Annotated in this window: 52 protein-coding genes (2 of these 52 running past the window's edge); 20 read left to right on the top strand and 32 right to left on the bottom strand. The window is 67.5% G+C overall.

The features are described 5' to 3' along the window. From ACFOPI_RS11105 to ACFOPI_RS11035, 15 genes are all read right to left on the bottom strand, one after another. Positions 1-615, bottom strand: the 5' portion of a protein-coding gene (locus ACFOPI_RS11105) for an L-talarate/galactarate dehydratase (protein ID WP_382173825.1). The gene continues 522 nt to the left of window position 1, outside the view; 615 of the gene's 1,137 nt are visible here — the first part of the coding sequence; it begins with the start codon at positions 613-615; its stop codon lies beyond the left edge, outside the window. An 18-nt stretch (positions 616-633) separates the two neighbouring features. Next, positions 634-1,602, bottom strand: coding sequence for a Bug family tripartite tricarboxylate transporter substrate binding protein (locus ACFOPI_RS11100; protein ID WP_382173824.1), 969 nt, complete (start codon positions 1,600-1,602; stop codon positions 634-636). A 64-nt stretch (positions 1,603-1,666) separates the two neighbouring features. Next, positions 1,667-3,214, bottom strand: coding sequence for a galactarate dehydratase (gene garD / locus ACFOPI_RS11095; RefSeq protein ID WP_382173822.1), 1,548 nt, complete (start codon positions 3,212-3,214; stop codon positions 1,667-1,669). Positions 3,215-3,232: 18 nt separating this feature from the next. Next, positions 3,233-4,183: a 2-hydroxyacid dehydrogenase gene (locus ACFOPI_RS11090; protein WP_382173820.1), complete on the bottom strand. Its 951-nt coding sequence runs from the start codon at positions 4,181-4,183 to the stop codon at positions 3,233-3,235. Between the two features lie 25 nt (positions 4,184-4,208). After that, positions 4,209-5,321, bottom strand: coding sequence for an SMP-30/gluconolactonase/LRE family protein (locus ACFOPI_RS11085; RefSeq protein WP_382173818.1), 1,113 nt, complete (start codon positions 5,319-5,321; stop codon positions 4,209-4,211). 40 nt (positions 5,322-5,361) lie between these two features. Continuing rightward, positions 5,362-6,687, bottom strand: coding sequence for a glucarate dehydratase (gene gudD, locus ACFOPI_RS11080; protein WP_382173816.1), 1,326 nt, complete (start codon positions 6,685-6,687; stop codon positions 5,362-5,364). A 7-nt stretch (positions 6,688-6,694) separates the two neighbouring features. Next, positions 6,695-7,654 carry a Bug family tripartite tricarboxylate transporter substrate binding protein gene (locus tag ACFOPI_RS11075; RefSeq protein ID WP_382173814.1) on the bottom strand — a complete coding sequence of 320 codons (960 nt, stop codon included), beginning with the start codon at positions 7,652-7,654 and terminating at the stop codon, positions 6,695-6,697. 18 nt (positions 7,655-7,672) lie between these two features. Further along, a complete protein-coding gene (locus ACFOPI_RS11070; RefSeq protein ID WP_382173813.1) occupies positions 7,673-8,647 on the bottom strand; it encodes a Bug family tripartite tricarboxylate transporter substrate binding protein in 975 nt (324 codons plus the stop codon). A 151-nt stretch (positions 8,648-8,798) separates the two neighbouring features. Beyond that, complete coding sequence (gene kdgD / locus ACFOPI_RS11065; RefSeq protein WP_382173811.1) at positions 8,799-9,716, bottom strand: 5-dehydro-4-deoxyglucarate dehydratase; 918 nt, start codon at positions 9,714-9,716, stop codon at positions 8,799-8,801. Positions 9,717-9,856: 140 nt separating this feature from the next. Continuing rightward, positions 9,857-11,149, bottom strand: coding sequence for a glucarate dehydratase family protein (locus tag ACFOPI_RS11060; protein WP_382173810.1), 1,293 nt, complete (start codon positions 11,147-11,149; stop codon positions 9,857-9,859). Positions 11,150-11,159: 10 nt separating this feature from the next. Continuing rightward, on the bottom strand, positions 11,160-12,440 hold the full coding sequence (locus ACFOPI_RS11055) for a TRAP transporter large permease (RefSeq protein ID WP_382173808.1): 1,281 nt from the start codon (positions 12,438-12,440) through the stop codon (positions 11,160-11,162). After that, positions 12,440-12,982: a TRAP transporter small permease gene (locus tag ACFOPI_RS11050; RefSeq protein WP_382173806.1), complete on the bottom strand. Its 543-nt coding sequence runs from the start codon at positions 12,980-12,982 to the stop codon at positions 12,440-12,442. The genes ACFOPI_RS11055 and ACFOPI_RS11050 overlap by 1 nt, the downstream gene beginning before the upstream one ends. Before the next feature lie 150 nt (positions 12,983-13,132). After that, a complete protein-coding gene (locus tag ACFOPI_RS11045; RefSeq protein WP_382173804.1) occupies positions 13,133-14,107 on the bottom strand; it encodes a TRAP transporter substrate-binding protein in 975 nt (324 codons plus the stop codon). A gap of 62 nt (positions 14,108-14,169) precedes the next feature. Next, positions 14,170-15,072: an SMP-30/gluconolactonase/LRE family protein gene (locus ACFOPI_RS11040; protein ID WP_382173802.1), complete on the bottom strand. Its 903-nt coding sequence runs from the start codon at positions 15,070-15,072 to the stop codon at positions 14,170-14,172. Between the two features lie 9 nt (positions 15,073-15,081). Further along, entirely contained in the window at positions 15,082-15,900 is an 819-nt protein-coding gene (locus tag ACFOPI_RS11035) for an NAD-dependent epimerase/dehydratase family protein (protein ID WP_382173800.1), read from the bottom strand. 144 nt (positions 15,901-16,044) lie between these two features. Here ACFOPI_RS11035 and ACFOPI_RS11030 point away from each other — a divergent pair, with 144 nt between their 5' ends. From ACFOPI_RS11030 to ACFOPI_RS11020, 3 genes are read left to right on the top strand one after another with little or no spacing between them, the layout of a single operon-like run. Continuing rightward, positions 16,045-16,812 (top strand): FadR/GntR family transcriptional regulator, encoded by a 768-nt coding sequence (locus tag ACFOPI_RS11030; RefSeq protein ID WP_382173799.1) that lies wholly within the window; start codon positions 16,045-16,047, stop codon positions 16,810-16,812. 2 nt (positions 16,813-16,814) lie between these two features. Continuing rightward, positions 16,815-18,287, top strand: coding sequence for an aldehyde dehydrogenase (NADP(+)) (locus ACFOPI_RS11025; protein ID WP_382173797.1), 1,473 nt, complete (start codon positions 16,815-16,817; stop codon positions 18,285-18,287). After that, on the top strand, positions 18,281-19,261 hold the full coding sequence (locus tag ACFOPI_RS11020) for a DMT family transporter (RefSeq protein ID WP_382173795.1): 981 nt from the start codon (positions 18,281-18,283) through the stop codon (positions 19,259-19,261). Before ACFOPI_RS11025 ends, ACFOPI_RS11020 begins: the two co-directional genes overlap by 7 nt. Here ACFOPI_RS11020 and ACFOPI_RS11015 read toward each other — a convergent pair. Then, entirely contained in the window at positions 19,228-20,169 is a 942-nt protein-coding gene (locus tag ACFOPI_RS11015) for a LysR family transcriptional regulator (RefSeq protein WP_382173793.1), read from the bottom strand. The genes ACFOPI_RS11020 and ACFOPI_RS11015 overlap by 34 nt on opposite strands. A gap of 100 nt (positions 20,170-20,269) precedes the next feature. Between ACFOPI_RS11015 and ACFOPI_RS11010 the strand changes: the two genes are divergently transcribed. The 8 genes from ACFOPI_RS11010 (at position 20,270) to urtE (ending at position 28,318) form a co-directional block, all read left to right on the top strand. Next, positions 20,270-21,265, top strand: a complete 996-nt coding sequence (locus ACFOPI_RS11010) for a Bug family tripartite tricarboxylate transporter substrate binding protein (RefSeq protein WP_382173791.1) — start codon at positions 20,270-20,272, stop codon at positions 21,263-21,265. 28 nt (positions 21,266-21,293) lie between these two features. Then, positions 21,294-22,190, top strand: a complete 897-nt coding sequence (locus ACFOPI_RS11005; protein ID WP_382173789.1) for an alpha/beta fold hydrolase — start codon at positions 21,294-21,296, stop codon at positions 22,188-22,190. After that, positions 22,147-22,605, top strand: coding sequence for a DUF3237 domain-containing protein (locus ACFOPI_RS11000; protein WP_382173787.1), 459 nt, complete (start codon positions 22,147-22,149; stop codon positions 22,603-22,605). The genes ACFOPI_RS11005 and ACFOPI_RS11000 overlap by 44 nt, the downstream gene beginning before the upstream one ends. A 143-nt stretch (positions 22,606-22,748) precedes the next feature. After that, a complete protein-coding gene (urtA, locus tag ACFOPI_RS10995; RefSeq protein WP_382173785.1) occupies positions 22,749-24,026 on the top strand; it encodes an urea ABC transporter substrate-binding protein in 1,278 nt (425 codons plus the stop codon). Positions 24,027-24,038: 12 nt separating this feature from the next. After that, entirely contained in the window at positions 24,039-25,628 is a 1,590-nt protein-coding gene (gene urtB, locus ACFOPI_RS10990; protein WP_382173783.1) for an urea ABC transporter permease subunit UrtB, read from the top strand. Next, positions 25,625-26,737, top strand: a complete 1,113-nt coding sequence (gene urtC, locus ACFOPI_RS10985) for an urea ABC transporter permease subunit UrtC (protein ID WP_382173782.1) — start codon at positions 25,625-25,627, stop codon at positions 26,735-26,737. The genes urtB and urtC overlap by 4 nt, the downstream gene beginning before the upstream one ends. After that, the gene (gene urtD, locus ACFOPI_RS10980) at positions 26,734-27,609 is read left to right on the top strand and encodes an urea ABC transporter ATP-binding protein UrtD (protein WP_382173781.1); all 876 of its coding nucleotides are present in this window, start codon (positions 26,734-26,736) and stop codon (positions 27,607-27,609) included. The genes urtC and urtD overlap by 4 nt, the downstream gene beginning before the upstream one ends. A gap of 10 nt (positions 27,610-27,619) precedes the next feature. After that, positions 27,620-28,318, top strand: coding sequence for an urea ABC transporter ATP-binding subunit UrtE (urtE, locus tag ACFOPI_RS10975; RefSeq protein ID WP_382173779.1), 699 nt, complete (start codon positions 27,620-27,622; stop codon positions 28,316-28,318). 24 nt (positions 28,319-28,342) lie between these two features. Here the strand turns inward: urtE and ACFOPI_RS10970 are convergent, their stop codons facing one another. The 12 genes from ACFOPI_RS10970 to ACFOPI_RS10915 form a co-directional block, all read right to left on the bottom strand. Beyond that, positions 28,343-30,034 (bottom strand): response regulator, encoded by a 1,692-nt coding sequence (locus ACFOPI_RS10970; protein ID WP_382173777.1) that lies wholly within the window; start codon positions 30,032-30,034, stop codon positions 28,343-28,345. A 113-nt stretch (positions 30,035-30,147) separates the two neighbouring features. After that, on the bottom strand, positions 30,148-30,978 hold the full coding sequence (locus ACFOPI_RS10965; protein WP_382173775.1) for an urease accessory protein UreD: 831 nt from the start codon (positions 30,976-30,978) through the stop codon (positions 30,148-30,150). A 24-nt stretch (positions 30,979-31,002) separates the two neighbouring features. Further along, positions 31,003-31,479, bottom strand: a complete 477-nt coding sequence (locus tag ACFOPI_RS10960) for a nucleoside deaminase (RefSeq protein WP_382173773.1) — start codon at positions 31,477-31,479, stop codon at positions 31,003-31,005. Next, positions 31,479-32,243, bottom strand: coding sequence for an ABC transporter permease (locus ACFOPI_RS10955; protein WP_382173771.1), 765 nt, complete (start codon positions 32,241-32,243; stop codon positions 31,479-31,481). Before ACFOPI_RS10955 ends, ACFOPI_RS10960 begins: the two co-directional genes overlap by 1 nt. A gap of 10 nt (positions 32,244-32,253) precedes the next feature. Then, positions 32,254-33,087, bottom strand: coding sequence for an ABC transporter ATP-binding protein (locus tag ACFOPI_RS10950; RefSeq protein WP_382173770.1), 834 nt, complete (start codon positions 33,085-33,087; stop codon positions 32,254-32,256). Continuing rightward, positions 33,087-34,118, bottom strand: a complete 1,032-nt coding sequence (locus ACFOPI_RS10945) for an ABC transporter substrate-binding protein (RefSeq protein WP_382173768.1) — start codon at positions 34,116-34,118, stop codon at positions 33,087-33,089. The genes ACFOPI_RS10950 and ACFOPI_RS10945 overlap by 1 nt, the downstream gene beginning before the upstream one ends. A 220-nt stretch (positions 34,119-34,338) precedes the next feature. After that, positions 34,339-35,826, bottom strand: coding sequence for a nucleobase:cation symporter-2 family protein (locus ACFOPI_RS10940; protein WP_382173766.1), 1,488 nt, complete (start codon positions 35,824-35,826; stop codon positions 34,339-34,341). 168 nt (positions 35,827-35,994) lie between these two features. Next, positions 35,995-38,295 carry an NADP-dependent malic enzyme gene (locus ACFOPI_RS10935; protein ID WP_382173765.1) on the bottom strand — a complete coding sequence of 767 codons (2,301 nt, stop codon included), beginning with the start codon at positions 38,293-38,295 and terminating at the stop codon, positions 35,995-35,997. 67 nt (positions 38,296-38,362) lie between these two features. After that, complete coding sequence (locus ACFOPI_RS10930) at positions 38,363-39,616, bottom strand: M20 family metallopeptidase (RefSeq protein WP_382173763.1); 1,254 nt, start codon at positions 39,614-39,616, stop codon at positions 38,363-38,365. 8 nt (positions 39,617-39,624) lie between these two features. Beyond that, a complete protein-coding gene (gene uraD, locus ACFOPI_RS10925; protein ID WP_382173761.1) occupies positions 39,625-41,400 on the bottom strand; it encodes a 2-oxo-4-hydroxy-4-carboxy-5-ureidoimidazoline decarboxylase in 1,776 nt (591 codons plus the stop codon). Positions 41,401-41,410: 10 nt separating this feature from the next. Further along, complete coding sequence (gene puuE / locus ACFOPI_RS10920) at positions 41,411-42,361, bottom strand: allantoinase PuuE (protein WP_382173759.1); 951 nt, start codon at positions 42,359-42,361, stop codon at positions 41,411-41,413. Positions 42,362-42,369: 8 nt separating this feature from the next. After that, on the bottom strand, positions 42,370-43,038 hold the full coding sequence (locus ACFOPI_RS10915; protein WP_382173757.1) for a GntR family transcriptional regulator: 669 nt from the start codon (positions 43,036-43,038) through the stop codon (positions 42,370-42,372). Positions 43,039-43,109: 71 nt separating this feature from the next. Here ACFOPI_RS10915 and uraH point away from each other — a divergent pair, with 71 nt between their 5' ends. Further along, complete coding sequence (gene uraH / locus ACFOPI_RS10910) at positions 43,110-43,463, top strand: hydroxyisourate hydrolase (protein ID WP_382173755.1); 354 nt, start codon at positions 43,110-43,112, stop codon at positions 43,461-43,463. 226 nt (positions 43,464-43,689) lie between these two features. Here the strand turns inward: uraH and ACFOPI_RS10905 are convergent, their stop codons facing one another. Then, positions 43,690-44,211: a hypothetical protein gene (locus ACFOPI_RS10905; protein ID WP_382173753.1), complete on the bottom strand. Its 522-nt coding sequence runs from the start codon at positions 44,209-44,211 to the stop codon at positions 43,690-43,692. A 163-nt stretch (positions 44,212-44,374) separates the two neighbouring features. On the opposite strand from ACFOPI_RS10905, the gene xdhC reads away from it, so the two are divergent. The 8 genes from xdhC to fghA all read left to right on the top strand — a co-directional run bounded on the left by xdhC (position 44,375) and on the right by fghA (position 52,659). Next, positions 44,375-45,196 carry a xanthine dehydrogenase accessory protein XdhC gene (xdhC, locus tag ACFOPI_RS10900; RefSeq protein ID WP_382173751.1) on the top strand — a complete coding sequence of 274 codons (822 nt, stop codon included), beginning with the start codon at positions 44,375-44,377 and terminating at the stop codon, positions 45,194-45,196. Positions 45,197-45,340: 144 nt separating this feature from the next. Then, entirely contained in the window at positions 45,341-46,072 is a 732-nt protein-coding gene (locus ACFOPI_RS10895; RefSeq protein ID WP_382173750.1) for an aspartate/glutamate racemase family protein, read from the top strand. Positions 46,073-46,111: 39 nt separating this feature from the next. Next, entirely contained in the window at positions 46,112-47,482 is a 1,371-nt protein-coding gene (locus ACFOPI_RS10890; protein ID WP_382173748.1) for an NCS1 family transporter, read from the top strand. A gap of 15 nt (positions 47,483-47,497) precedes the next feature. Next, positions 47,498-48,250, top strand: coding sequence for a GntR family transcriptional regulator (locus ACFOPI_RS10885; protein WP_382173746.1), 753 nt, complete (start codon positions 47,498-47,500; stop codon positions 48,248-48,250). Positions 48,251-48,481: 231 nt separating this feature from the next. Continuing rightward, on the top strand, positions 48,482-49,681 hold the full coding sequence (locus ACFOPI_RS10880; RefSeq protein WP_382173744.1) for a urate hydroxylase PuuD: 1,200 nt from the start codon (positions 48,482-48,484) through the stop codon (positions 49,679-49,681). Positions 49,682-49,740: 59 nt separating this feature from the next. Next, complete coding sequence (locus ACFOPI_RS10875; protein ID WP_382173742.1) at positions 49,741-50,847, top strand: S-(hydroxymethyl)glutathione dehydrogenase/class III alcohol dehydrogenase; 1,107 nt, start codon at positions 49,741-49,743, stop codon at positions 50,845-50,847. A 7-nt stretch (positions 50,848-50,854) separates the two neighbouring features. Continuing rightward, the gene (locus ACFOPI_RS10870; protein WP_382173740.1) at positions 50,855-51,763 is read left to right on the top strand and encodes an alpha/beta fold hydrolase; all 909 of its coding nucleotides are present in this window, start codon (positions 50,855-50,857) and stop codon (positions 51,761-51,763) included. A gap of 23 nt (positions 51,764-51,786) precedes the next feature. Then, positions 51,787-52,659 carry an S-formylglutathione hydrolase gene (gene fghA / locus ACFOPI_RS10865; protein ID WP_382173738.1) on the top strand — a complete coding sequence of 291 codons (873 nt, stop codon included), beginning with the start codon at positions 51,787-51,789 and terminating at the stop codon, positions 52,657-52,659. A 21-nt stretch (positions 52,660-52,680) separates the two neighbouring features. Here fghA and ACFOPI_RS10860 read toward each other — a convergent pair whose 3' ends face one another. The 3 genes from ACFOPI_RS10860 to ACFOPI_RS10850 form a co-directional block, all read right to left on the bottom strand. Then, positions 52,681-54,369 (bottom strand): AMP-binding protein, encoded by a 1,689-nt coding sequence (locus ACFOPI_RS10860; RefSeq protein WP_382173736.1) that lies wholly within the window; start codon positions 54,367-54,369, stop codon positions 52,681-52,683. 116 nt (positions 54,370-54,485) lie between these two features. Continuing rightward, on the bottom strand, positions 54,486-55,433 hold the full coding sequence (locus ACFOPI_RS10855) for a phosphotransferase (RefSeq protein WP_382173734.1): 948 nt from the start codon (positions 55,431-55,433) through the stop codon (positions 54,486-54,488). Next, a protein-coding gene (locus ACFOPI_RS10850) for an aspartate aminotransferase family protein (RefSeq protein WP_382173732.1) crosses the window boundary here: on the bottom strand, positions 55,430-55,761 show its 3' portion. It continues 952 nt past the right edge of the window; 332 of the gene's 1,284 nt are visible here — the last part of the coding sequence; its start codon lies off the right edge, out of view; it ends in the stop codon at positions 55,430-55,432. Before ACFOPI_RS10850 ends, ACFOPI_RS10855 begins: the two co-directional genes overlap by 4 nt.

Raw genomic sequence — 55,761 nt, 5'->3', positions numbered from 1 at the left:
CACCATCAGCGGCACGCCGTCGCCCAGGTGCTCGCGCACGGCCTGCACACGCTGCATGTCGATGCGGCCGTCGGGCTGGCCCACCTTGAGTTTGATGCCGCCGATGCCGCGCGCCACCGACGCTGCGGCGTTCATCTTGAGCTGGTCGATGGGCGTGTGCAGGAAGCCGCCCGAAGTGTTGTAGCAGCGCACCGACTCGCGGTGCGCGCCCAGCAGCTTGGCCAGCGACAGGTTCGCACGCCGCGCCTTCACGTCCCACAGCGCCACGTCAAACGCGCCGATGGCCTGGGTGGACAGGCCGCTGCGACCCACCGACGCGCCGGCCCAGCACAGCTTGTCCCACAGGCGCGCGATGTCGTTCGGGTCCTCGCCGATCAGGTTGGGTGCGATCTCCTGCGCATGCGCGAACTGCCCCGGCCCGCCGGCCCGCTTGCTGTAGCTCAGGCCCAGGCCTTCATGGCCTTGTTCGGTCTGCAGTTCGACGAACAGCATCGCGATTTCGGTCATGGGCTTCTGGCGCCCGGTCAGCACCTTTGCGTCGCTGATCGGGTTGGCCAGGGGCAGATAACACGAGGAGATGCGCATCCAGGCGATGCGGTCAGCGGGCGTGCTCATGCGGCTTGGGCTCCGGGGTCACTGCGGCTTGATGCCGGCGGTCTTGATCACCTTGACCCAGCGCTGCAGTTCGCTGGCGACAAAGTCCGTGTAGGGCTTGGAGCCCTGCACCGGCACCACGAAACCGTTGCTCTCCAGCTTCTGCTTGATGGCGGGCGAGGTCATGACTTCCTTGAACGCGGCTTCGAGCTTGGCGACGATGGGGGCGGGCGTGCCCCGGGCCACCGACATGCCGGACCAGGACAGGGCCTCGAAGCCGGGGTAGCCCGATTCGGCCACGGTCGGCACGTCCGGGTAGAGGCTGTTGCGCTGCAGGCTGGAGACCGCCAGCGGGCGCAACTTGCCGGCCTTGATGTGGGGCAGGGCCACGTCCTGGTTGATGAACATCATCGGGATCTCGTTGCCCAGGATCGCGGTCATCATCGGGCCGCCGCCGCGGTAGGGGATGCCGGTCATGAAGAGGCCGGCGGTCTGCTTGAACAGCTCCATGGCCATGTGGCCCGAGGCCGCGTGGGTGTAGCCGTAGTCGAGCTTGCCGGGGTTGGCCTTGGCCGCCTTCACCAGCTCGGCCAGGGTCTTGTACGGCTGGTTGGCGTTGACCACCAGCACGTTCGGCCCGCTGTGCACGTGGCTGATGTGGATGAAGTCCTTGATCGAGTCGTACTTGAGGTTGGGGTCCAGGCCGTGCGCCACGGCGTTCTGGCCGACGCCGGTCTGGATGATGGTGTAGCCATCGGCCGGAGCCCTGACACCGCGCTCGGTGCCGATGGTGCCGCCCGCGCCGCCCACGTTTTCGATCACCACCGGCTGGCCCAGCACCTTGGCCAGCGGGTCGGCCACCATGCGGCCCATCACGTCGGACGTGCCGCCCGGCGGGAAGGCCACGATGATCTTGATCGGTTTGTTCGGGTAGTCGCTCTGGGCGAACGCGCCCAGGGGCAGGGTCGCCAGGGTGGATGCGGCAATCAGGTGTCGGCGCTGGATCATGGTGGTGTCTCCGTGGTGGATGGAAAAAGGACCGGTCGTACTGCCGGCTATGAGGTGAAGAAAGTCAGGTGATAGGTGCGGGGTTGAAGAGGACGAGGTCGTTGTGCAGGCCCCATTTCTCGGCCCAGGTCTTCTCGCCGCTGGCGACGGCCAGCATGCGGTGGAACAGCTCCCAGCCCAGCTCGTCGATGCTCGCTTCGCCGCTGGCGATGCGGCCGGCGTTGACGTCCATCAGGTCGTGCCAGCGGCGGGCCAGGTCGTTGCGCGTGGCGACCTTGATGACCGGGCATTCGGCCAGGCCGTAGGGCGTTCCGCGGCCGGTGGTGAACACGTGCAGGTTCATGCCGGCGGCCAGCTGCAGCGTGCCGCAGATGAAGTCGCTGGCCGGCGTGGCGGCGAAGATCAGGCCCTTCTGCTTCACCTTCTCGCCGGGCGCAATCACGCCGTGGATCGGTCCGTTGCCGCTCTTGACGATGGAGCCCATGGCCTTCTCGACGATGTTCGACAGCCCGCCCTTCTTGTTGCCGGGCGTGGTGTTGGCGCTGCGGTCGGCCTGGCCGCGCGCGAGGTAGGCGTCGTACCAGCCGAGTTCGCGCACTATTGATTCGGCCACCTCGGGCGTCGCTGCGCGACGGGTGAGCTGGTCCACCGCGTCGCGCACCTCGGTGTTCTCGCTGAACATCACCGTGGCACCGGCGCGCACCAGCAGGTCGGTCGCAAAGCCCACGGCCGGGTTGGCGGTGACGCCGGAGAAGGCGTCGCTGCCGCCGCACTGCACACCCACCACCAGCTCGCTCACCGGGCAGGTGGTGCGCTGGCGCGCGTTCAGGCGTTCCAGGTGACCTTGGGCCTGCGTGAGGATCGAATCGATCATCGACATGAAGCCGACGTGTTTCTCGTCTTGTAGACACACAACGTCCGGGCCTTGTCGCTCGTCCGAAATCGGGATGGACCCCGGCGGCAACAAGCGCTCGGGCTGCAGCTTCTCGCAGCCCAGGCTGAGCACCATCACCTCGCCGCCGAAGTTGGGGTTGCTCGCGAGGTTGCGCACCGTGCGGATCGGGATGATGGCGTCGGGCGCGTCGATGGCCACGCCGCAGCCGTAGCTGTGCGTGAGACCCACCACGCCGTCCACGTTCGGGTACTTCGGCAGCAGGTCCTTTTTGATGCGTTCGACGGCGAATTCGAGCACCCCGGCCACGCACTGCACGGTGGTCGTCACCGCCAGCAGATTGCGTGTGCCCACGCTGCCGTCGGCGTTGCGGTAGCCCTGGAAGGTGTGGCCTTCCAGTGGCGGCAGATCGGCCGGCGGTTGCGGTGCGGGCAGGCCCTGCAGCGAACGCGCCGCGGGCATCACCAGCCGCTGTTCGTTCACCCAGCCCCCGGCGGGAATGTCCACTGCGGTGTGGCCGATGACCACGTTGTAGCGCCGCACGGCGGTGCCGGCGGGCAGGTCGGTCAGCGCCACCTTGTGGCCTTGCGGCACGGTCTGCACCAGCGTCGGTCCTCCGGGCAGGGCGGTGCCGGCGGGCAGGCCGCCGTCGTTGACCACCACCGCCACGTTGTCGGTCGGGTGGATGCGGATGGTGCGGGGGGTCACGGGGGCGTTCATCGGAAGTCTCTTCAGGAATCAGGCTGCGCGGGCGGGCAGGGGTTCGCCGGACAGGCCGGCGTGCAGGTTGGCCAGCACCAGGTCGGCCATGGCCTGACGGGTGTCGTGGGTGCCGCTGGCCATGTGCGGCGCCAGCACCACGTTCTCCATCGCCAGCAGTTCGGCGGGTACGCGGGGCTCTTCGTCGAACACGTCCAGCGCTGCGCCGCCGAGCTCGCCGCTCTGCAGGCAGGCGATCAGCGCGGCCTGGTCCACCACGCTGCCGCGCGCCACGTTGACCAGCAAGCCCTTGGGCCCGAGCGCGCACAGCACCTCGGCATTCACCAGATGCCGCGTGCCCGCGCCACCGGCCACGGTGAGCACCAGGAAGTCGGCCCACTGCGCCAGTGCCGGCAGCGAGGGTTCGAAGCGCCAGGGCGTACCGTCGGCCGCGCTCCGGTTGATGTAGGCAATGTCCATGTCAAAGCCGCTGGCGCGCCGCGCCACCGCCCGTCCGATGCGGCCCAGGCCCACGATGCCCAGGCGTTTGCCGCTCACGCGCGTGGTCAGCGGGTATCGGCCCTGAAGCCAGTCGCCGCGCCGCACGAAGCGGTCGGCCGCGGCGATGCGGCGCGCACCGTCGATCAGCAGGCCCATGGCCAGGTCGGCCACGCAATCGTTCAGCACATCGGGCGTGTAGCCCACTGGCAGGCCCTTCGCGCGGGCGGCGTCCAGCGGCAGTCGGTCCAGCCCCACGCCGAAGGACGACACCACCTTCAGCGCCGGCAACTGCGCCAGCCAGGCCGCCGGCACACCGACCGGTGCCGAGGTCACCACCGCCGTCACGCGGGCCGCGTCATCCGCGTTGGCCAGCGGTGCGGAAGCGGTCGTCGCCTGCGCGGTCAGCACCTCGTGCTGCGCGCGCAGGGCGGCCTCCAGCGCCGGCATCAGCGGGCCGATCTGCAGGACGGTGGAACGGGTGGCGGTCATGCGGTGGTCTGTGGAACAGAAAGGATCAGACGGCGCCGTGCGCCTCGACGTACAGCGCGTACAGCGAATGGCTGCTGGCCATGTAGAGTCGGTTGCCCTTGGGGCCGCCGAAGCAGAGGTTGGCGCAGCGCTCGGGCAGGCGGATGTGGGCCAGCGGCTTGCCGGCGGGGCTGAACACCCTCACGCCGTCCAGGTCTTCGGGCTTGCCCCTGAGCTCGTAGACTTGGCGGAGGTTCACATAGCTGGGCTCGGCGTTCAGCGCGCCGTTGCTGCCCCAGCCGCACCAGAGGTTGCCATCGCGGTCCACCTTGAAGCCGTCGAGCGCGCCGAAGTCGGCCGCGTCGATCAGCTTGGTCTTGTTGGCGACCGTGCCGTCGGCATTGACGTCGTAGGCCCAGATGCTGCGGTTGGGCGTGCCCTTCCACTCCACCACGTAGAGCTTCTTCTCGTCCGGGCTGAACGCCAGGCCGTTGGGGTTGACCAGGTCGGTGATGACGGCGGTCAGCTTGCCGTCGGTGGCGATGCGGTACACGTTGGTGGTGGCCTGCTCAGGCTTGGCCTTGAAGCCTTCCCACTCGCCGTTGATGCCGAACAGCGGGTCGGTGAACCAGATGCTGTCGTCGCTCTTGACCACCACGTCGTTGGGCGCGTTCAGGCGCTTGCCTTCGAAGCTGTCGGCCAGCACGGTGAGCTTGCCATCCTTCTCGGTACGGGTGACGCGGCGTGTGACCGAGTGCTCGCAGGTGATCAGCCGGCCCTGGCGGTCGCGGGTGTTGCCGTTGGCCCAGTTGGCCTTGTCGCGGAAGACGCTGAATGCGCCGGTCTTCTCGTCGAACTTCATGATCCGGTTGTTCGGGATGTCGCTGACCAGCAGGTACCCCGGCGCGCCATCAGCGCCCGGGAAGTAGGCCGGGCCTTCGGCCCAGCGCATGCCGGTCGCCACCTGTTCGACGGTGCTGCTGTAGATGCGGTACTTGGCGAACGATGGGTCCAGGATCTGCACCGACGGGTCGGGGTAGCGCTGTTGCGGCGTGAAGGCAAAGGCCTGTGCAAGGGCGGGCGCTCCGGTGGCCGCCAGGCCGGCGGCACTGGCGGCTTTCAGGAACTGGCGGCGGGTGTCGGTCTTGGTGTTGTGCATGTGTGTCTCCTCTTGTTCTTCGGGTGGGCCTTGCGTGCTCTCAGCGCACAAGGCAAGGGCGCTTGTTGTCGAACTTCCAGCCCGGGATCAGGTACTGCATCGCGATGGCGTCGTCGCGCGCGCCCAGGCCGTGCTGCAGGTAGAGCTGGTGTGCCTTCTCGACCTCGGCCATGTCGATCTCGATTCCGAGACCTGGCTTCTTGGGCACCTGCACATAGCCGCCTTCGATCTTCATCGGCTCCTTGGTCAGGCGCTGGCCGTCCTGCCAGATCCAGTGCGTGTCGATGGCGGTGACCTTGCCCGGCGCGGCCGCGCCCACGTGGGTGAACATGGCCAGCGAAATGTCGAAGTGGTTGTTGGAATGGCTGCCCCAGGTCAGGCCCCAGTCGCGGCAGGTCTGCGCCACGCGGACCGAGCCGGCCATGGTCCAGAAGTGCGGGTCGGCCAGCGGGATGTCCACGCTCTGCAGCGCCAGCGAATGCGCCATCTGGCGCCAGTCGGTGGCGACCATGTTGGTGGCCGTGGGCAGGCCGGTGGCGCGGCGGAACTCGGCCATCACCTCGCGGCCGCTGAAGCCCTCTTCGGCACCGCAGGGGTCTTCGGCGTAAGCCACCACGCCGCGCATCTTGTGGCCCAGGCGGATCGCGTCCTTCAGCAGCCAGCCGCCGTTGGGGTCCAGCGTCACGCGTGCCTCCGGGAAGCGCTCGTGCAAGGCGGTCACGGCCTCCACCTCTTCATCGCCGCTCAGCACGCCGCCCTTGAGCTTGAAGTCCTGAAAGCCGTAGCGCTTCTGGGCCGCTTCGGCCAGGCGCACGATGGCCTCGGGCGTCATCGCCGCTTCGTGGCGCAGGCGGCACCAGTCGTCGGCGTTGTCCGGCTCGCTGGCGTAGGGCAGATCGGTCTTGTTGCGGTCGCCGACGTAGAACAGATAGCCCAGCATCTGCACGGCATCGCGCTGCTGGCCTTCGCCCAGCAGGGCTGCGACCGGCACGCCCAGGTGCTGTCCCATCAGGTCCAGCAGGGCCGATTCCACAGCGGTGACCGCGTGGATGGTGGTGCGCAGGTCGAAGGTCTGCAGGCCGCGGCCGCCGCTGTCGCGGTCGGCGAACTTCACGCGCATGGCGTTCAGGATGGCCTGCAGGTTGCCGACGGTCTGGCCTTCGACCAGCGGCCGCGCGTCTTCCAGCGTCTGGCGGATCTTCTCGCCGCCCGGCACCTCGCCCAGGCCGGTGTGGCCCGCGTTGTCGGTGACGATGACGATGTTGCGCGTGAAGAAGGGCGCGTGCGCGCCCGAGAGGTTGAGCAGCATGCCGTCCCGGCCGGCGACCGGGACCACACGCATCGACTGGACGATTGGTGCGGTCATGGGACTCTCAATCAGCTTTGATGCCACGCGAGGTGATGAGCTTCTGCCAGCGCGAGAACTCGCTGGCCTGGAAGGCTGCGAACTGCTCGGGCGTGTTCAGCACGATCTCGAAGCCCAGCTCCAGCAGCTTGGGCTTGATGGCCGGGTCGTTGATCGAGGCCAGCACGGCCTCGTGCACGCGCTTCTTCACATCAGCGGGCAGGCCCTTGGGCGCGGCCACGGCCTGCCAGGACTGCACGTTGGCGTCCTTCACACCGCCTTCTTCCAGCGTGGGCACATCGGGCAGCAGCGGCGAGCGCTTGGCGCTGGTGATGGCCAGGGCGCGCAGCTTGCCGGCCTTGATCTGCGGCAGGGCGGTGTTGATGTTCATGAACGACGACTCCACCTGGTTGCCCAGCAGGTCGCTCATCACCGGGCCGCCGCCCTTGTAGGGGATGTGCACGCCGCTGGTGCCGGTCTGCTGCCAGAACAGCTCGGCCGTCAGGTGGTCGCTGGAGCCGTTGCCGGACGAGGCGAAGGTCATCTTGCCGGGGTTGGCCTTCTGGTAGGCGATCACGTCGGCCAGCGACTTGTGGGCCGAGGCGGCGGGCACCACCAGCACATTGGGCGCCTGCACGACCACGGTGATCGGGTCCAGGTCCTTGAGCGCGTCGTACTGCACCTTGATCAGGTGCGGCGCGATCACGAAGGGGCCGAGCGAGGCCACCAGCATCGTGTGGCCGTCGGCCGGTGCGCGGGCTACGAAGGTGGCGCCGATGGTGCCGGTGGCGCCGGCCTTGTTCTCGACGATCACGGTGGCGTTGCCGCCGAGCTTCTCGCCCATCTTGCCGGAGAGCTGGCGGGCGATCATGTCGGTGGAGCCGCCGGGCGGGAACGGCACGATCAGGGTGATGGGCTTGTCGGGCCAGGCGAAGGCGGGCAGGCTGGTGGCGGCGGCCACCAGCAGGGTGAGCAGGGACTTTTTCATGGCGGGTAACTTCGACGATTACTGTTCGAGGGTGATCTTTTCTTCGCGCACGACCTGCGCCATTTCGGGCAGTTCGGACTTGATCCAGGCGGCGAACTCGGCGCTGGTCATCGCGGACGGCTCCAGGCCCAGGGACTGCAGCTTTTCCTTCACATCGGGCAGGGCGGTGATGCGCTGCACCTCGGCGTGCACCAGATCCACCACGGCCTTGGGCGTGCCGGCCGGGGCCAGCAGACCCTGCCAGCTGCCGGTCAGGAAGTTGGGCGTGGTCTCGGCCACGGCGGGGGTGTCGGGCAGTTCGCTCCAGCGCTTGGCCGACGAGACCGCCAGCAGCTTGAGCTTGCCGGCCTTGACGTGCGGGTAGGTGGCGACCATGCCGTTGAAAGTGACGTCCATGTGGCCGCCGACGAGGTCGGTCATGGCCTGGGCGCCGCCCTTGTAGGGCACGTAGTTCCACTGGATGCCGTTGCGGCGCGCGAACTGCACACCGGCCAGGTGGGTGGCGCTGCCGATGCCTGCGGCGGCCGCGAAGTTCAGCTTGCCGGGGTTGGCCTTGGCGTACTTCACCAGCTCGGCGATGTTGTTGGCCGGCACCTTGGTGCTGACCACCAGCAGGTGGGGGGAATAGCCGACCATGGCGACTGGCACGAAGTCCTTCTGCACGTCGAACGGCAGCTTGTACAGCGCCGGGCTGATGGTGAGGTTGCCTACGTCCATCAACACGAAGGTGTAGCCGTCGGCCGGCGACTTGGCGACCAGGTCGGCGCCGATGTTGCCGGCGTTGCCGGCCTTGTTCTCCACCACCACGGGCTGGCCCAGCTTCTCGCTCATCTTCTGGCCGACCAGGCGGGCCAGCACGTCGGAGGTGCCGCTGGCCGGGAAGGGCACGACGATGCGGATGGGCTTGTTCGGGTAGGCCTGGGCCAGGGCGGCGGTGCTGCCCAGGGACACGGTGGCGGCCACAGCGGCCAGCAGGAAATGGCGCTTGTTCATGTTTGTCTCTCTACGTCGCGGTTGGTGTGGGGGGGTGAGGGGCGTCGAGGCCAGGGCAGGGGAGCCCGTCCAGGGCGCCGCGAACCGGCTTTGCCGGGCCGCCAGCGCCGCCCCCTGGGGGGTGACGCCGCAGGCGGCGCGGGGGGTACCTTTATTGCGGACCCAGCGCGTCGATCAGCGCCTTGAGTTCGTCCATCTCGCCGGGCTTGAGGTCCGACAGCGGGGCGCGCACCGGGCCGGCGTCGTGGCCGACCAGCCGGGCGCCCGCCTTGATGATGCTCACGCCATAGCCTTCGACGCGGTTGCGGATCTTCAGATAGGGCATGAAGAACTGCCTGAGCAGCTTGTGCTGCGTGGCCATGTCGTCGGTGCGCACGGCTTCGTAGAACTGCATGGCCGTCTTCGGGATGAAGTTGAAGACGGCGGACGAGTACACGGGGGTGCCCAGCGCCTTGTAGGCGGCGGCGTACACCTCGGCGGTGGGCAGGCCGCCCAGGTAGGCGAAGCGGTCGCCCATGCGCATGTAGATGGACGACATCAGCTCGATGTTGCCCATGCCGTCCTTGAAGCCGATCAGGTTCGGGCAGCGCTCGGCCAGGATGGCCAGCGACTCGGGCGTGAACTTGGTGCGGTCGCGGTTGTAGACGATGACGCCGAACTGCACGCTCTTGCAGACCTGCTCCACGTGGGCGATCAGGCCTTCCTGGCCGGCTTCGGTCAGGTAGTGGGGCAGCAGCAGGATGCCGTGGGCCCCCAGGCGCTCGGCTTCCTGGGCGTGGGCGATGGCGGTGCGGGTGGGGCCGCCGGCGCCCGCGATGATGGGCACCTTGCCGCGGCAGGTGTCCACCGCGGTTTTGATGATCTGGCCGTACTCCTCACCGTACAGCGAGAAGTACTCGCCCGTGCCCCCGGCCGCGAACAGCGCGCTGGCGCCGTAGGGGGCCAGCCACTCCAGGCGGGCGGCGTAGGACGCGGCATTGAAGTTGCCCTGGGCGTCGAAGTCCGTCACCGGGAAGGACAGCAGGCCGGAGGACATGACTTGTTTGAGGTCTTGGGGTGTGTATTGCATGGAGGTTCTGCCTGGGTGGTGGAGAAGGTGGTATCGGCGGTTTGGTTATAGGATGTCAGACAACTGGTGAGATTGTCGGAAATTGAAGAGGAGGGCGTCAAGGGTTTCCATGCACATATGTGGAAACCCCTTATCCCTCGTCAGAACCGTGGCTGGTGGCCGGTGAAGCCGGGGTCGTACTTGCGCATTTGCCCCAGGTCGTCCCGGTTGCGAATGCCCGTGCTCAGGTAGTTGTCATACAAGCGAGCCAAGGCCTCGCGGTCGATCTGCACGCCCAGGCCGGCGGATGAGGTCACGCGCAGGCCGCCGTCCTCGAACTTCAGGCGCCCACCCTGCACCACCTCGTCGTCCTGCCAGGGGTAGTGCGTGTCGCAGGCGTAGGACAGGTGCGGCACCGACGCGGCCAGGTGGGTCATGGCCATCAGGCTGATGCCCAGATGCGAGTTCGAGTGCATCGACAGGCCCAGGCCGAAGGTCTCGCACATCAGCGCCAGGCGCTGCGTGGCACGCAGGCCGCCCCAGTAGTGGTGGTCGCTCAGCACGATCTTCACCGGGCAGCCCATCTCGGCGTTGCGGCGGAACTCCTTCAGGTCGGTGACCACCATGTTGGTGGCCAGCGGCACGTCGCAGGCCGCGGCCAAGGCGGCCATGCCGTCCAGACCCGGAGCGGGGTCTTCGTAGTACTCCAGCACGCCGCGCAATTGCTCCACCACCTTCAGGCTGGTGGCCACGCTCCAGTTGGCGTTGGGGTCGATGCGCAGCGGCGCGCCGGGGAAGGCCTGGGCCAGCGCCAGCATCGCGGCCACTTCCTGGTCGGGCGGCAGGGCGCCGGCCTTGAGCTTGATGCTCTTGAAGCCGTACTGATCGATCATGCGGCGCGCCTGCGCCACCATCTGCTCGGGCGCGATGCCTTCGCCGAACGGGTCGGGTGGGTAGGGCTTGTCGATGTGCTCGGCGTACTTGAAGAACAGGTAGGCGCTGAACGGCACGGCCGGGCGCGCCGCGCCGCCCAGCAGGTCCACCACCGGTGCGTTCGCCAGCTGGCCCTGCAGGTCCATCATCGCCACCTCGAAGGCGCTGATCACCTTGGCCACGGTCTTGGACACGTGTGTGCCCGGCGCCAGCGAGACCTGCTGGCCCAGGAACTCCGAGGCGGACATCTGCTTCGGCGCCACCAGCGCGGCCACGCGGGTGTCCATCTCGTTCAATGCCCATGGCGAGAGGCCGGTCAGCGCGGGCGCCGCTTTCGCCAGTGCTTCCAGCATCGGCAGGTCGCCGTAGCTTTCGTTGATGCCGACCAGGCCCGAGTCGGTCTCGATCTCGATGATCGAGCGCAGGGCCCAGGGCTCGTGGATGCCGGCTGCGTTGAGCAGCGGCGGGTCGCGGAACGCAATCGGCGTCACGCGCACGTGGCGGATGGCGTGCGAGGTCATGCGGCGTTCCTCACAGCAGCAGGCCGGGCAGCCACAGCGACAGTGCGGGGATGTAGGTGACGGCGATCAGCACCAGCACCAGCGCGCCGAAGAAGGGCAGCAGGGCCTTGACCACCTGTTCCATCGGCAGCTTGGCCACGGCCGCGCCGACGAACAGCACGCCGCCCACCGGCGGGGTGATCAGGCCGATGCCCAGGTTCACCATCATGATCATCCCGAAGTGCACCGGGTCCACTCCGATGCTCTTGATGACGGGCAGCAGGATGGGCGTGAGGATCAGGATCAGCGGCGCCATGTCCATCAGCGTGCCCAGCGCCAGCAGCAGCAGGTTGATCATCGCCAGGATCACGTAGCGGTTGTCCGACAGCGTGGTCAGCGCGGTGGTGATCTGCAGCGGGATCTGCATCAGGGTCATGATGTAGCCAAAGCTGGCGGCAAACGCGATCAGGATCATCACGATCGACAGCGTCTTCACCGTGCGGTGCACCAGCTTCGGTGTCTCGGCCCACTTGTAGTCGCGGTAGATGAACATCGTGACGAAGAAGGCCCACAGCACCGCGATGGAGGCCGACTCGGTGGGTGTGAACACACCGGACAGGATGCCGCCGAGGATGATCACCATGGTCATCAGGCCCCACAGCGCGTCGGCGCAGATCTTCAGCGCCTGCTTCATCGGAATGACTTCGCCCTTGGGGTAGTTGCGCTTGCGGGCCATGAACAGGCACAGGATGGCCAGCGTCAGCCCCAGCAGCAGGCCTGGCAGCACACCGGCGATGAACAGCGCGGCGATGGACACCGTGCCGCCCGCCGCCAGCGAGTAGATGACGGCGTTGTGGCTGGGCGGGATCAGGATGGCCTGCACCGAACCCGAGACCGTGACGGCGGTGGCGAAGTCGCGCGGGTAGCCCTTCTTCTCCATCTCGGGAATCAGGACGGTGCCGACCGAGGCCGTGTCGGCCATCGACGAACCGGAGATGGCGCCGAAGAAGGTGGAGGCCAGGATGTTCACCAGCGACAGGCCACCGCGGATGAAGCCGACCAGCACGTTGGCGAACGCCACCAGGCGCCGCGCCATGCCGCCCTCGGCCATGATGGCGCCGGCCAGCACGAAGAACGGAATGGCGAGCAGCGAGAACTTGTTGACGCCGTTGGCAATCGCGATCATCACCGCGTCCAGCGGGATCTCGATCCACCAGGCGCCGATCAGCGCCGCGATGCCCATGGCGTAGGCCACGGGGGTGCCGATCAGGATCAGCACGAAGAAACTGCCGAGCAGGACCCAGGCTTCCATCACGCGGCTCCTTGAGCGGGTTCGTGGTCGTAGGTGACGACCGCGCGCTGACGCTGGTCACCTAGGAAGATGTGTTCGAGCACGAACAGCGCGGTGACGGCACCACCGATGGGCACCGGCAGGTAGGTGAAGCCGACCGGCATCCAGGGCAGTTCGGGGATCGACTGGCCCCAGGTGCCGATGCACAGCTGGATGCCGTACCAGAGCATGAACAGCGACACCGCCAGCATCAGGAGGTGCACCACGCCGCGCAGCGGGCGCTGCACCGACGACGGCAGGCGCTGCGTGACCATTTCGACGGCGATATGGCCGCCCGCGCGGTAGCTGCAGGCCGCGCCCAGAAAGGTGAACACCACCATCAGCAGGATGGAGATCGGCTCGGGCCACTGTGCGCCTGTGCCCAGCACATAGCGCGAAAAAATGCCCCAGGGAATGAAGAGCGACATGAAGAAGATGCACGCCCCGGCGATCCAGATGCAGGCCAGGTAGACCAGATCCAGAACGCGCGACACGGCATGTCCGCTGGAAGGGTGGTGACTCATGAGAGCCTCGGAGAGAGGAAGAGGGGGAGAGAGGGGGGAGAGAAAGAGAAGCAACGGTGGAGCGAACGTCCAGCACACACCGCGGAACCGGCTTCGCCGGGCCGCAGGTGTGGTCCCCCTGGGGGGAAGCCGCGAAGCGGCGCAGGGGGGTTACTTCACCTCTGAGATGCGCTTCATCAGGTCGGCGTGCTTGGCCCCGTACTTCTGGCGCACCGGCTCGGTGGCGTCGTAGAAGGGCTTGTTGTCGATGTTGATGAACTCGACACCAGCGGCCTTGAGCTTGGCCGTGTACTCCTCCACGCTCTTGTCCCAGAGCTGGCGCTGTTCCATCTGCGCCTCGCGTGCCAGCTTCTTGACCAGGGCCTGGTCGGCCGGGCTGAGCTTGTCCCAGGCCACCTTGGACATCACCAGGATCTCGGGAATGATCAGGTGGTTGGTCTGGCTGTAGTACTTGGCCGGGGTGGTGTAGTGGTTGGCGGTGAAGTAGCTCGGCGGGTTGTTTTCAGCGCCATCGATCACGCCGGTCTGCAGCGAGGTGAACACCTCGCCGTAGGCCATGGCGATGCCGTTGCCGCCCATGGCGTTCATGGTGTCCACGAACAGCGGGTTGCCCATCATGCGGACCTTCTGGCCCTTGAGGTCGGCGGGGGTGCGCACGGGCTTCTTGGTGTAGAGGCTGCGGGCACCGCCGTCCATCCAGCCCAGGCCCACCAGGCGCGCCGGGCTGGCCGTCACCTTGGCCAGCAGCTCGTCGCCAATCGGGCCGTCGATCACAGCGCGCATGTGCTTGATGTCGCGGAACACGAAGGGCATGTTGAACACGTCCACCTCGGGCACCACCGGGCCGATCACGCCCAGCGAGATGCGGGCCATCTGGATGGCGCCCAGCTGCACCTGCTCCACGGCCTCCTTTTCCTGGCCCAGCACGGCGCCGGGGAACATCTGCACCTTGATGCGGCCTTGCGTGGCGGCGTCGAGCTTCTTGCCCATGTTCTCCACGGCGACCACGGTGGGATAGCCGGCGGGGTGGGTGTCGTGCGACTTCAGCACGGTCTGGGCCTGTGCGGTCAGGGGCAGCAGGGCGGCCAGCACCATGCTGGCGATCAGTCGGCGTTGCAGTTTCATCAAAGTCTCCGTTGGTGTGGTTGGGTTGAGGTGAATAAAACCGTGCCGGCGCGTCGGCGGGTTCAGAGGACGCAGCGCGGCTCGTCCAGGCCCCTCACGCCCGGACGCAGTGCAAAGACGCCCCCGGCCAGCGGCTGATCGCTGAGATCTCCTCCGGGCCGGATGGACGTGACGAACAGGGTGTCGAGCCCGGCGCCGCCGAAGGCGCACATGGCGGGCTTCTTCACTGGCACGGGCAGCGAGCGGTCGAGCCGGCCGTCGGGTGTGAAGCGGTGCACCAGGCCGGCGTCGTTGCCGCAGATCCAGTAGCAGCCGTCCGCGTCCACCGCGGCGCCGTCGGGGCGGCCGGGCAGGGGCTTGAAGTCGATGAGCACTCGGCGGTCGTGCGGCGTGCCGGTGTCGGTGTCGTACTCGAAGGCCCAGACGGTCTGCACGTTGGGGTGCGAGTCCGAGAGGTACATCGTGCGGCCGTCGGGGCTGAAGGCCATGCCATTGGGGGTGATGAAGCCGTCCAGCAGTGTGCGCAGAGCGCCGCCGTCCAGCCCGTACAGCCGGCCCGCAGCGCGCGCCAGCGACATGTCCATTACCATGGTGCCGGCGCGCAGTCGCCCCTGACGATCACAGCGGCCGTCGTTGAAGCGCATGCCGGGCTCGGGCTGGTCGATGCGGGTGATCCAGTCGCAGTCCACCGTGCCGTCGGTTTGCGGCGTCAGGCGCGCGACGCCGGTCTCCATGGCCGCAATCCACTGACCATGGGCCAAGGCCTCGCTGCCGGCGGCCAGCGCGATGCAGCCGGTCTGCTCGGGTGTGGGCCAGTGCAGCGCGCGGCCGCTGGAGACGCTCCAGCACCACAGCGCCTTGCCCGGGATGTCCACCCACCACAGGCACTGGCGCGCGCTGTCCCAGACGGGGCTCTCGCCCACGCCGTTGCGTGCGTCCAGCAGCAGTTCGGCTTGATCGCTCATGGCGTGCACTCAGGCCTTCTTGAAAGGGTCCGCCTTGACGAAGCCACCGCCCTGGTAAATGGCGGCCGGGTCGTTCAGGTCCGGCGCAGGGGTGCGCGCGAACACGGCGTCGCGGAACACGTCCGAGCTGTCCTGCGGCACATAGCCGATGTGCTTCGCGCGGCTGTTGTCCCACCAGGTCACGGCGTTGTCCGACATGCCGAACACGATGCTGTGGCCCAGCACCGGGGTGGACAGGCAGGCGCTGATGAGGCGGTGCAGGTCGTCGAAGCTCAGCCAGGTGGCCAGCATGCGGCGGTCTTTGGGCTCGGGGAAGGAGGAGCCGATGCGCACGCAGGCGGTCTCGATGCCGTAGCGGTCGAAATAGAAGCGCGAGAAGTCCTCGCCAAAGGCCTTGCTCACGCCGTAGTAGCTGTCGGGCCGGGCCGGGTGGTCGGCGGTGATGGTCTCGCTCTGCTTGTAGAAGCCGGTCACGTGGTTGGAACTGGCGAACACCACGCGCTTGACGCCGTGTTTGCGGGCGGCTTCGTAGAGGTGGTACAGGCCCAGGATGTTGGCCTGCAGGATGGCTTCGAACGGCGCCTCCACCGAGATGCCGCCCAGGTGCACGATGGCGTCGCAGCCGGCCACGGCCGCATCCACCGCCGCCGCATCGGCCAGGTCGGCCAGAGCGATCTCTTCGCCGGCTTGCGCCTCGCCCAGGTTGGCCTTGTCAGACAACCTGAGCACCTCACAGTTGGCGAGCAGCCGGGAGCGCAGGGCGGTGCCCAGACCGCCGGCGGCGCCGGTCAGCAGGATGCGGTGGTAGGTTTTCCTAGGGTTTACCATGGTATTGGTTGCTTTTTCCGATTCGGTTGCACAGAACTGCAGGCCTTTGCTACAGTTCAACCGTGTTTGGAATGTCAGTTGTGTGTTGTCAGACAAGTGGGCGCCATTGTGAAAATCCCCGCCCCGGCTGTCAAGGAAAAAACCATGGACCCCGTGAAAACCCTAGATGAGGAGACCCCTGCTGGAGCCGCAGCCCCCGGGCGCATGCGCCGGCCGCGCGGCCTGGTGCCCGAAATCGTGGCGGCGCTGGAGGCGGACATCCGCGAGGGGCGGCTGGTCCCGGGCCAGAAGCTGCCCAGCGAGTCGGAGCTGGTGGGGCGCTTCGACGTCAGCCGCACCGTCGTGCGCGAGGCCATCTCGCGCCTGCAGGCCTCCGGTCTGGTCGAGACGCGCCACGGCATCGGCACCTTCGTGAACGAGCCCCGCGCGGTGGAGCCGACCTTCCGCATCGCCCCCGAAGATGTGGCGACCGTGGCCGACGTTGTCGAGTTGCTGGAGCTGCGGATCAGCCTGGAGAGCGAGGCGGCCGCGCTGGCGGCGCAGCGCCGCTCGCCCGAGAGCCTCTCGGCCATGGCGGCCGCGCTGGCCTCGTTCCATGTCGCCATTCACGCCGACTCCGACGCCGTGCCGTCCGACTTTCATTTCCATGTGGAGGTGGCGCGCGCCACCGGCAACCGCCACTTCGCCGAGCTGATGACCTACCTCGGCACCATGATTATTCCCCGCACCCGCCTCAACACGGCGGCCCGGGCGCCCGAGGGGCGACTGGCCTACCTGGAGCGCGTGCACCGTGAACACGAAGACATCCTGGATGCCATCCGGCGCCAGGAACCCGAGGCTGCGCGCGCCGCCATGCGCACCCACCTCTCCAACAGCCGCGAGCGCCTGCGCCGCGCCCAACCTGAAACTTGAGCATGAGTACCCTGCAATCCATCAACGCCCGCACGGGCGAGGCCCACGGCAAAACCTTTGCCGAATCCACCGCCGCCGACATCGACCGCGCCGCCACCGAGGCGCACGCCGCATTCGGCGACTGGGCCCGCAGCAGCGGCGACCAGCGTGCGGCCCTGCTGCGCGGCCTGGCCGATGGCCTCGAAGCCGAACGTGAAAAGCTCGTCGCCTGGGCCGACCTCGAAACCGCGCTCGGCCCGGTGCGCCTGAACGGCGAGCTGGACCGCACCACTTTCCAGCTGCGCCGCTTCGCCGACATCGCGCAGCGCGGCGTGCCGTTTGAAACGCTGGACGACCCGGCTGTGGCCGGTGGTCCGCCCGCGGGGCACCCGGCCATGGTGCGCCAGCGCATGCCGCTGGGCCCAGTGGCCATGTTCGCGGCCAGCAACTTCCCGTTCGCCTTCTCGGTGCTGGGCGGCGACACCGCCGCGGCCCTGGCCGCCGGCTGCCCGGTGGTGGTCAAGGCCCACCCCGGCCACCCGGGACTGTCGCAGCAGGTGTTCGCCATCATCCAGCGCGTGCTCAAGGCGCAGGGCCTGCCCGCCGGCCTGATCGGCCTGGTGCAGGGCGCCAGCATCGAGGTCGGTGTCGGCCTCATCCGCCACCCGCTGATCGCCGCCGGCGCCTTCACCGGCTCCACCCGCGGCGGTGCCGCGCTGCAGGCCGAAGCCAACGCCCGTCCGCGCCCCATCCCGTTCTACGGCGAGCTCGGCTCCATCAACCCGCTGATCGCGCTGCCGTCGGCCCTGGCCGCCAAGGGCGCAGAGCTGGCCACCACCCTGGCCGGCTCCATCACCCTGGGCTGTGGCCAGTTCTGTACCAACCCCGGCCTGCTGGTGCTGGTGGACGGCCCCGAGACCGATACGTTCATCCCGCAACTGATCGAAGCCCTGGCCAAGCAACAGCCGCACCCCATGCTGACCGCCGGCATGCGCAAGGCCTTCGACGCCGGCATCAGGGGCTTCATGGACGCGGGCGCGTTGTCGCTGCTGCAGGGCCAGGGCGTGGCCCCCGCACCCGGCCCGCAGCTGCTGCAGGTGAGCGCCCAGCGCTTCATCGAGCGCCACGAGCTGCGCGAAGAGGTGTTCGGCCCCAGCAGCCTGATCGTGCGCTGCGCCAGCCTGGGCGAGGTGAACGATGTGCTCGCCGCGGTCGGTGGCAGCCTGACGGTGACGGTCTGGGGGGCCGACGAGGACACGGCCGGCAACCGCGCCATCGTGCGCAGCGCCACGCAGATCGCCGGCCGCGTGCTGTTCGCGGGCGTGCCCACCGGCGTGGCCGTGACGGCCGCGCAGCAGCACGGCGGCCCCTGGCCGTCAAGCACCGCGCCCATGACCACCTCGGTCGGCGACGCGGCGCTGGAGCGCTTCCTGCGCCCGGTGTGCCTGCAGGACGCCCCGGCCTGGCTGCTGGCGCGCGGCGGCGTGCCGTGCTGAGCGGCTGCGTCAACAGCACCCACGCACCCGCCACCAGCGTCTTCAGCCGCCCGCGTTACCTCGTCCTGCTGGCCACGCTGTGCTGCCTGCTCTGGGGCAGCGCCTACCCGGCCATCAAGGGCGGCTACGCGCTGTTGGGCATCGCGCGCAGCGACACGGCGGCGCAGCTCGCGTTCGCGGGCTGGCGCTTCCTGCTCGCGGGTGCGCTGCTGCTGGCCATGGCGCGGCTGATGGGCAAATCCGTCTGGGCGCTGGCGCCGGTGCAGTGGGGCCAGCTGGGCCTGCTGGGGCTGGCGCAGACGGCGCTGCAGTATGTGTTCTTCTATGTCGGCCTGGCGAACACCACGGGCGTGAAGGCGTCCATCCTGAACGCCACCGGCACCTTCTTTTCCGTGCTGCTGGCGCACTTCCTTTACGCCAACGACCGGCTGAGCCGGCGCAAGGCGATGGGCTGCGCGGTCGGCTTCGTGGGTGTGATGGTGGTCAACCTGCGCGGCGCGCAAGGGCTGGACGCGGAGTTCACCTTGCTGGGCGAAGGCTTCATCGTCATCGCCGCCTTCGTGCTCTCGGCCGCCAGCATCTATGGCAAGCGCGTCTCGCAAAGCATCGACCCGATGGTGATGACCGGCTGGCAGCTGGGCATCGGCGGGCTGGTGCTGCTGCTCGGTGGCCTGGCCGGTGGCGGCGACATCCGCGGCTGGAGCGCCGGCTCGCTGGCCCTGCTGGGCTACATGGCGGTGCTGTCGGCGGTGGCGTTCGCGCTCTGGGCCGCGCTGCTCAAGCACAACCGCGTGGGCCAGGTGACGGTGTTCAACTTCCTCATCCCGGTGTTCGGCGCGCTGCTCTCGGCCCTGTTCCTGGGCGAGGCGGTGCTGGAGTGGCGCAACCTGGCCGCACTGGTGATGGTGTGCGGGGGGATCTGGCTGGTGACGACGGAAGCTCAGCCGCCCCGGCCCGTTTCTTCCAGCACATAGGCCACCAGCCGCTCCCCCGCCGGTCCCAGCCCGTCGACGGGCCGCAGCACTCCGAGTGGCTCGAAGGGAAGGTCCAGCGGCACCGGCAGCAGCTTCAGCTGACCGCGCTCCACCCACGGCCGCACCACGCTGTAGGGCACCAGCGCCAGCAGGGGCTGGGTGTCCAGCAGGGTCCAGGTCAGGGGCGAGATGCGGGTGACGATCTGGCAGGTGCGCGGGGCCCAGCCCTGCTGCTGCAGCAGCTGTTCGTAGCGATCGCGCGCGGCGCTGCCCATGGCGTTGGGCAGCCAGGAGGCTTGTTCCAGATCGGCCAGCGCCAGCCGCTTGCGCCGCGCCAGCGGGTGCTGCAGGCCGCAGGCCACCACGAAGCGGTCGTCCTGGCAAGGCTCGAAGCGCCAACCCTGCGGCACCACGGCGGGCTGTCGGCAGAACACCAGGTCGGCCGAACCGGTGTCGATGGAGGCCGACACCGCCAGGATGTCCACCTCGTTCACCAGCACCTGCACCTGCGGATGCGCGACCAGGAAACCCGGCAGTACCTGCGCCAGCAGACCGTTGGCACCGGCGGCGGTGGTGGCCACGCGCACCGTGCCCTGCTGGTGGTCGAGCCGGCTGGCCACCAGTTCGGCGCTTTCCTCCAGCCGACCCAGCATCTGGCGCACCAGCGGCAGCAGCTCGCGCGCCAGCGGCGTGGGTGTGACGCCGCGCGCGTGGCGCACGAACAGCGGCGCCTCCATCAGCCGTTCCAGGTCGGCCAGCAGCAGGGTGACGGCCGGCTGCGTCATGCCCATGGCCTGGGCCGCGCGGTTCACGTTGCCCAGCTCGGTCAGCCGGGCCAGGGCCTGCAGGTGGCGCACCCGCACCTTGGCCAGCAGGCGGTTGAGCACGACCGAGGAGCGCAGCGTCATGTGATTCGAATTTCTGATTGAAGGGACTGAAATTTTATTGGTTACTTATGGCCTGGCGCCCTAGCATCCGCCCTCATCACAACCACAACGGAGACACCGCATGCCTTCCACCTTCAACCGCCGCCAGGCCCTGCAGTGGCTGGGTGCCAGCGCCGCTGGCCTGGCGCTGCCCCTGCCCGCTGCTTTCGCACAGGCCTTTCCGAACAAGCCGGTGCGCGTGCTGGTGGGCGCGGCGCCGGGCGGCCCAGCCGATTTCATGGGCCGCACGTTCAGCGACGCGGCCACGCCTGCCCTGGGCCAGCCCTTCGTGGTGGACAACAAGGCCGGCGCGAGCGGCACCATCGCCGCGGGGATGGCGTCCAAGGCCCCGGCCGACGGCCACACCCTGCTGATCGGTGCGCCCGGCGCCATGGTGGTGGCACCCCACCTTTTCGCGAAACTCGACTACGACCCGGAAAAGGACTTCACCCCTGTGGCCATGCTGGGGGCGGGCGCCTTCGTGCTGGTGGCACACCCTTCCGTACCGGCGAACAACCTGGCCGAGTTCATCGCCCATGCCAAGGCCAAACCGGGCGCGCTCAACTACGGTTCGGGCGGCAATGGCTCCTCGGGCCAGCTGTGCGCCGAATCGTTTGCCGCGCGCGCCGGAGTGGACCTGACGCACGTGCCCTATAAGGGCGACGGCCCGGCGGTCAATGACCTGCTGGCCGGTCAGATCCAGCTCATGTTCACCGCGCCGAATGTGGCCATGCCCCACATCAAGTCCGGGCGGCTCAAGGCCATCGCGGTCACCTCGCACGAGCGCATGGGCGCGTTGCCCGAACTGCCATCGGTGCATGAGGCGTTGTCCGACTTCGAGTACCTGGGCTGGATCGTCCTGTTCGCACCTGCCGCCACGCCGGCACCGGTGATCGACGCGCTGGCCGCCTTCTGGACGCAGGCGCGCAGCCAGGCGGCCATCAGGGACAAGCTCGAAGGCCTGGGCATGTACCCGCCCACGCGCTACGCCAGCCGCGATGCGGTCGCCGGCCTGCTGCGCGCCGAAAAGACGCGCACCGCCCAGCTCGTCAGGAAGCTGGGCATCACCCCGACCTGACCCCCCCAAGGCTGAACGTCCCACCTTCATGAACGATTCCGTGATTTCCGACACACCCGCCGCCCTGCGGGTGGCGCACCTGCCCAGCGGCGTGGAACTGGCCCACGACGTGGCGGGGCATGGCCACCCGCTGGTGTTCATCCATGGCGTGATGGGCGACTGGCGTTCCTGGGACCCGCAGTGGTCGGCCTTTGCAGGACGCTACCGCTGCGTGCGTTACAGCCGCCGCTACAACCACCCCAACCGCAACACCATGGCCTCGCCGGACCACTCGGCGCTGCAGGAGGCCGAGGACCTGCTGGGTCTGCTGGACCACCTGGGCTGGGAGCGCGCCATCCTGGTCGGCAGCTCCTATGGTTCGTTCGTGGCGCTGGCGCTGGCCCTGCAGCACCCGCAGCGCTGCGCGGCGCTGGCGCTGTCCGAGCCGCCCATGATGAAGTACGCGCAGCGCAGCGCGGCAGGCCGGGAAGTCGAGGCAAGCTTTCGTGCCGAAGTCATCGAACCGGCCAACGCGGCCTTCCGCCGCGGCGATGACGAGGCCGGCGCACGAATCATGACCGGCGGCATCAACGGCCAGGGTGTGGCGACGCTCACGCCCGAGGCCATGCAGCGGCGGCTGCAGAACATCGGCGCCATGAAGACGTTGGCGCTCTCCAGCGACGAGTTTCCCTGGCTGCCGCCCGAGCGGCTGGCCGCGCTGCCCATGCCGGTGCTGCTGATGGCGGGCGAACGCACGCCGCCCATCCACGCCGAGATCTTCCGCAACGTCTGCGCCGCCATGCCGCAGGCCGAGCGGACGCTGATCGATGGTGCGGGGCACGGCACCTCGCGCGACAATCCGGCCGCCTTCAACGCCACCGTGCTCGACTTCCTGGACCGCCATGCCCACCAGCTCGCCCACACCCACCGCACCGCCCACGCCTGAGGCCCGCTTCGCCTGGGAAGCGCAGGTGGACATCGGTGAGCGCCAGAGCCTGGGCCACGGCCCGCTGGGCGAGCGCTTCATCGTGCCCATCCTCGGTGGCACGTTCGAAGGCCCGCGCTTGCGTGGCACCGTGCTGCCCGGCGGCGCCGACCGCCAGCTGCTGCGCGCCGACGGCATCAAGGAGCTGGACGCGCTGTACGAACTGCAGGCCGACGACGGCGCCGTCATCACCGTGCGCAACCGCGTGCTGATCGACGAGAGCACCATGCCCGGGCGCTACGCCCGCAGCGTGCTGCAGCTGAGCGCACCCGCGGGCCCGCACGACTGGCTCAACCGCCGCGTGTTCGTGGGCACCCTGCACAGCCTGCGACCGGCGCGCGCAGCGGTGTGCATCCGCGTGTACGAACTGGACTGACACCGCATACGCCACCCGGCGTACAGACGCTTTTCAGGGTCATCCCTAGCATCCGTCCGACACCACCGCAAAGCCCTTCGAGGCCTGGTCGGTGGCGAAAGTCAGACCCACCAACGGATGTTTTTGAACCCTGGAGAAGCGCCATGCAACAACGTCAGAACTCGCGTCGATTCACTCTCAAAGCCCTGACGGTCGCGACCGCCCTGGGCGCCTTTGGCCTCACCGCCCACGCCGCCGACACCATCAAGGTCGGCATCCTGCACAGCCTGTCCGGCACGATGGCGATCTCGGAAACCGTCCTCAAGGACGTGGCCCTGATGACCATCGACGAGATCAACGCCAAGGGTGGCGTGCTGGGCAAGAAGCTCGAACCCGTGGTGGTCGACCCGGCCTCCAACTGGCCGCTGTTCGCCGAGAAGGCCAAGCAGCTGATCGACCAGGACAAGGTGGCCGCCGTGTTCGGCTGCTGGACCTCGGTGTCGCGCAAGTCGGTGCTGCCGGTGTTTGAAGAAAAGAACAGCCTGCTGTTCTACCCGGTGCAGTACGAAGGCGAAGAGCTGAGCAAGAACGTGTTCTACACCGGCGCCGCGCCCAACCAGCAGGCCATTCCCGCCGTGGAATACCTGATGAGCAAGGACGGCGGCTCGGCCAAGCGCTGGGTGCTGCTGGGCACGGACTACGTGTATCCGCGCACCACCAACAAGATCCTGCGCGCCTTCCTGAAGTCCAAGGGCGTGAAGGACGAGGACATCATGGAGGAGTACACGCCCTTCGGTCACTCCGACTACCAGACCATCATTGCCAACATCAAGAAGTTCGCTTCTGCCGGCAAGAAGACGGCCGTGGTCTCCACCATCAACGGCGACTCCAACGTGCCGTTCTACAAGGAGCTGGGCAACGCCGGCCTGTCGGCCAAGGACGTGCCGGTGGTGGCCTTCTCCGTGGGTGAGGAAGAGCTGCGCGGCGTCGACACCAAGCCGCTGGTGGGCCACCTGGCCGCCTGGAACTACTTCATGAGCATCAAGAACCCGGCCAACGCCGAGTTCGTGAAGAAGTGGAGCGCCTACGCCAAGGCCAAGAACATCGCCGGCCACAAGGACAAGCCGCTGACCAACGACCCGATGGAAGCCACCTACATCGGCATCAACATGTGGGCCCAGGCCGTCGAGAAGGCCAAGTCCACCGACACCGACAAGGTCATCGCCGCCATGGCCGGCCAGACCTTCAAGGCGCCGGGCGGCTTCACCAGCACGATGGACAAGGAAAACCACCACCTGCACAAGCCGGTGTTCATCGGCGAAGTGAAGGCCGACGGCCAGTTCAACGTGGTGTGGAAGACCCCGGGTCCGGTCGTGGCCGACCCGTGGAGCGACTACATCCCCGAGAACAAGGGCAAGAAGAACGTCCCTGAGAAGAAGTAAGCGGGGGTCCTGATGCGCTGGCTGCGTTCCCTTCTCGTGTTGTTGTGCCTGATCGGCGCAGCCAGTGCACATGCCCTCACCCCGGCCGACGCCCTGGCGCTGGCCGTGGGTGACAGCGACGACCGCATCGCCGCCATCAACCGGCTGGCGGCCGAACCCGACGAGCGCACGCTCGCACTGCTGCAGGCGCTGGGCAACGGCGCCGTCAAGGTGCAGGGCGAGCAGGTGCTGCTGATCGCCGACGACGGCAGTGCCACCGATGCCGTGACCGGTGCCCCGGTCACCCTGGCCGACGAGGCCGAAGATTCCATGGTCAACAACCGGCTGCGCGGCGCACTGGAGGCTGCGCTGTCGGTGCGCGACCTGTTCGGCAGCGATGTGCCCGCCCAGCAGGCGGCCGCAGAACTGCTGCAGAAGAGCGCGTTCGAAGAGCCGGATGCGGCGCAACTGCCCCTGGTGGACAAGGCGCTGGCCAACACCGCACTCGATGCGAAGGCGCGCACCAGCCTGGAGCGGGCGCGCGCCGCCCTGCAACTGGCCAGCGACGACGAGGCGCAGCGTCTGGCCGCCGCGCAGGCGCTGGGTGGCATGGGCGACCCCGCGCTCAAGCCCCTGCTGGCCGCCCGCCTGGAGGCCGAGCAGAGCGCCACGGTCAAGACCGCTCTGGGTGACGCGATGTCCGCGCTGGACCGCTCGCTCGCCATCAGCAGCGGTCTCTCGCAGGCCTTCACCGGCATCAGCCTGGGCAGCATCCTGCTGCTGGCTGCTCTGGGCCTGGCCATCACCTACGGGCTGATGGGTGTGATCAACATGGCGCACGGCGAGCTGATCATGATCGGCGCCTACGCCACCTGGCTGGTGCAGGCCTTCTTCAAGAGCACGCTGCCCGATTACTTTGACTGGTACCTGCTGGCCGCCATGCCGGTGGCTTTCATCGCCTCGGCCCTGGTGGGCGCGGCGATGGAACGCAGCGTGATCCGTTTCCTCTACGGCCGTCCGCTGGAGACGCTGCTGGCCACCTGGGGCATCAGCCTGGTGCTGATGCAGGGCGTGCGCAGCCTCTTCGGCGCGCAGAACGTGGGCGTGGAAAACCCGAGCTGGATGAGCGGCAGCGTCACGCTGCTGGGCAACCTCACCTTGCCCTGGAATCGCATCCTCATCATCGCTTTCGCAGCGGCGGTGCTGATCGGTGTGACCCTGCTGATCTCGAAGACCCGCCTGGGCCTGTTTGTGCGCGGCGTGACGCAGAACCGTCCGATTGCCAGCTGCATGGGCGTGAACACCGCGCGCATCGACACCTACGCCTTCGCGCTGGGTTCGGGCATCGCCGGGCTGGCGGGCTGCGCGCTCAGCCAGATCGGCAACGTCGGCCCCGACTTGGGCCAGAGCTACATCGTCGACAGCTTCATGGTGGTGGTGCTGGGCGGTGTCGGCCAGCTCGCCGGCACGGTCTACGCCGCGCTGGGCCTGGGCCTGCTCAACAAGTTCCTCGAAGGCTGGGCCGGCGCCGTGCTGGCCAAGATCGCGGTGCTGGTCTTCATCATCGTCTTCATCCAGAAACGTCCGCAGGGCATCTTTGCATTCAAGGGTCGCGAGGCATGAACACCGCCGCCATCTCCCTCCCCACTCCCGGCCCGCTGCTCACGCGCGGTGCGTTCAGCGGCGTCATGGTCGCGCTGCTGGTGGTCTGTGCCCTGGCGCCGGTGCTCAACCTGCTGGTGCCGGCGGACAGCGTGTTCCACCTGTCGGACTACATGGTCGGCCTGCTGGGCAAGATCATGTGCTACGCCATCTGCGCGCTGGCCATGGACCTGATCTGGGGCTACACCGGCATCCTGTCGCTGGGCCACGGCCTGTTCTTCGCCCTTGGCGGCTATGTGATGGGCATGTACCTGATGCGCCAGATCGGCCGCGATGGCAACTACCAGAGCGACCTGCCGGACTTCATGGTCTTCCTGGACTGGAAGGAGCTGCCCTGGCACTGGGCGCTCTCCGACAGCTTCATCGCCACGCTGCTGCTGATCGTGCTGGTGCCTGGCCTGGTGGCCTTCGTGTTCGGCTACTTCGCCTTCCGCTCGCGCATCAAGGGCGTGTACTTCTCCATCATCACCCAGGCCCTGACCTTCGCCGCGCTGCTGCTGTTCTTCCGCAACGAGACCGGCATGGGCGGCAACAACGGCTTCACCGACTTCAAGCGCATCCTGGGCCTGCCGATTGCCACGCAGGAGATGCGGATGACGCTGTTCGTCATCACCGGCCTCACGCTGCTGGGCTTCTATGTGTTCGCGCGCTGGCTGGTGGCCAGCAAGTTCGGTCGTGTGTTGCAGGCCATTCGCGACGCCGAGAGTCGCGTCATGTTCTGCGGCTACAACCCGCTGCCCTACAAGCTCACCATCTGGACCATCTCGGCCGTGATGTGTGGCATCGCCGGTGCACTCTATGTGCCGCAGGTCGGCATCATCAACCCGGGCGAAATGAGCACCGCCGCGAGCATCGAGATCGCGGTGTGGACGGCGGTGGGCGGCCGCGCGACCCTGGTCGGGCCCATCGTCGGTGCCTTCATCGTCAACGGCGCCAAGAGCTGGCTCACGGTGACCTTTCCCGAGTTCTGGCTCTACTTCCTGGGCGTGCTGTTCATCGCGGTGACGCTGTGGATGCCGCAGGGCGTGGTGGGGCTGGTGAAGAAGTTCAAGAAGGGAGGCCAGGCATGACCCCCGACCTCATGGAAGCGGGTGCGCAGCGCTATGAAAAGGTCGCCGCTGCGGCACTGCAGGCCCAGACCGAATCGGGTGGCCGCAGCGCCGGTTACGGCCGCGTCGCCCGTGCGGGCGAGGTCGACACCACGCACGGCCGCATCCTCTACCTCGAAGACGTGCATGTGTCCTTCGACGGCTTCAAGGCCATCAACGGCCTGAACCTGGACATCGCGCCCGGCGAGCTGCGCTGCATCATCGGCCCCAACGGTGCGGGCAAGACCACGATGATGGACATCATCACCGGCAAGACCCGGCCCGACAGCGGCACGGTGTTCTTCGGCAGCACCATCGACCTGCTGCGCTACCGCGAACCCGAGATCGCCGCTTTGGGCATCGGCCGCAAGTTCCAGAAGCCCACGGTGTTTGAGCAACTCAGCGTGTTCGAGAACCTGGAGCTGGCGCTGGCCACCGACAAGCGCGTCGGCCACAGCATGGTGTTCTCTCTCACGGGTGAAGAGAAGGACCGTCTGGCCGAGGTGCTGAGCACCATCCACCTGGCCGACAGCGCGCGCCGCCAGGCCGGGCTGCTGAGCCATGGCCAGAAGCAGTGGCTGGAGATCGGCATGCTGCTGATGCAGGACCCCAAGCTGCTGCTGCTGGACGAGCCGGTGGCGGGCATGACGGACGAGGAAACCGCGCGCACGGCCGAGCTGTTCCTCTCGCTCAAGGGCAAACATTCGCTGATGGTGGTGGAGCACGACATGAGCTTCATCCGCGCGATCTCGGAGAAAGTCACGGTGCTGTGCGACGGCTCGGTGCTGGCCGAAGGCACGCTCGACGAGGTGCAGGCCGACGAGCGCGTGATCGAAGTCTATTTGGGCCGCTGAGGAACCCGCCATGAGCCTCCTGCAAGTCAAGGACGTCAACCAGTACTACGGCGGCAGCCACATCCTGCGCAACGTGAATCTCAGTGCCGAACTCGGCAAGGTGACCGTGGTGCTGGGGCGCAACGGCGTGGGCAAGACCACACTGCTCAAGTCGCTCATGGGCCTGGTGCCCATCAAGAGCGGCGGCATCACGTTCGACGGCAAGGCCATCGACAAGGCCACGCCCTACGAGCGCGCCCGCGCCGGCATTGGCTTCGTGCCGCAGGGGCGCGAGATCTTCGCCCGCCTGACGGTGCAGGAGAACCTGCAGATGGGCTTGGCCTACAAGCCTGGCGGCACCCCCATTCCGGCCGAGCTGTTCGAGCTGTTCCCGGTGCTCAAGCAGATGCTGGGCCGTCGCGGCGGCGACCTCTCGGGCGGTCAGCAGCAGCAGCTGGCGATTGCGCGCGCATTGGCCGCGGGCCCCAAGCTGCTGATCCTGGACGAGCCCACCGAAGGCATTCAGCCCAACATCATCAAGGACATCGGCAAGGTCATCCGCATGCTGGCCGACCGCGGCAACATGGCCATCGTGCTGGTCGAGCAGTACTACGACTTCGCCGAAGAACTGGCCGACCAGTACGTGGTGATGGAGCGCGGCGAGGTGATCGCGAGCGGTCCAGGGTCTGAGATGCAGGCGAAGAACATCCGCCAGCTGGTGGCGATCTGACCAGCGCGACGACGGTGCCGACCGTCAGTCGTTGCGCATGTGGTCGAGCAGGCCTTCCCGCTTGGGGGGCTTGTAGCCAGTGGGCAGCGCCATGGCCCCGGGGGCGGTGCCCGCTGCGGTGTTGTCACCCATGCGCGTGATGCTGGTGCTGGTCCGGTAGAGGGCCCGCATGGCATCCACCCGCTCATTGAGCGCCTCAAAGTCCGGGATGCGGGCTGAGTGGCGCAGCAGCACCTGGTGGGCGGATTCGATCAGCTTCGCGTTGAGGGTCGACTCACCTTCCTGGAGCAGGCGCATCACGGTGCCGCGCGGATCGCCCTTGATGCTGAGCGTCATGGCCTGTTCGGTGATTTTCAGCACCCGTGTGTGGCACTCGTGTGCGATGCGGGCGTAGTCTTCCTGCCCGGTCGCTGCGGCTGCCAGCAACTCCGACATGGCACGGCTGGTGCAGAAACGCATGTCCAGTTGCTCGACCGCGGCCCAGGCTTCCGCCACGGACAGTGGCAAGCCTCGGGTCGAAGCGCGGCCCATCAGGCCCAGCAGGTTGGTGGCCATCTCGAAGTCGAACTCCGGCGTGGCGCTCTGCTTCACCAGGTGCCGGATGTCGTCGATGACCCGGTTGTTCTGCTGGTGCAGCAGCGCCTCGATGGTTTTGACGAATTCCAGCAGACGGTATGGCCGCTCGGGCTCGAAGGATCGTTCCCGCAGGCGCTGCAGCTGTTCGACCACCCGGGCCATGCCCTTGCGGTCGCCCGCATCCAGGCGGGCGAAGGCCAGCAGGACCAGGGCCTGCGGGTCGTACATCTTGGAGTCGATGCCCAGCCGCGTCGCCCGGTCGAGCAGCGCGATGCCTTCCTCGCGGTCGCCGGCGTAGTAGGCCAGCATCCCGTGCTTGAGCAGCCGGCTGATGGAACCGGGGGTGAGCTGCGTGGCCATGCGGAATGTGGCCAGGGCATTCTCGAAGTTGCCCAGCTCGAACTGGGTGCGGCCCATCACGTCGTACGCGTCGGCATAGCCCGGGTCTTCCTGCAGCAGGCTCTCCAGCGTGGTGGCCGCCTTGGACGCGTGTCCGCTGCTCAGCTGGGTCCTTGCCACGCCGAGCTTGGCCCAGGGCAGGGCCTTGGCCTGGATCACGGCCTCGTACAGCTGTTGCGCCTCGGCGATGCGCCCGGTGCGCAGGAGCAGCTCCGCACCGATCCGGGCCGCGTACAGCCAGTAGGAGCCACGCGACTCGAAGCGCTCCAGACACAATGAGGCTGCCCGGTTGAAGTCCTGCTCATCGATGGCCGAGAAGATGGCCTGCAGTTCCCGCTTTCTCTGGCGGGCCTGCAGGATGCGTTCCGCCAGCCTGGCCCCGGTGTGGGGTTTCAGCAGGTACGCATCCAGGGCCGACTCTGCGGCCTCGGCGACCTTGGCGTAAGAAGCCTCGGCCGTGACCATGACAAACACGGTGTGGAACGGCAGCAACTGGTTGCGGCGCAGGTCGTCCAGCAGATCCTGACCCGATCCGGGTTCCTTGTCGAAGGTCTGCTCACAGATGATGACGTCGTACTGGGTGGCCTCCAGCTTGCGGCGTGCGTCGGACAGGCGGGAACATTGGGACACCTTGCCCAGACCCAGTTCCCGAAGCTGTGACACCAGAATCGAACGCGACTGCGGGTTGCCCTCGATGACCAGGGCATGTGATTCATGCAGTGCGTTGGGGGCGAAGGCCATGAGAGCGGACAGAGGCGGTCAACCACGAGGTGGTCGCTTGATGTCGGCTCATTGTGGACCGGCTCGGACGCCGCAAAGCGAAAAACAGATCAGGGAAATCCCGGCAGTTTCTTTCAGACGCGCCAGATTCGAGGCGCCACGCCGCTCAATCCCCAGGCCGCCGGGCGCAGCGCCGCCCAGACGCCCTGCAGGCAGGCCATCAGCGGCTCGACCAGCGGCGCCACAGCCCGCACCGCCAGCACCCGGTCGTTGGGGCAGGTGGCGCCCGCCACCACCTCGGCGGGGGCTTGCTGCAGGGCTTCGCGCGCCACCTCAAGCAGGCGCTCGCGCCGCTCGCGCGCCAGCGGGCCGCCGGTGGCGAACACCAGCGTGCCCAGGCAGCGGTGGCCGCCCAAGCCGAGGGGCGAATCCATCAGTCGCCGGTCGTGCGCGGCGATGCGCGCCTGCTCCAGCCAGCAACCGGGGATCTCCAGCCGCTGGTGGAAGTCGCCCTGCTCGTAGGGCTGGGCCGCACCGGGCAGGCCGAGCGCGGTGACATCCCAGGCCATCAGCTCGGCGTCCTCGGCCAGGGTCGCGCTCCAGCGGTTGTCGGCCCGGCAGCCGGGGTAGGCGATGGTCTCCAGCGGAAGCCACTCCAGCCGCGCGCCGGCGTCCAGCTGCAGCCGCACCTGTTGCGTGGCGAAGGCCTCGTCGCTGGCGTAGAAGCGGGTGGCGCCCGGGGTGCTGATCAGGGCATGGGCGCCCGCGCCCACCTTCACGCCAATGTCCAGCCGATCACCGCCGACCAGTCCACCCGGCGGGTGCACGATGACGTTGTGGCAGACCGCATTGCCCTCGGGGTAGAGGCTCTTGAAGATGCGCAGCGGGCCGTCGTGCGAGTGCTGCAGGACGGTGCGCTCACCTTGCCGTTGGTAGTCGAGGGAGAGACGGGCGTGCCAGGGCATCGGGCGAGTGTAGGCGGCGCCCGGTCAGCGCTGGGACCAGAAACTGCGGTGGGGTTCGACCATCTCGGCCTCCAGCGCCGGGATGGGACCGATGACCTCGATGGCCTTCTGCCCGCGCGCGATCACCTCGCGGCATGGGAGGGCGAGCGTGGGGTTCTCAGCGTGGTTGCCGGTGAGCGCGAGCAGGGCCTCTTCGCTCGCGCCATAGACGATGCGGCCGATGTTCGCCCAGTAAATGGTGCCGGCGCACATGGCGCAGGGCTCGAATGTGGTCACCAGGGTGCAGTTCCAGAGAAAGCCCGCCGGGTAGTTGAGCGAGGCCGCACGCGCCAGCGTGGCCTCGGCGTGCTGCACGGTGTCGATGTTGCCCTGCTCGGCCAGCACCGTCTCGCCGTCGGGCGCGACCAGCAGCGCACCGAAGGGGTGGCGGCCCATCTGCATCGCGCGCAGCGCCACATCGTTGGCACGGCGCAGGTGCCGCGCGATCTGGTCGCTGGTCATCAGCCCTGGCTTCCGCGGTGCGCCCAGCCGGTGGTGTGCTTCTCGATGAAGCTGAACAGCTCGTACATGACCATCGCCATGATGCCGACCACCAGCAAGCCGGAGAATGCCAGGCCCATCTGCATCGAGCTGCCGGCCGAGATCAGCAGGTAGCCTATGCCCTCGTTGGCGGCGGTCATCTCCGACACCGTGGTGCCCACGAAGGCGAGGGTGATCGCGACCTTGAGCGAGCCGTAGAAGTAGGGCATGGAGCGCGGCAGGCCCACCTTCATCAGCACGTCCCAGCGTTTGGCGCCCAGCACGCGCAGCACATCTTCCAGCTCGGGTTCCAACGTGGCCAGGCCGGTGGCGATGTTGACCATGATGGGGAAGAAGCTGATGAGAAAGGCCGTGAGGATGGCCGGGCCTGCGCCGATGCCGAACCACACCACGAGGATGGGCACGAAGGCCGCCTTGGGCAGGGCATTGAAGGCGGTCATGAGCGGGTAGACCGCGGCGTAGGCCAGGCGCGAACTTCCGATCAGGAAGCCCAGCAGCACGCCCACCACGATGGCGATGCCAAAGCCCGCCATCGTCACCCAGAAGGTGCGCCAGGCGTGGCCCAGGATGGTGGTCTTGTGCTCCAGCGTCTGTTCCCAGATGCGCGAGGGGCTGGGGAAGATGAACTCCGAGACACCGAAGCCGCTGCAGATCACTTCCCAGATCACGATGATCGCGATCAGCAGCAGCAGCGGCGACCAGCGCTCCATCTGTTTCTTGTTCATGCGATGGCTTTCACTGGTTGATGGTGGCGCCGGCCTTGCGCATGGCGCCGATGTGGCCGCGCAGCTCGTGCACGATGTCGGTGAACTCGGGCGTGTAGGTCACCTCCAGGTCGCGCGTGCGCGGGATCGGAATCTCGCGCTGCACCACGAAACGGCCGGGGCTCTTGCTCATGCAGTACACCGTGTCGGCCAGGAACACGCTTTCGCGCAGGTCGTGCGTGACCAGGATGACGTTGAACTTCTGTGCCTCCCACAGGTCGCGCAGCGTGCACCAGAGTTCCTCGCGGGTGAAGGCGTCGAGCGCGCCGAAGGGTTCGTCCAGCAGCAGCATCTTGGGCTCGTGGATCAGCGCGCGGCAGATGCTGGCGCGCTGCTGCATGCCACCCGAGAGCTCCCAGGGAAACTTCTTCTCCATGCCGCCCAGGCCCACGCTGGCCAGCAGCTTCTTGGCCCGCTCCTCGTACTCCTTGCGCCGGTCCTTGAACTGGCTGCGGTAGGGCTCGACGATTTCCAGCGGCAGCAGCACGTTGTCCAGCGTGGTGCGCCACGGCAGCAGCGACGGGGCCTGGAAGGCCATGCCGGAGATCTTCAGTGGCCCTGTCACCGGCTGACCGTCGATGGTGATCTTGCCCATGCTGGGCATCTTCAGCCCGGTCGTGAGCTTCATGAAGGTGGACTTTCCGCAGCCCGAAGGGCCGACGATGGCGATGAACTCGCCCTGCCGCACCTTCAGGTTGATGTCCTCGACCGCGAAGACGTTCTTCGCCAGCAGCTCATCGTTGTAGGCCAGCCAGACGCCGTCGAAGTCGACGAAGGCCTTGTCGGAGGATGCGGCGTCGGCCATCACTTCTTGGCCGGGGGCAGCACGTTGAGCTCGGCCGCCGAGGGAAGCATGGAGCCGTTCCACACCTGCGCCACGTCGACGCGGTTCTTGGTGCCGTAGGCGTCGGACACCTGCGAGGCCATCAGCGCCATGCGACCCGGCACGATCTGGCCGAAGCCTTCCTTGCGCGCGTCGGGGCTGGCCACCACCGCGTCCACAGCCATCTGCAGGCGGCGGGTTTCGAGCGCGACATTGATGATGCCGTCGCGCGCCTTCACGGTCTCGATGGCGGCGGCCGGGTTGGCCATGGCTTCCTTGGCGCCCTTGGCGAAGGCGGCCAGGAAGGCCTTGATGGCGGCCGGGTTCTCCTTGATCAGCTTGGGGCTGGCGATCACCACGTTGCCGTAGAGCTTCACGCCATGGTCGGCGTAGGGCAGGATGACCACGTCTTCGGCCTTCACCCCACGCGCTTCCAGGTTCAGCAGCGAGGTGAACGAGAAGCCGGTGATGGCGTCGATGTCGCCGCGCACCAGCATGGTCTCGCGCAGCGGCGGGTCCATCGAGGTCCAGGCCACGTTGCCGATGCCGTTGGCCTTCTGGAAGATCGGGAAGGCCTTGCGGCCGGCGTCGAACACCGGGGCGCCGAGCTTCTTGCCGTTGAGGTCGGCCGGCTTGGTGATGCCGCTCTTCTTGAGCGCGAGCACGGCGGCGGGCGTGTTGTTGTAGACCATCATCACGGCCACCGGCTTGTTCGGCGCGTCCGGGTTGTTGGCGTGGAATTCCATCAGGGCCGCCATGTCGGCGAAGCCCATGTCGTAGGTGCCGGAAGCCACGCGGGTGACCGTGCCGCCCGAGCCGTTGCCGGCGTCGATGGTGACGTTCAGGCCGGCGGCCTTGTAGTAGCCCTTGGCCTCCGACTGCAGGAACAGCGCGGCCGGGCCTTCGAAGCGCCAGTCCAGCTGGAACTTGATCGCGGTCTGGGCCGAGGCGCTGCCAAAGGCGGCAGCGGCGGCCAGGGCGGCGGTGAACTTGAGAAGGTGGCGTTTGTTCATGGCGAAGGTCTCCGTCGGGGTGGCGCGCAAGGATGCGGAAGGGTCTGACAGCGGGTCAGCAAGTTCGATGCCAGGCCCTGGCACGGCCTGCGCATTGAACACAGAAGGTGTATACAGATTTTTGGGGCTGCCGCCGGAGGCGTCATCCTGACTAACCCTGTGTTGGTGCGGCGTGCACGAAAAAGGGGCCTTGCGGCCCCTTTGGTTCAAAAGCAGGAAGTCAGTGGGCTTCCGCCTGTTTCGCTGCGTGGATGGCGGCGGCTTCGTCGGCCTTGCCGCCGTTGAAGAACAGGTTCAGCAGCACGGCGCTGATCGAGGCCAGCAGGATGCCCGATTCGATCAGCGGGTGGATGGCGTGCGGCATCCACTGCGAGTACTTGGGGGCGATCAGCGGGATCATGCCGACGCCGATGGAGATCGCCACGATCAGGGCATTGTTGCGCTGGGTCTTGAAGTCCACGCTGCCCAGGATGCGGATGCCGGTGGCCGCCACCATGCCGAACATCACCAGACCCGCACCGCCCAGCACCACAGTGGGCAGCGACTCCACCAGCGCCGCCATCTTGGGCAGCAGGCCCAGCACCAGCAGGATGACGCCGGCGGCCACACAGACAAAGCGGCTCTTGACGCCGGTGACCGCGACCAGACCCACGTTCTGCGAGAAGCTGGTGTAGGGGAAGGTGTTGAAGATGCCGCCGATGAGGGTGCCCAGGCCGTCGGTGCGCAGGCCGCGGGCCAGCGCCGGCTGGTCGATCTTGCGGTCCGTCATCTCGCCCAGTGCCAGGAACATGCCGGTGGATTCGATCATCACCACGATCATCACCAGCGTCATGGTCAGCACCATGACCGGGTCGAAGATGGGGATGCCGAAGTGGAAGGGAAGCACCACGTCCACCCACTTGGCCTGGCCGACCTTGTCGAAATGCATCATGCCCATCATCGTCGCCATGACACCGCCGACCACGATGCCGATCAGCACCGAGATGTTGGCGAGGAAGCCCTTGGCAAACCGGGCCACCAGCAGGATGGTGGCCAGCACCACGGCCGACACCGCGATGCCTGGCAGGGCAGCGTAGCGCGGGTTGGGTTCGGTGGGGGCCAGGGTCAGGCCCTGCGGCACAGGCGGGTAGCCGGGGGTGCCTGCGGCCGCGGCGCTGCGCAGCGTGCTCAGCCACTCGCTGTGCTCCGGCGGCACCACCGACGGTGCGGTGGGGCCTACCGGGTTGCCGAAGATCCAGTTGATGCCCACGCGCATCAGGTTGATGCCGATGACCGCGATGATGGTGCCGGTGACCACCGGCGGAAAGAAGCGCAGCAGGCGGCTGACCATGGGCGCGATCACGATGGAGATCACCCCCGCACCGATGATGGCGCCGAACAGCATGCGCGCCCCGTCGGTGCCCGGCGTGGTGTTGGCGATGGCCACCATGGGGCCGACGGCGGCGAAGGTCACGCCCATCATCACGGGCAACTTGATGCCGAACCACTGCGTGACACCCAGTGCCTGGATCAGCGTGGCGATGCCGCAGCAGAACAGGTCGGCCGAGATCAGCATGGCCACCTCCTGCGGACTGAGCTTGAGCGCCCGTCCCACGATCAGCGGGACCGCCACGGCGCCCGCGTACATCACCAGCACGTGTTGAAGGCCCAGCGCGGTCAGCTTGCTTCCGGGCAGTTGTTCGTCTACGGGATGAACCGTTGTGGACATGGCGTCTCCTTTTGCATGCAAAACTGTATACAAATTATGTGTACCCACATCTGGCGAAGACATCGGGGAAACCCTCGTGAGCGGCGCTGGCCGACGGGCGGTGTCCGGGGGCACGGGCACAAAAAAAGGGACGCTGTGGCGTCCCTTTGGGTGGAGCGGGGGACCCGCTCAGCCGCGCGGGCTGGCCGCCGCGGCCAGCGCCGTCATGTTGAGCACGCGGCGCACGGTGGCTGCGGGCGTCAGGATGTAGGCGGGGCGGGCCACGCCGGTCAGCACTGGGCCCACGGTCACGCCGCCGCTGGCGGTGGTCTTGAGCACGTTGTAGAGGATGTTGGCGGCATCCACGTTGGGGCAGACCAGTAGGTTGGCCGAGCCGCTGAGGGTGGAGTCACCCAGGTAGGCCTGGCGGATCTCGGGCTGCAGCGCGGCGTCGCCGTGCAGCTCGCCGTCGCATTCGATGCCCGGGTGCTGGGCCACAAAGAGGTCGCGCGCCGCGCGCATCTTCTTGGCCGACGCGCGCTTGCTGGAGCCAAAGCTGGAGTGCGAGAGGAAGGCCACCTTCGGCGGCAGACCGAAGCGCTGCACCTGCTGCGCCGCCATCCAGGCGATCTCGGCCAGCTGCTCGGCCGTGGGATCTTCGTTCACATAGGTGTCGGCGATGAACAGCGGGCCGCTGGCGGTCATCAGCGCGTTGACCGCAGCGTAGTTGTTCACGCCCGGCGCCTTGCCCAGGATGGCGTCGATGCGCTCCAGGTGCGTGGCATAGGTGCCGACCAGGCCGCAGATCAGCGCATCGGCGTCTCCCAGCGAGAGCATCAGCGAACCGATGATGGTGTTGGAGCGGCGCACCGCAGCCTTGGCCACCTCGGGCGTCGCGCCGTTGCGCTTCATCAGGCCGTGGTAGTGCTCCCAGTACTGGCGGAAGCGCGGGTCGCCTTCGGGGTTGACGTTCTCCACGTCCACGCCCAGGCGGATGCGCAGGCCCGCCTTCTGGATGCGCGCCTCGATCACGGCCGGACGGCCGATCAGGGTCGGCGTGGCCAGTCCGTCGTCGATCGCCATCTGAGCGGCGCGCAGCGCGCGCTCGTCCTCGCCGTCGGCGTAGGCCACGCGCTTCTTGTCCGCGGGCAGGGCCTTGGCGGCGTTGAAGATCGGGCGCATCAGGATGCCGGTCTGCGTCACGAAGCGCGAGAGCGACTGGCGGTAGGCGTCCATGTCGGTGATCGGGCGGGTCGCGACGCCGGAGTCGGCAGCGGCCTGGGCCACGGCCGGCGCGATCTTGAGGATCAGGCGCGTGTCGAAGGCCTTGGGGATGAGGTAGTCGGGGCCGAACACCAGTTCCTGTCCGGCGTAGGCGGCAGCGACCTCGTCGCTGGTCTCTGCCTTGGTCAGGTCGGCGATCTGGTGCACGCAGGCCATCTTCATCTCTTCCGTGATCTTGGTCGCGCCGCAATCGAGCGCGCCGCGGAAGATGTACGGGAAGCACAGCACGTTGTTGACCTGGTTCGGGTAGTCCGAACGGCCGGTGGCGATGATGCAGTCCGGCCGTGCGGCCTTGGCCACCTCGGGCCGGATCTCGGGCTCGGGGTTGGCCAGCGCCAGGATGATGGGCTGGCGCGCCATGCTCTTGACCATGTCGGCGTCGACCACACCGGCGGCCGAGCAACCCAGGAACACGTCGGCGCCGTTCATGGCGTCGGCCAGGGTGCGCGCCGACGAGGTGCGGCAGTAGCGCTGCTTCGACTCGTCGAGCTTGCCGGCCTTGGCGTCCTCGCGCTCGGTCTGGATCACGCCCTTGGAGTCGCAGACGAGGATGTTCTCGATGTTCACGCCCAGATTGACCATCAGGTCCAGGCAGGCGATGGCCGCCGCACCCGCACCGCTGACGGCGATCTTGACCTCGCCAATCTGCTTCTTCACCAGCTCCAGGCCGTTGATCAGCGCCGCGCTGGAAATGATGGCCGTGCCGTGCTGGTCGTCGTGGAAGACCGGGATCTTCATGCGGTCGCGCAGCTTGCGCTCGATGTAGAAGCACTCGGGCGCCTTGATGTCTTCCAGGTTCACACCGCCCAGCGTGGGCTCCAGCGCCGCGATGATGTCCACCAGCTTGTCCGGGTCGCGCTCGGCCAGCTCGATGTCGAACACGTCGATGCCGGCGAACTTCTTGAACAGGCAGCCCTTGCCTTCCATCACAGGCTTGCCGGCCAGCGGGCCGATGTCGCCCAGTCCCAGCACGGCCGTGCCGTTGGTGATCACGCCCACCAGGTTGCCGCGGCTGGTGTATTCGGCTGCCAGGGCCGGGTTCTCCTGAATGGCCAGACAGGGAAACGCCACGCCCGGCGAGTAGGCCAGCGACAGGTCGCGCTGGTTGGACAGCGGCTTGGTCGGGACGACGGCGATCTTGCCCTTGTTGGGCGAGCGGTGGTATTCGAGCGCGGCGTCGCGCAGGGCTTGTTCGGCGGGGGTCATGAGGTCTCCAAAGTGCGAACCGCCCGGCGGGGCGGGCGGTCATTGTGTCACGGGGTGGGGTACGCGTTTATGCGGACTTCAACAGGTCCAGCAAGGTGCGCGCGACCACCTTGGTGGCACGGCGCAGGTCTTCCAGCACCAGGTTCTCGTCGGCCCGTTTGGCATTCGACTCGCGCACCGTGCGCGGGCCGGCGCCATAGATCACGCCCGGAATGCCGTGCTCGCCGTAGATGCGCACGTCGGTGTAGAGCGGTGTGCCCACGGCGGGGATGGGTTCGCCGAACAGCTCGCTGCCGTGTTTTTGCAGGGCTTCGACCAGGGGCTTGTTGCCGGGCAGGGGCTTGAGTGCACGCGCCAGCAGGATGCGCTTGACGTCCACGCTGATGGCGCGTCCGCCCCGCGGCGGCTGGTAGCGGGCGGCGGCCTCGGCGATGGTGCGGCGCAGCGCGGCCTCGACCTCGGCCGGGTCTTCCTCGGGGATCATGCGGCGGTCGAGCTTGAGCACCACCTTGCCGGGGATCACGTTGGTGTTGGTGCCGCCCTGGATCAGGCCCACGTTGAGGTAGGGGTGGGTGATGCCTTCGACGCTAGAGCGCACCTTGAGGTACTCGGCGTTCAGCGCGTACAGCGCGTTGAGAATGTGCACCGCACCTTGCAGGGCGTCCGTCCCGCTGTCGGGAATGGCCGCGTGCGCCATGTCGCCGTGCACCGTGACCTCCAGCTGCAGGCAGCCGTTGTGCGCCACCACCACCTGGTAGCTGAAGCCGGCGGCGATCATCAGGTCGGGCTTGGTCAGGCATTTGTCCAGCAGCCACGCGGGGCCGACCTCGCCGCCGTATTCCTCGTCGTAGGTCACGTGCAGCTCCACGCCACCTTTGAGCGGTGTGCCCAGCGACTCCAGCGCGCGGATGGCAAAGGTGAAGTTGGCGATGTCGCACTTGCTCACCGCTGCGGCGCGGCCGTAGATCTTGCCGTCGGCGATCTCGCCTCCGTACGGGTCGTGGGTCCAGCCGTCGCCGGGCGGCACCACGTCGCCGTGGGCGTTGAGCGCGATGGTCGGGCCGCTGTCGCCGAAGCGGCGCCGCACGATCAGGTTGGTGATGGTCTCCAGCCCGGCGGCCTTCACGTCGGCCTCGGGCACGGCGTGCTTCTCGGCGGTCAGGCCCATTGCGGCCAATAACTCGGCGGTGCGCTCGGCATGCGGCGCGTTGTTGCCCGGGGGCGTGTCGGTGGGTACGCGGATGAGTTCCTGCAGGAACCGCACTTCTTCGTCGAAGTGGGCGTCGATCCAGGCGTCGAGTTGCTGTTGGGCGGTGGTCATGGCGGCTTTCAGTGGGATTCGGTGGTCAGTTGGTGCAGCACGTGGTCGAAGGCCTTGACGGCCAGGTCCATGTCGTCGGCGGTGCTGGATTCGAGCGGGTTGTGGCTGATGCCGCTGTTCTCGCCACGCACGAACAGCATGGCCTGCGGCATCACCTCGTGCAGCTTCATCGCGTCGTGCCCCGCGCCGCTGGGCATGCGGTGCAGCGGCACACCCAGCTCGGTGCAGGCCGCTTCCCAGCGCGCCTGCCATTCAGGGGCGCTGGGGGCCGCGGCAGCGCGCATGGTTTCCTCCAGCGTGTGGCGCAGACCACGGCGCTCACAGATCTCGTCGAGCTTGGCCAGCACATCCCGCGCCATCGCGTCGCGCTGCGCGTTGGTGGGGGCGCGCATGTCCAGGCTGAACTTGCAGGCACCGGGTACCACGTTGATGGACCCGTTGGGCACCTGCAGCATGCCGACGGTGGCGACGGAGTCGCCGTCCTGCGCGGCGCGCTGCTCGGCATACAGGATCAGTTCGGCCACCGCCGCGGCGGCGTCGCGGCGCCGGTCCATGGGCGTGGTGCCGGCGTGGCTGGCCATGCCGATGACCTCGCTCAGGTAGCGCACGCTGCCGTTGATGCTGGTGACGATGCCCAGCGGCAGGTTCAGTTCGTTAAGGACCGGCCCCTGCTCGATATGCACCTCGATGAAGCCCAGGTACTGCGCCGGGTCGCGCTGGAGCTTCGGGATGTCGTCGATGCACAGGCCGGCGTGCTGCATGGCCTCGCGCATGGTGACGCCATCGGCGTCCTTCTGGTCCAGCCAGGCCGGGTCGAAGTGGCCGGTGAGCGCGCCGGAGCCGAGGAAGGTGGCCTTGTAGCGCTGGCCTTCTTCTTCCGCGAAGCCCACGACCTCGATGCCGAAGGGCAGGCGTTGGCCGGCCGCGTGCAACTTCTGCACACAGGCCATGGGCACGAAGATGCCCAGGCGCCCGTCGTACTTGCCACCGTTGCGCACGGTGTCGTAGTGGCTGCCCGTCAACAGGTATTTGGCACCCGGTTTGGCGGCGTGATAGCGACCCACCACGTTGCCCACGGCGTCGATTTCGATTTCGTCGAAACCGCAGTCCTTCATCCAGTGGCTGATGCGCTGGGCGCAGGCGCGGTGTGCGTCGGTGAGATACGTGACGGTGAGCTGGCCTTTCTCGGCGTAGCCCGGATCGCTGTGCTGCGCCAGCTTTTCCTGCCAGTCCCACACCAGTTGTCCGTCCACCGGCTCGAAGCCGAACTTGTCGTTCAGCCGGATCTCGGCGATGCGGTGGATGTTGCGCAGGCATTCGGCGCGCTCGAAGTCCGGGTGGCCGTGCACGCGGCGCTCGAAGGCTTCGATGATCTGCGCCTTGGTGAGGCCCGTGCCGCGCGGGCCGCGCACCGCCAGGATGAAGGGAAAGCCGAAACGCGCGTTGTAGTCGGCGTTGAGCTGCTGGATGTGTGCAAACTCCTCGGGCGTGCAGTTCGTCAGGCCCGCCTTGGTCTGCTCGTTGGTGGATTCGGCTGTCAGCGTCTGGCTCACCATGGCCTTGCCGGCCAGTTCCGGGTGGGCGCGAATCAGGGCGAGCTGCGGCTCGACACCGGCTTCGTCCAGCACGCGCGTCATCGCGTGCTTGAGCTGCGCCAGCGATGCAAAAGGTCGCTGCGCCAGCGCGCGCTCGGCGATCCAGGGCGAGTGCTCGTACAGGCCGTCGAGCATCTGCAGCGCTTCGGACAGGGGCGCTGCGTTGAGTTGGTCCAGGGTCAGGGGCATGTCGGTGACCTCAGGCAGGGTTCAGCGGGTGGGTGGCCTTCCAGTGCCGCGCGATGTCCACGCGACGCGCCACCCAGACCTTGTCGTGCGACTGGATGTGGTCCAGGAAGCGCTGCAGCGCGGTGATGCGGCCGGGGCGGCCGAGCAGGCGGCAGTGCATACCGATGCTCATCATCTTCGGGCGGTCCAGGCCGTCGGGGTCGCCTTCGGCATACAGCGCGTCGAAGGTGTCCTTCATGTATTGGAAAAACGGGTCGGCGTGCGAGTAGCCCTGCGGCAGGGCAAAGCGCATGTCGTTGCAGTCCAGCGTGTAGGGCACGATGAGCTGGTGCGTGTCCGTGCCGTCGGTCTTGCGCACCTTCATCCAGAACGGCAGGTCTTCGCCGTAGTAGTCGCTGTCGTATTCGAAGCCGCCGAAGTCGGCCACCAGGCGGCGCGTGTTGGGGCTGTCGCGGCCGGTGTACCAGCCCAGCGGACGTTCGCCTGTCAGTTGCTCAATGATCGCCATCGCCTCGGCCATGTGGGCGCGCTCGGTGGCCTCGTCGATGTTCTGGTAGTGGATCCACTTGAGGCCGTGGCAGGCGATGTCGTAGCCCAGTTCCTGGAAGGCCGCGGTCAGTTCCGGGTACTTCTGCAGCGCGGTGGACACGCCGAACACGGTCAGCGGCAGCTGGCGTTTTTCGAATTCGCGCAGGATGCGCCAGACGCCCGCGCGCGAGCCGTACTCGTAGATGCCTTCCATGCTGATGTGGCGGGCCTCGAAGGCGGCGGGGTTGAACATTTCCGAGAGGAACTGTTCGCTGGCCTTGTCGCCGTGCAGCACGCTGTTCTCTCCGCCTTCTTCGTAGTTGAGGACGAACTGAACGGCGATGCGGGCGCCGCCAGGCCAGCGCGCGTGCGGCACGTCGCGGCCGTAGCCGATGAGGTCGCGCGGGTAGGGGGCGGTGCTGTCGTAGATCATGCGGGTGCTCAGGATGAAAGGGCGAGGGACAGGTCGTTGGTGGGCAGCTTGCGGTCGAAAGTCAGGCCTTCTTCCACGTGCAGCAGGTGTTCGTTCATCAGGCGCACAGCCAGTTCTTCGTCCCTGGCGGTGAGCGCCTTGACGATGTCGGCGTGCTCTTCGTTGGAGTGTTCGGCGGCGGCGGTGCTCTGGTACATCAGGGTGATCAGGGCGCAGCGCGAGATCAGGTCGCGCAGCAGCTCGGCCAGCACCTCGTTGCCCATCAGCTCGGCCATGCGCACATGGAAGTCCCCCAGCAGCTCGGTGCGGCCGGGCACGTCCTGGTTGTTCACCGCCTGCTTCTCCTGGGCCACGTGGTCGCGAAGGGCCTTGAGCTTGGCGGGGCTGACCTGTCGCACGAACGCCCGTGTCATTTCGACCTCCAGCATGCGGCGCACCGCGAACACCTGCTTGGCTTCCTCCACAGAAGGGGCGGCCACGAAGGCGCCGCGCGCGGGTTCGAGCCGGATCAGGCGGTTCTGCGAGAGCTGGAACAGCGCCTGGCGGACCAGGGTGCGCGAGACCCCGAAGTGGTCGGCCAGTTTCTGCTCGGCAAGCTTGGTGCCCGGGTGCAGGCGGTGCTCGACGATGGCCCGGGTCAGCGATTCGACAATCTGGCTGGTGCTGGAGGTTTCCATGGATTCATCATATCCAGAAAAACAAAAAGTGTATACACTTTTGGTCGACCGAACTTCATGAGGACTTCACCATGGGCCTGAGCACCCACGTTCTGGACACGATGCACGGCTGCCCCGCGGCGGGCATGGCTGTCGAGCTCTACACCACCGAGGGCGAACAGGCCGCGCTGGTCAAGCGCTTCACACTGAACCACGACGGCCGCAACCCGGACGGGCCGCTGTACGACAACACCAGCCTGAAGGTCGGCACCTACCGCCTGGTGTTCGATGTGAAAGGGTATTTCGCGGCGAAAGGAGTAGCGCTGCCCGAGCCCAACTTCCTGAACCGCGTGGCGCTGGACTTCGGCGTGGCCCACACCGACCAGCACTACCACGTGCCGCTCTTGGTGAGCCCCTGGAGTTATTCAACCTACCGGGGCAGCTGAGCTGCCCCGCGCCCCTGCGCGCCTGACGGCGCTTCCCCCCTGCTGCGCGGGGGGACGGCCCCTGTGGCCGGGCAAAGCCCGTTCCACGGGTCCCCTGGACACGGGCACTTGCGCCGGAGAGATGTCCGGAGTGCAATGAATCTATTCAAGGATGCGGTGGAACCGGCTTTGCCGGGCCACTCGCATCGCCCCCTGGGGGGTGACGCCGCAGGCGGCGCGGGGGGTATCACTTGTTCCGCTGCCCTTCGGTCAGCGTGTCCAGCTGGAACTGGCCGCTCTTGTCCCAGAGCCAGGTGTCGACGTAGTAGACACGGCCCATGAGGACCGGGGCGGGGTAGGGGGCTGCTTCCTGGATGGTGCGCTCGATCTCGGCTTTGGCGCCCGGATGGCTGGGCGGTCGCATCCAGTGCATGGTGACGATGTGGCCGCGGTGGTCCAGCTCCAGCTGCATGGTGCCCACGCCCTGCAGCAGTGGCGGCATCTTGCCCTTGAAGATGCGGTGGGCGTTCTTGTCATAGAGGTGGCGGGCGCCGTCACGGCGGTAGTCGCGCGGTGTGGCTGCATTCGACACGTAGGTGGGCGGGGGCTCAACGGCCACCGGTGCCTCGGATGGCGGTGCGGTGGTCTCCAGCGCGGGCTCGGCGGGCGGTGGCGTGGGCACCGGCGAGGCGCAGGCAGCGAGCAGGGCGACCAGGGCCAGGGCGGCCAGGCGGTGGGTGGCAATGAAACGGGCAGTTGGAGCGTGCATGGATGTCTCTCGGAGTCTTCGTGATCGGCGAAGTCGCCGCCAGGCAGGGCGCCATAGGGCTGGGGAGATGCAGTTTATGGTTCTTTGCCCACTTGCCCAAGCAAGAACCCGATGGATACTGCCAAGCGGTCGCCGCATCGGCGTATTTGGACGGATTTTTGGCATGCACGCCACACAGCACTCCGATCTTGCAACCCTGTTTGAACGCCTGGCGCAGGCACCGGCGGTGCTCGTGTCCGTGTCGCGCACCCAGGGCTCGGTGCCGCGGGAGGCCGGCACCTGGATGGCTGTCTGGCCCGGCGAGCAGATCGGCACCATCGGTGGTGGCCATCTGGAATGGGACGCGCTGAAGCAGGCCAGGGACGCGCTGGCCGCTGGCACATCAGCGCCCTGGACGCACCGGGTGGCGCTGGGTCCCAGCCTGGGGCAGTGCTGCGGCGGGGTGGTGGAGCTGCGCTTCGAGCCGGTCGCACAGACCGACGCGGGCGCCCTTCAGCAACGACTGGCGCCGGTGCTCACACCGGTCGCCCTGTTCGGTGGCGGACACGTCGGGCAGGCCATCGTGCGGGCGCTGGCGCCGCTGCCGTTCGCGGTGCACTGGATCGACAGCCGCGACGGCGTGTTCCCGGACCGCCTGCCATCGACGGTGTGTGCCGAACACTCCGAACCGGTGCAGGACGCGGTGCGCGACCTGCCGCCGGGTGCGCTGGTGCTGATCATGAGCTTCTCGCATGCGGAAGACCTGGACATCGTGGCGGCCTGCCTGCAGCGGCGCCGGGTCGTGGGCGACCTGCCGTTTCTGGGCCTGATCGGCAGCCAGACCAAATGGGCGACCTTCCGGCGCCGGCTGCTGGAGCGGGGCTTCACGGAGGATGAACTCGGGGGCATCACCTGCCCGATCGGACTGCCCGGCATCGGCGGCAAGGAGCCGGCGGTGATCGCGGCCTCAGTGGTTGCCCAGCTGCTGATCCAGCGCAGCGCCTGACGCTGCGCCACCGGTCGCCGCGCGGCCGGTTCTTCCCATCCATTGCGGGTAAACCCCAGTCATTTTGGCTGCGCGGCCTCTTGTTGTGTTCGATTTTTGTATACAAACTATGTGTTCGAAATCAGAATTCAACCAGGAGATGCCATGAAGCTGCGCGTGATCAACCCGAACACCACGCAGGCGATGACGGACACCATCGGCCAGGCCGCGCGCCGCGTGGCGGGGCCAGGCACGCTGATCGTGGCCAGCCAGCCCGCCAGCGGTCCGGTGTCGATCGAGAGCCATTTCGACGAGGCAGTGGCCGCCATCGGGGTCGCCGAGGAGGTGCTGGCTGGCGAGCGCGAGGGCACCGACGCCTACGTGATCGCCTGTTTCGGCGACCCGGGTCTGTGGTCGGCCCGCGAGCTGACCCGGGCACCCGTGATCGGCATTGCCGAAGCGGCCTTTCACATGGCCGCCCTGATCGCCACCCGCTTTTCCGTGGTCACCACGCTGGGCCGCACCTGCGTGATTGCCGAACACCTGCTGGCCCAGTACGGTTTCGAGCACCAGTGCCGCCGGGTGCGCGCCGCCGAGATTCCGGTGCTGGACCTGGAACACGACCCCGACGCGTCCCTGCGCAAGATCATCGAAGAGAGCCTGCGGGCCAAGGAAGAGGATGGGGTCGGCGCCATCGTCCTCGGCTGCGGCGGCATGGCCGACCTTACCGAAGAGATCTCGCGGGCCGTGGGCCTGCCCGTGGTCGAAGGCGTGACCGCGGCGGTCAAGCTGGCCGAATCACTGGTGCAACTGGGCTTGCACACCAGCAAGCACGGCGACCTGGATTTCCCCCGTCCCAAGGCCTTTGCAGGCCGTTTCAGTCACTTCAGCGCCTGAACGGCGCATCCTGCTTCCCACCCACAAGGAGACAACACCATGAGCGAAGCGCAAGAGAAAGTGGCCGGTGAAGAATCGCTGGCACCACAGGAAACCCGGATCATGGACCGCTGGTCCTACCTGCTGGCCTGGCTGGGTGGCTGTGTGTCCATCGGCACCTTTGCCATGGGCTCCAGCCTGGTCGGCCAGCTGAACATGCTGCAGGCGGTGGTGGCCATTGCCATCGGCTGTTTCGTCATCGGTGTGGCGCTGGCCATCAACGGCGCCGCGGGCCACAAGTACGGCATTCCCTTCATGGTGCAGGCGCGCACCGCCTTCGGCTTCTCGGGCACCCGCCTGCCCGGCCTGGTGCGTGCGGTGCCGGCGGTGGTGTGGTTCGGCTTCCAGAGCTGGATCGGTGCCGGCGCGCTGAACGCGGTGTCGGCCACGCTGCTGGGCTGGGACAACCTGGTGGCCTGGTTCGTCATCTTCCAGCTGCTGCAGATCGCGCTGTCGGTCTACGGCTTCAAGGGCATCAAGTGGCTGGAGAACGTGGGCAGTGTGTTCATCATCGCGTCGCTGATCTACATGTTCTATGCCGTGATCACCAAGTTCGGCGGCGCCATCAACGAGCGCATCACCAGCATCGAAGGCACTTGGGGCATGCCGTTCTGGGGCGCGACGATGCTGTTCCTGGGCATCTACAGCACGATGATGCTCAACGTCAGCGACTACTCGCGCGAACTGCACAAGAACGTGCGGCCCGGCCCGCTGACCACGATTTACGCCATGAGCATCCTGCCGGCCACCCTGTTCATGGGCCTGATCGGCCTGATGGTCTCGGGGGCCACTGGCACGGCCGATCCGATCAAGGTGTTCTCCAGTGCGGTCGACAACACCCCCCTGTTGGTTACCACGCTGCTGTTCATCGCCTTCGCCCAGGTCACCACCAACGTGCTCAACAACGTGGTGCCCCCGGCCTATGTGCTGATGGACCTGTTCCGCCTCTCGTTCCGCAAGTCGGCGGTGGTGGTCGGTCTGCTGGCCTTCTGCACCTTCCCGTGGGTGCTCGTGAAGGACGAATCCGCCTCGGGCCTGCAGATGTTCGTGCAGACCTATTCCGCCTTCCTGGGTCCGATCTTCGCGGTGCTGGTGGTGGATTACTACGTGCTGCGCGGCCGCCGCCTCGATCTGGCCAAGCTTTATGACGAGAACGGTCCGTACCGGGGCGTGAACTGGGCCGGCATGCTGGCCACGCTGGCCGGTGCGGCCGTGGCGCTGTCCTTCCCGTCCATCAGCTGGTACGCGAGCCTGTTGCCGGCCGGCGTGGTGTATTACCTTCTGATGAACCACTGGGCGCCGTGCCGCCGCTTCCTCGACGGCGAGCCGACCGTGGCGGCCCCGATGACCGCCAGCCGCCGGAGGGCCTGAGCCTAGAATCCGGGCATGCCCAGAAAACGCAGCAGCCCGGTGAACGCCCGCGCACCACAGGTGGGGCAGGAGGACGCGCTGGACACGACCGAGCGCGGCCCCACGGTCGAGAGCATCGCGCAGGATGTCGCCGCCGCCATCGTGGAAAAGCGCATCCCTCCGGGCACCTGGCTGCGCGAGGAGGCCCTCGGCCGGGTTTACGGGGTGAGCCGGACCAAGGTGCGCGCCGCGCTGCTCATGCTGGCCAAGGACAAGCTGGTCGAGACCATTCCCGACAAAGGCACCTACGTGTGCCAGCCGAGTGTGGAGGAGGCGCGCGAGGTGTTCTCGGCGCGCCGCCTCATCGAGGCGGAGATCGTGCGGCTGTTCGTGGCCCGTGCCCGGCCAGCGGATTTCGAGCAGCTGCGCCAGCACATCCGCATGGAGCGTTCCGCGCTCAAGGGGCCCTCGATCGGCGCCGTCCGGGAAAAGCTGCTCGGGGATTTCCACGTGGCACTGGCCGAGGCTGCCGGGCACCGCATCCTCACCGAGATCCTCACCGAGCTGGTGGCGCGCAGTTCCCTGATTGCCATGCTCTACCAGAGCAGCAACGACGCACACTGCTCGACCGACGAACACGAGCAGTTCCTGCGCATCTGCGAGACCGGCCACCCGGACTCGGCGGTGGCCAACATGATGGACCACCTGCAGCGTCTGGAGGCCAGCCTCGACCTGGGACAGGTGCGGGCCAACCGGCAGCTGGATCTGGTCAACGCGCTGATGATGTGACCCCGTCACGGGTGGCACGGCCCGTGCTTGCTGGAAGGGCACCACCTCGGGTAAACCCCGGATCATCTGTCTCCAAAAAGTGTATACACTTTCTCCATCCGGTCGCAGCGGAGCGGGTGCCTGGGCCACACAGCCCGGGGCACTCAATTACGCGGCCCTCAGTCGACTCAGAGCGCCCGCGGTGGTGAGTCGCAAACCCTGACGGATTCACCGTCCTTGTGTTGAGGTGCCATGGAAACCTATTTGCTCGACTGGGCCAATTTGCTGCTGCGCTGGTTGCACGTCATCGTCGCCATCGCCTGGATCGGCTCCTCCTTCTATTTCGTCTTCCTCGACAGCAGCCTCACGCCGCCCGAGGACGAACAGCTGAAGAAGGACGGCGTCGGCGGCGAACTCTGGGCGCTGCACGGCGGCGGTTTCTACCACCCGGTCAAGTTCAAGGCCGCACCGCCCAAACTGCCCGAGCACCTGCACTGGTTCTACTGGGAAAGCTATTCCACCTGGCTCTCGGGCTTTGCTCTGTTCCTGGTGTCCTACCTCTGGAGTCCCAGCGTCTACCTGATCGACCCGCGGGTCATGGAATGGTCGCCCGCCGGGGCGATTGCCGCCGCGCTGGCCTTTCTGGTGGTGTTCTGGTTTGCCTACGACGCGATCTGCCGCACCTTGGGGCAGACGAAGAACGGCGACACCAAGGTCGGCGCGTTGGTGCTGGTGCTGGTCTGCATCGCGGCCTACGCGGCCACGCAGATGTTCGCCGGCCGCGCGGCCTTCCTGCTCATGGGGGCGATGCTGGCCACGGCCATGAGCGCCAACGTGTTCTTCTGGATCATCCCCGGCCAGCGCACCATGGTGGCCGACATGAAGGCCGGCCGCCCGGTGGACCCGATCCACGGCATCCGCGGCAAGCAGCGCAGCGTGCACAACACCTACTTCACGCTGCCGGTGCTGTTCGCGATGCTGAGCAACCACTACAGCTTCACCTACGCCCACCCGCAGAACTGGCTGATCCTGATCGCTATCATGTTCGCGGGCGCCGCCATCCGCCAGTTCTTCGTCATGCGCCACGGCTACAAGCTGGGCCGCAACCCGCACCCCTGGAAGTACGCGGCTGTGGGCGTGGTCGTGCTGCTCGGCCTGATCGTCTGGCTCCGGCCCGCGCCCGCCGCGCCGGCCGCGGCGGCGCCGACCACCGTGGGGTACGCACAACTGCAGCCGGTGGTGGCGCAGCGCTGCGTGATGTGCCACGGCGAGGCCTTGCAGAGCAAGGGCGTGCGCCTGGACTCGGCAGAGGAGCTGAAGAAGAACGCCCAGATGGTCTACCAGCAGGTGGTGGTGCAGAAGCTCATGCCGATGAACAACGCCACCGGACTGACCGAAGAAGAGAGGGCCTTGTTCGCGCAGTGGTTCAACGGCGGGGCCAAGACGGACTGATCCGACGTTTGTCGCGCGGCTGCGCTACCCTCAGGGTTTTCCATCCAACGGGAGACCCCATGAAAACGCGCGCAGCCGTCGCCTGGAAGGCCGGCGAACCCCTGACCATTGAAACCGTCGATCTGCAGGGGCCTAAGTTCGGCGAGGTGCTGGTCGAGATCAAGGCCACCGGCATCTGCCACACCGACTACTACACGCTCTCGGGCGCCGACCCCGAGGGCCTGTTCCCGGCCATCCTCGGCCATGAGGGCGCGGGCATCGTGGTGGACGTCGGCCCCGGCGTGACCACGCTCAAGAAGGGCGACCACGTCATCCCGCTCTACACGCCCGAGTGCCGCCAGTGCAAGTTCTGCCTGAGCCGCAAGACCAACCTCTGCCAGCTCATCCGCGGCACGCAGGGCAAGGGCCTGATGCCCGACGCCACCAGCCGCTTCTCCATCGACGGAAAGCCCATCCTGCACTACATGGGCACGTCCACATTCGCCAACCACACCGTGGTGCCCGAGATTGCACTGGCCAAGATCCGCGAGGACGCACCCTTTGACAAGGTCTGCTACATCGGCTGCGGCGTCACCACCGGCATCGGCGCGGTGATCTTCACCGCCAAGGTGGAGGCGGGCGCCAACGTGGTGGTGTTTGGCCTGGGCGGCATCGGCCTGAACGTGATCCAGGGCGCGCGCATGGTGGGCGCCGACAAGATCATCGGCATCGACCTCAACCCCGAGCGCGAGGCCATGGCCCGGAAGTTCGGCATGACGCACTTCATCAATCCCAAGGACGTGGACAACGTGGTCGACGCCATCGTGCAGCTCACCGACGGCGGGGCCGACTACAGCTTCGAGTGCATCGGCAACACCAAAGTGATGCGCCAGGCGCTGGAGTGCACGCACAAGGGCTGGGGCCGCAGCATCATCATCGGCGTGGCCGAGGCCGGTGCGGAAATCTCCACCCGGCCGTTCCAGCTGGTCACCGGCCGCAAGTGGGAAGGCTCGGCCTTCGGCGGCGCGCGCGGCCGCACCGACGTGCCCAAGATCGTGGACTGGTACATGGACGGCAAGATCGACATCGACAGCCTCATCACCCACAAGCTCAAGCTCGAAGACATCAACGAAGGCTTCGCGCTGATGAAGCGCGGCGAGTCCATCCGTTCCGTCGTTGAGTTCTGACGTTGTCATGGCGCTGCCGCTGCTGAATGCCGACACCCGCGTGCGCGCCGGTGTGCTCGACGTGGCCTGCCACATGGCTGGCCCCGCCGACGGGCCGCCGGTGCTGCTGATGCACGGCTTCCCCTACGACATCCATGCGTATGTGGACATGGCGCCGATGCTAGCCCAGGGCGGCTGCCGGGTAGTGGTGCCCTACCTGCGGGGCTACGGCGGTACGCGCTTCCTCGACGCGGCCACGCCGCGCTCGGGCGAACAGGCGGTGCTGGGCGCCGACCTGCTGGCCCTGCTCGATGCGCTCTCCATCGAACGCGCCGTGCTCGCGGGTTACGACTGGGGCGGCCGTGCCGCCTGCGTTGTCGCGGCCCTGTGGCCACAACGCTGCGCCGGCCTGGTCACGGTCAACAGCTACAACCTGCAGAACATCGCCCGCGCCATGGTGCCGGACACGCCCGAGAACGAACAGCGCCTCTGGTACCAGTACCTGTTCCACAGCGAACGCGGCCGCGCAGCGCTGACGCAGGACCGCCGCGCGCTGTGCCGCCGGCTGTGGGAACTCTGGTCCCCCACCTGGGCGTTTGACGACGCGACCTTCGAACGCAGCGCCGCCGCTTTCGACAACCCCGACTTCGTCGATGTGGTCATCCATTCCTACCGCCACCGCTTCGGCCTGGTGCCGGGCGACCCGGCCGTGGCGGATGTCGAACGCCGCATCGCCGCCCAGCCGCCCATCACCGTGCCCACCATCAGCTTGGATGGCACGGCCGACGGCGTGCGCCCCTGGGAGCCCGCCGAAGCCAACGCTCACCGCTTCAGCGGCCCGCGCCAGCACCGCTTGCTGCCCGGCATCGGTCACAACCTGCCGCAGGAAGCGCCGCGCGCGTTTGCCGACGCGGTGCTCGAACTGGTCCGCCGCTGACCCCTTTCACCCACACGATCACCATGGCCCTCGAACGACTCGAACTGCTCAGCGAACACGGCTGCTTCGGCGGCGTGCAGCGCTTCTACAAACACTTCTCGGTCAACCAGATCGGCCTGCCGATGCGCTTCGCGCTGTTCCTGCCGCCTCAGGCGCAGGCCGGGCAGAAAGTGCCGCTGCTGACCTACCTGGCCGGACTGACCTGCACCGAAGAAACCGCCACCATGAAGGCCGGCGCCCAACGCCTGGCCTCCCAGCTGGGCCTGGCCCTGCTGTTCCCCGACACCAGCCCGCGCAGCAGCGGCATCGATGGCGAGGACCACCACTGGGACTTCGGTGTCGGCGCGGGCTTCTACCTCGACGCCACCGAACATCCTTGGGCTGGTCACTGGCAGATGGAAAGCTACCTGCTGCAGGACCTGATCCCCGGCGTGGTGGCCGAATTCGGCATCGACGGCGACCGGCTGGGCATCACCGGTCACTCCATGGGCGGGCACGGCGCGCTCACGCTGGCGCTGCGGCACCCCGGCGTGTTCCGCAGCCTCTCCGCCTTCGCGCCGATCTGCGCACCGACGAAGTGCCCCTGGGGCCACAAGGCCTTCATGGGCTATCTGGGGCAGGACGAAGCGACCTGGGCGGCGCACGACGCCAGCCTGCTGATGGCCGCGCAGACCAGCGCACCGTACCCCGGCGGCATCCTCATCGACCAGGGCCTGGCCGACAAATTCCTGGCCGAACAGCTGTACCCCGAGTCCTTTGAAGCCGCCTGTGCCCAGGTCGGCCAGCCGCTCACGCTGCGCCGCCACGCCGGCTACGACCACGGCTACTACTTCATCAGCAGCTTCATCGACGACCACCTGCGCCATCACGCGCAGGCGCTGGGTGCCGCTGACTGAGCGCCAGCGGCGCCATGCCGCTCAGGCCTGCCAGAGCACGGTCTTGCCGGAGTTCTCCCAGGCCTCGTAGTGTTTCGCGTACAGGTCTTCGATGCGGTTGCGCTTGACCTTGAAGGTGGGCGTGATCACGTCGTTGTCCACCGTCCAGGCGGTGGTGGTCACCACCAGGCACTGCAGCCGCTCGTGCGGGTCCAGCGTGGCGTTGATGGTCTTGATGTGGGCTGCCAGCGAGCTTTCCAGCGTGACCCGCCCCTCGGCGCTGGCCGATTGCGCGACGGCATCGGCATTGAGCATCGCGATGCCCAGAGGCTGGCCCAGGTTGGCGCCGGTGACCACGCAGGCCTCGATGGCCGGGTGCATCACCAGCTTGTCCTCGATGGGGGCTGGCGCCACGTACTTTCCCTTGCCGGTCTTGAACAGGTCTTTCACCCGGCCGGTGATGCGCAGCAGACCCTGCGCGTCGATGCTGCCCTTGTCGCCGGTCTTGAGCCAGCCGTCGGGGGTGAACACCTCGGCGGTCTTCTCGGGCTCCTTGTAGTAGCCCTGCATCAGCGCCTGGCTCTTCATCTGGATCTCGCCAGTCTCGGGGTCGATGCGCTGTTGCACGTCGGGGTAGGTCGGTCCCACCGTGCCGCGCTGGTTCTTGCCCGATTCGGTGATGTGCGAGAGCGCGAGGTTCTCGGTCATGCCGTAGCCCTCGTTGATCGCCAGGCCCAGCTGGCCATACCACTCCAGCAGCGCCAGCGGCATGGGCGCCGCGCCGCCCGCGGCGAAGCGGCACTGGTCCAGGCCCAGCGCCTTGCGGATCTTCTTGCGCACCAGGCCGCCGATGAGCGGGATGCCCAGCAGCCGGTTCAGCTTGGCGGGCGGCATCTTGTGGTGGATGCCCTGTTGGAACTTGACCCACAGCCGCGGCACCGAGAAGAACACCGTGGGACGCGCGCGCTGCAGGTCGGCGGCGAAGGTGTCCAGCGACTCGGCGAAGTACACGTGCATGGACGTGCGCAGCCAGCCGTGTTCCACCAGCATGCGCTCGACCACGTGCGCCAGCGGCAGGTAGGACAGCATGCGGTCCTCCTGGCTGAGCGGAATCCGGCCGAGGCCGCGGTCCAGCGCCCAGGCGAAGTTGCCGAAGGAATGCATCACGCCCTTTGGCAGGCCGGTGGTGCCCGAGGTGTAGATCAGCGTCGCCAGTTCGTCCTCGCCGCGGGTGGGGGACTCCTTCATCGGCCCGGTGCGCGCCACGATGGCGTCCCAGCCCTCGTAGGCGCGCTTCGCGTCGTCGGGCGACAGCGGGTAGCTCATGCAGGGCAGGCCGGCGGGCACGCCGGGCTTCATGTGCTCCCAGCCGTCGAGCTTGCCGACGAACAGGGCCTTGGACTCGCTGTGGGTCAGGATCTGGGTGATGGTTTCGGGCGCCAGTGTGGGGTACAGCGGCACCGAGACATACCCGGCCATCCAGATCGCCAGGTCGCTCATCATCCACCAGGCGCAATTCTTGGAAAGGATCGCCACCTTGCTGCCCGGCGCCCAGCCCTGGGCCTTCAGGTGAGCGGCCATGCGCCGGCTCTGGTCGGCCACCTGGGCCCAGGTGAAGTCCTGCACCGCCCCGGCGCCCATGGGCTGTGTCAGGGCCACCCGCGTCGGAGCGGTCTTTTCCCAGTGGTAAAGGCGTTGCAGGGCGAGGTAATCGGGCGAAATCTTGGTCATGCGCATCTCCAGGTGAACCCCGGAATCTACCGGGCCTGGTCGAAAGCCGGGCAGCGGGCTTTCCCGCGTGCTTTCTAGAGCTTGCGCTCCAGTTTTGGGGGAAGCCCTGACCTGGATCAAGCCGCCGGCAGGCGCGGGATACAGCGCTGGCAGACCTCGCGAGCCGCGGTCACGTAGCGCTGGCTGCGTTCCTGCGCACCCGCTTCGCCCAGCCGCGGCACGACCCAGCCGACATAGGTCGTGGCCCGCAGGGCCAGGAAGAGGTCGAGCGTGTCCAGGTCCAGGTGGCGCACCGCCTGGTAACCCCGCAGCAGTGCGTCCCGCAGCGCCGGGTAGGTGGGCGACCCGATGAACTTGAGCAGGGTGGTGGCCAGGTCGAAGGCGCGGTAGCCCCAGCCGCCATCGTCGAAGTCCAGCAGGCCGATGCGCTCGCCGTGCAGCAGCACGTTCTCGCGCACCAGATCGGCGTGGATCAGGCCGAAGTCGAGACGGTCCTGCATGCGGTCCAGATCGCGCCGCGCCGCGGACCGGAAGTGTTCGAACAGGCGCCTGTCGTCGGCGGACAGCGCCGGGTGCTCCCAGAAGCGCCCCCAGACCGGCGCCTCGCCCAGCAGGCCCTCGGCGTCCCAGCGCACGCGGGAAAAGCTGGCCGGTGGCACCCAGGCGTCCGAGGCGTCGTGCAGCTGTGCCATCTGACGTCCGAGCGCGTGGAAAAGACCGTCGATGTCGGGCGCCGGGTCTTCTTGCAGCGCGGCGCCGAGGGTCTGACCAGGCAGCCAGGTGAGCAGATCCACCTGGTGGCCGTTCACCTCTTCGAGCAGCCGGCCTGCCTGCGAGGACACGGGCCGGGGCACCAGCAGACCGGCCTGGGCCAGCGCCGCCATCCACTGCAGTTCGGATTCGAGTTCGACGCTGCTGCGGTAGCCCGGGCGCTTGATGCGCAGGGCGTAGTCAACGGAGGCGTCGCTCAACCGGTAGACCTGGTTCTCCCGGCCCGCGACGAACCGCAGACGCGCATGTCCGAGGCCCCACCGGGTGGCCGCGTTTGTAGCGAGATCCGTCATGACTGCGGCGCCAGCTGGGCCAGCACATCGTCCAGCGTCTGCACCAGCAGGTCCAGGTGTTCTTCCGAGAAGGTCATCGGCGGGCGGATTTTGAGGGTGTTCTTGTGTCGCCCCAGCTTGGACAGCAGCACGCCGCGCTCGCGCATCGCCTCCACCACCTGGTCAGCGAAGCCCGAAGCGGGCTCCATCGTGTGCCTGTCCTTGAGGAACTCGACGCCGAACACCATGCCGCTCTGGCGCACGTCGCCGATGACGCCGTACTTCCTGGCCAGATTCTTCAGCGCCTTCTCTGCCAGGGCTCCGATCTTCGCGGCATTGGCCTGCAGCT

Origin of the sequence: Hydrogenophaga luteola (assembly GCF_042648585.1) — a bacterium.
GTDB classification, from domain to species: domain Bacteria; phylum Pseudomonadota; class Gammaproteobacteria; order Burkholderiales; family Burkholderiaceae_C; genus Hydrogenophaga; species Hydrogenophaga luteola.
Note: the sequence above shows the minus strand (reverse complement) of the source record. Positions and strands in the feature narration are given on the sequence as shown.

What these genes read in the sequence shown, in the direction of transcription:
- ACFOPI_RS11015 (WP_382173793.1), bottom strand. Translation starts at nt 20,169, where the DNA reads ATGACGCTGCGCTCCTCGGTCGTGCTCAACCGCCTGCTGGCCAAGGTG.
- ACFOPI_RS11035 (WP_382173800.1), bottom strand. Translation starts at nt 15,900, where the DNA reads ATGGTAAACCCTAGGAAAACCTACCACCGCATCCTGCTGACCGGCGCC.
- ACFOPI_RS11010 (WP_382173791.1), top strand. Translation starts at nt 20,270, where the DNA reads ATGCCTTCCACCTTCAACCGCCGCCAGGCCCTGCAGTGGCTGGGTGCC.
- ACFOPI_RS10890 (WP_382173748.1), top strand. Translation starts at nt 46,112, where the DNA reads ATGAGCGAAGCGCAAGAGAAAGTGGCCGGTGAAGAATCGCTGGCACCA.
- puuE (WP_382173759.1), bottom strand. Translation starts at nt 42,361, where the DNA reads ATGATCTACGACAGCACCGCCCCCTACCCGCGCGACCTCATCGGCTAC.
- ACFOPI_RS10960 (WP_382173773.1), bottom strand. Translation starts at nt 31,479, where the DNA reads ATGACCAGCGACCAGATCGCGCGGCACCTGCGCCGTGCCAACGATGTG.
- urtC (WP_382173782.1), top strand. Translation starts at nt 25,625, where the DNA reads ATGAACACCGCCGCCATCTCCCTCCCCACTCCCGGCCCGCTGCTCACG.
- ACFOPI_RS10940 (WP_382173766.1), bottom strand. Translation starts at nt 35,826, where the DNA reads ATGTCCACAACGGTTCATCCCGTAGACGAACAACTGCCCGGAAGCAAG.
- ACFOPI_RS10885 (WP_382173746.1), top strand. Translation starts at nt 47,498, where the DNA reads ATGCCCAGAAAACGCAGCAGCCCGGTGAACGCCCGCGCACCACAGGTG.
- uraH (WP_382173755.1), top strand. Translation starts at nt 43,110, where the DNA reads ATGGGCCTGAGCACCCACGTTCTGGACACGATGCACGGCTGCCCCGCG.
- ACFOPI_RS10880 (WP_382173744.1), top strand. Translation starts at nt 48,482, where the DNA reads ATGGAAACCTATTTGCTCGACTGGGCCAATTTGCTGCTGCGCTGGTTG.
- ACFOPI_RS11060 (WP_382173810.1), bottom strand. Translation starts at nt 11,149, where the DNA reads ATGACCTCGCACGCCATCCGCCACGTGCGCGTGACGCCGATTGCGTTC.
- ACFOPI_RS11025 (WP_382173797.1), top strand. Translation starts at nt 16,815, where the DNA reads ATGAGTACCCTGCAATCCATCAACGCCCGCACGGGCGAGGCCCACGGC.
- ACFOPI_RS10875 (WP_382173742.1), top strand. Translation starts at nt 49,741, where the DNA reads ATGAAAACGCGCGCAGCCGTCGCCTGGAAGGCCGGCGAACCCCTGACC.
- fghA (WP_382173738.1), top strand. Translation starts at nt 51,787, where the DNA reads ATGGCCCTCGAACGACTCGAACTGCTCAGCGAACACGGCTGCTTCGGC.
- urtA (WP_382173785.1), top strand. Translation starts at nt 22,749, where the DNA reads ATGCAACAACGTCAGAACTCGCGTCGATTCACTCTCAAAGCCCTGACG.
- uraD (WP_382173761.1), bottom strand. Translation starts at nt 41,400, where the DNA reads ATGCCCCTGACCCTGGACCAACTCAACGCAGCGCCCCTGTCCGAAGCG.
- ACFOPI_RS11085 (WP_382173818.1), bottom strand. Translation starts at nt 5,321, where the DNA reads ATGCACAACACCAAGACCGACACCCGCCGCCAGTTCCTGAAAGCCGCC.
- xdhC (WP_382173751.1), top strand. Translation starts at nt 44,375, where the DNA reads ATGCACGCCACACAGCACTCCGATCTTGCAACCCTGTTTGAACGCCTG.
- ACFOPI_RS10855 (WP_382173734.1), bottom strand. Translation starts at nt 55,433, where the DNA reads ATGACGGATCTCGCTACAAACGCGGCCACCCGGTGGGGCCTCGGACAT.
- ACFOPI_RS11040 (WP_382173802.1), bottom strand. Translation starts at nt 15,072, where the DNA reads ATGAGCGATCAAGCCGAACTGCTGCTGGACGCACGCAACGGCGTGGGC.
- ACFOPI_RS11005 (WP_382173789.1), top strand. Translation starts at nt 21,294, where the DNA reads ATGAACGATTCCGTGATTTCCGACACACCCGCCGCCCTGCGGGTGGCG.
- kdgD (WP_382173811.1), bottom strand. Translation starts at nt 9,716, where the DNA reads ATGCAATACACACCCCAAGACCTCAAACAAGTCATGTCCTCCGGCCTG.
- ACFOPI_RS11100 (WP_382173824.1), bottom strand. Translation starts at nt 1,602, where the DNA reads ATGATCCAGCGCCGACACCTGATTGCCGCATCCACCCTGGCGACCCTG.
- ACFOPI_RS11030 (WP_382173799.1), top strand. Translation starts at nt 16,045, where the DNA reads ATGGACCCCGTGAAAACCCTAGATGAGGAGACCCCTGCTGGAGCCGCA.
- ACFOPI_RS10945 (WP_382173768.1), bottom strand. Translation starts at nt 34,118, where the DNA reads ATGAACAAACGCCACCTTCTCAAGTTCACCGCCGCCCTGGCCGCCGCT.
- ACFOPI_RS10860 (WP_382173736.1), bottom strand. Translation starts at nt 54,369, where the DNA reads ATGACCAAGATTTCGCCCGATTACCTCGCCCTGCAACGCCTTTACCAC.
- ACFOPI_RS11070 (WP_382173813.1), bottom strand. Translation starts at nt 8,647, where the DNA reads ATGAACAAGCGCCATTTCCTGCTGGCCGCTGTGGCCGCCACCGTGTCC.
- ACFOPI_RS11075 (WP_382173814.1), bottom strand. Translation starts at nt 7,654, where the DNA reads ATGAAAAAGTCCCTGCTCACCCTGCTGGTGGCCGCCGCCACCAGCCTG.
- garD (WP_382173822.1), bottom strand. Translation starts at nt 3,214, where the DNA reads ATGAACGCCCCCGTGACCCCCCGCACCATCCGCATCCACCCGACCGAC.
- ACFOPI_RS10930 (WP_382173763.1), bottom strand. Translation starts at nt 39,616, where the DNA reads ATGACCACCGCCCAACAGCAACTCGACGCCTGGATCGACGCCCACTTC.
- ACFOPI_RS11050 (WP_382173806.1), bottom strand. Translation starts at nt 12,982, where the DNA reads ATGAGTCACCACCCTTCCAGCGGACATGCCGTGTCGCGCGTTCTGGAT.
- ACFOPI_RS11055 (WP_382173808.1), bottom strand. Translation starts at nt 12,440, where the DNA reads ATGGAAGCCTGGGTCCTGCTCGGCAGTTTCTTCGTGCTGATCCTGATC.
- ACFOPI_RS10870 (WP_382173740.1), top strand. Translation starts at nt 50,855, where the DNA reads ATGGCGCTGCCGCTGCTGAATGCCGACACCCGCGTGCGCGCCGGTGTG.
- gudD (WP_382173816.1), bottom strand. Translation starts at nt 6,687, where the DNA reads ATGACCGCACCAATCGTCCAGTCGATGCGTGTGGTCCCGGTCGCCGGC.
- ACFOPI_RS10905 (WP_382173753.1), bottom strand. Translation starts at nt 44,211, where the DNA reads ATGCACGCTCCAACTGCCCGTTTCATTGCCACCCACCGCCTGGCCGCC.
- ACFOPI_RS10955 (WP_382173771.1), bottom strand. Translation starts at nt 32,243, where the DNA reads ATGAACAAGAAACAGATGGAGCGCTGGTCGCCGCTGCTGCTGCTGATC.
- ACFOPI_RS10895 (WP_382173750.1), top strand. Translation starts at nt 45,341, where the DNA reads ATGAAGCTGCGCGTGATCAACCCGAACACCACGCAGGCGATGACGGAC.
- ACFOPI_RS10935 (WP_382173765.1), bottom strand. Translation starts at nt 38,295, where the DNA reads ATGACCCCCGCCGAACAAGCCCTGCGCGACGCCGCGCTCGAATACCAC.
- ACFOPI_RS10970 (WP_382173777.1), bottom strand. Translation starts at nt 30,034, where the DNA reads ATGGCCTTCGCCCCCAACGCACTGCATGAATCACATGCCCTGGTCATC.
- ACFOPI_RS11000 (WP_382173787.1), top strand. Translation starts at nt 22,147, where the DNA reads ATGCCCACCAGCTCGCCCACACCCACCGCACCGCCCACGCCTGAGGCC.
- urtD (WP_382173781.1), top strand. Translation starts at nt 26,734, where the DNA reads ATGACCCCCGACCTCATGGAAGCGGGTGCGCAGCGCTATGAAAAGGTC.
- ACFOPI_RS10950 (WP_382173770.1), bottom strand. Translation starts at nt 33,087, where the DNA reads ATGGCCGACGCCGCATCCTCCGACAAGGCCTTCGTCGACTTCGACGGC.
- urtE (WP_382173779.1), top strand. Translation starts at nt 27,620, where the DNA reads ATGAGCCTCCTGCAAGTCAAGGACGTCAACCAGTACTACGGCGGCAGC.
- ACFOPI_RS11045 (WP_382173804.1), bottom strand. Translation starts at nt 14,107, where the DNA reads ATGAAACTGCAACGCCGACTGATCGCCAGCATGGTGCTGGCCGCCCTG.
- ACFOPI_RS11090 (WP_382173820.1), bottom strand. Translation starts at nt 4,183, where the DNA reads ATGACCGCCACCCGTTCCACCGTCCTGCAGATCGGCCCGCTGATGCCG.
- ACFOPI_RS10965 (WP_382173775.1), bottom strand. Translation starts at nt 30,978, where the DNA reads ATGCCCTGGCACGCCCGTCTCTCCCTCGACTACCAACGGCAAGGTGAG.
- ACFOPI_RS10915 (WP_382173757.1), bottom strand. Translation starts at nt 43,038, where the DNA reads ATGGAAACCTCCAGCACCAGCCAGATTGTCGAATCGCTGACCCGGGCC.
- urtB (WP_382173783.1), top strand. Translation starts at nt 24,039, where the DNA reads ATGCGCTGGCTGCGTTCCCTTCTCGTGTTGTTGTGCCTGATCGGCGCA.